The 44,250-nt window shown below is 64.5% G+C and carries 52 protein-coding genes and 1 pseudogene (1 of these 53 cut by a window edge); 41 read left to right on the top strand and 12 right to left on the bottom strand.

Annotated features, from left to right (window positions below):
• The 31 genes and pseudogenes from tuf to VFG49_RS13555 form a co-directional block, all read left to right on the top strand.
• Window positions 1–140, top strand: a pseudogene (gene tuf, locus VFG49_RS13705) (elongation factor Tu); the annotation flags it as partial.
• 467 nt (window positions 141–607) lie between these two features.
• Entirely contained in the window at window positions 608–919 is a 312-nt protein-coding gene (rpsJ, locus tag VFG49_RS13700; protein WP_017461875.1) for a 30S ribosomal protein S10, read from the top strand.
• 20 nt (window positions 920–939) lie between these two features.
• On the top strand, window positions 940–1,581 hold the full coding sequence (gene rplC, locus VFG49_RS13695) for a 50S ribosomal protein L3 (RefSeq protein ID WP_109126895.1): 642 nt from the start codon (window positions 940–942) through the stop codon (window positions 1,579–1,581).
• 11 nt (window positions 1,582–1,592) lie between these two features.
• Window positions 1,593–2,195, top strand: a complete 603-nt coding sequence (rplD, locus tag VFG49_RS13690) for a 50S ribosomal protein L4 (protein ID WP_324861395.1) — start codon at window positions 1,593–1,595, stop codon at window positions 2,193–2,195.
• The gene (gene rplW, locus VFG49_RS13685; protein WP_019464896.1) at window positions 2,192–2,485 is read left to right on the top strand and encodes a 50S ribosomal protein L23; all 294 of its coding nucleotides are present in this window, start codon (window positions 2,192–2,194) and stop codon (window positions 2,483–2,485) included. The genes rplD and rplW overlap by 4 nt, the downstream gene beginning before the upstream one ends.
• Window positions 2,486–2,503: 18 nt before the next feature.
• Window positions 2,504–3,325 (top strand): 50S ribosomal protein L2, encoded by an 822-nt coding sequence (gene rplB / locus VFG49_RS13680; protein WP_324861393.1) that lies wholly within the window; start codon window positions 2,504–2,506, stop codon window positions 3,323–3,325.
• A 12-nt stretch (window positions 3,326–3,337) separates the two neighbouring features.
• Window positions 3,338–3,610, top strand: a complete 273-nt coding sequence (gene rpsS / locus VFG49_RS13675) for a 30S ribosomal protein S19 (RefSeq protein WP_017461870.1) — start codon at window positions 3,338–3,340, stop codon at window positions 3,608–3,610.
• On the top strand, window positions 3,610–3,945 hold the full coding sequence (gene rplV / locus VFG49_RS13670; RefSeq protein WP_019464894.1) for a 50S ribosomal protein L22: 336 nt from the start codon (window positions 3,610–3,612) through the stop codon (window positions 3,943–3,945). Before rpsS ends, rplV begins: the two co-directional genes overlap by 1 nt.
• 15 nt (window positions 3,946–3,960) lie before the next feature.
• Entirely contained in the window at window positions 3,961–4,710 is a 750-nt protein-coding gene (gene rpsC, locus VFG49_RS13665) for a 30S ribosomal protein S3 (RefSeq protein ID WP_324861389.1), read from the top strand.
• Between the two features lie 11 nt (window positions 4,711–4,721).
• Window positions 4,722–5,135 carry a 50S ribosomal protein L16 gene (rplP, locus tag VFG49_RS13660; RefSeq protein ID WP_114239850.1) on the top strand — a complete coding sequence of 138 codons (414 nt, stop codon included), beginning with the start codon at window positions 4,722–4,724 and terminating at the stop codon, window positions 5,133–5,135.
• Complete coding sequence (rpmC, locus tag VFG49_RS13655; protein ID WP_019464891.1) at window positions 5,135–5,320, top strand: 50S ribosomal protein L29; 186 nt, start codon at window positions 5,135–5,137, stop codon at window positions 5,318–5,320. The genes rplP and rpmC overlap by 1 nt, the downstream gene beginning before the upstream one ends.
• Window positions 5,321–5,332: 12 nt before the next feature.
• Window positions 5,333–5,593: a 30S ribosomal protein S17 gene (rpsQ, locus tag VFG49_RS13650; protein ID WP_324861385.1), complete on the top strand. Its 261-nt coding sequence runs from the start codon at window positions 5,333–5,335 to the stop codon at window positions 5,591–5,593.
• 14 nt (window positions 5,594–5,607) lie between these two features.
• Complete coding sequence (gene rplN, locus VFG49_RS13645) at window positions 5,608–5,976, top strand: 50S ribosomal protein L14 (protein ID WP_266183056.1); 369 nt, start codon at window positions 5,608–5,610, stop codon at window positions 5,974–5,976.
• 14 nt (window positions 5,977–5,990) lie between these two features.
• Window positions 5,991–6,305 (top strand): 50S ribosomal protein L24, encoded by a 315-nt coding sequence (rplX, locus tag VFG49_RS13640; protein ID WP_019464889.1) that lies wholly within the window; start codon window positions 5,991–5,993, stop codon window positions 6,303–6,305.
• A gap of 12 nt (window positions 6,306–6,317) precedes the next feature.
• Window positions 6,318–6,860, top strand: a complete 543-nt coding sequence (rplE, locus tag VFG49_RS13635) for a 50S ribosomal protein L5 (protein ID WP_324861381.1) — start codon at window positions 6,318–6,320, stop codon at window positions 6,858–6,860.
• Between the two features lie 18 nt (window positions 6,861–6,878).
• Window positions 6,879–7,184 carry a 30S ribosomal protein S14 gene (gene rpsN / locus VFG49_RS13630; RefSeq protein ID WP_038620418.1) on the top strand — a complete coding sequence of 102 codons (306 nt, stop codon included), beginning with the start codon at window positions 6,879–6,881 and terminating at the stop codon, window positions 7,182–7,184.
• Window positions 7,185–7,408: 224 nt separating this feature from the next.
• Window positions 7,409–7,804: a 30S ribosomal protein S8 gene (gene rpsH / locus VFG49_RS13625; RefSeq protein ID WP_324861378.1), complete on the top strand. Its 396-nt coding sequence runs from the start codon at window positions 7,409–7,411 to the stop codon at window positions 7,802–7,804.
• A 10-nt stretch (window positions 7,805–7,814) separates the two neighbouring features.
• Window positions 7,815–8,342 (top strand): 50S ribosomal protein L6, encoded by a 528-nt coding sequence (gene rplF / locus VFG49_RS13620; protein WP_324861376.1) that lies wholly within the window; start codon window positions 7,815–7,817, stop codon window positions 8,340–8,342.
• 29 nt (window positions 8,343–8,371) lie between these two features.
• Window positions 8,372–8,725 carry a 50S ribosomal protein L18 gene (gene rplR, locus VFG49_RS13615; protein ID WP_324861374.1) on the top strand — a complete coding sequence of 118 codons (354 nt, stop codon included), beginning with the start codon at window positions 8,372–8,374 and terminating at the stop codon, window positions 8,723–8,725.
• A 118-nt stretch (window positions 8,726–8,843) separates the two neighbouring features.
• Window positions 8,844–9,353, top strand: a complete 510-nt coding sequence (rpsE, locus tag VFG49_RS13610) for a 30S ribosomal protein S5 (protein WP_324861372.1) — start codon at window positions 8,844–8,846, stop codon at window positions 9,351–9,353.
• Window positions 9,346–9,543 (top strand): 50S ribosomal protein L30, encoded by a 198-nt coding sequence (rpmD, locus tag VFG49_RS13605; RefSeq protein WP_046972898.1) that lies wholly within the window; start codon window positions 9,346–9,348, stop codon window positions 9,541–9,543. Before rpsE ends, rpmD begins: the two co-directional genes overlap by 8 nt.
• Complete coding sequence (gene rplO / locus VFG49_RS13600) at window positions 9,543–9,980, top strand: 50S ribosomal protein L15 (RefSeq protein WP_199045596.1); 438 nt, start codon at window positions 9,543–9,545, stop codon at window positions 9,978–9,980. Before rpmD ends, rplO begins: the two co-directional genes overlap by 1 nt.
• A 5-nt stretch (window positions 9,981–9,985) precedes the next feature.
• Window positions 9,986–11,311 (top strand): preprotein translocase subunit SecY, encoded by a 1,326-nt coding sequence (gene secY, locus VFG49_RS13595; RefSeq protein ID WP_324861368.1) that lies wholly within the window; start codon window positions 9,986–9,988, stop codon window positions 11,309–11,311.
• A gap of 137 nt (window positions 11,312–11,448) precedes the next feature.
• Window positions 11,449–11,805, top strand: a complete 357-nt coding sequence (gene rpsM, locus VFG49_RS13590; RefSeq protein WP_019464879.1) for a 30S ribosomal protein S13 — start codon at window positions 11,449–11,451, stop codon at window positions 11,803–11,805.
• A gap of 12 nt (window positions 11,806–11,817) precedes the next feature.
• Window positions 11,818–12,204, top strand: a complete 387-nt coding sequence (gene rpsK / locus VFG49_RS13585) for a 30S ribosomal protein S11 (RefSeq protein WP_007513384.1) — start codon at window positions 11,818–11,820, stop codon at window positions 12,202–12,204.
• A gap of 11 nt (window positions 12,205–12,215) precedes the next feature.
• Complete coding sequence (rpsD, locus tag VFG49_RS13580) at window positions 12,216–12,842, top strand: 30S ribosomal protein S4 (RefSeq protein WP_324861358.1); 627 nt, start codon at window positions 12,216–12,218, stop codon at window positions 12,840–12,842.
• 16 nt (window positions 12,843–12,858) lie between these two features.
• Complete coding sequence (locus tag VFG49_RS13575) at window positions 12,859–13,857, top strand: DNA-directed RNA polymerase subunit alpha (protein WP_114825381.1); 999 nt, start codon at window positions 12,859–12,861, stop codon at window positions 13,855–13,857.
• 304 nt (window positions 13,858–14,161) lie between these two features.
• Entirely contained in the window at window positions 14,162–14,545 is a 384-nt protein-coding gene (rplQ, locus tag VFG49_RS13570; RefSeq protein WP_324861354.1) for a 50S ribosomal protein L17, read from the top strand.
• Between the two features lie 424 nt (window positions 14,546–14,969).
• Window positions 14,970–15,467, top strand: coding sequence for a disulfide bond formation protein B (locus VFG49_RS13565; protein ID WP_324861352.1), 498 nt, complete (start codon window positions 14,970–14,972; stop codon window positions 15,465–15,467).
• An 11-nt stretch (window positions 15,468–15,478) separates the two neighbouring features.
• On the top strand, window positions 15,479–16,855 hold the full coding sequence (locus VFG49_RS13560; protein WP_324861350.1) for a class II 3-deoxy-7-phosphoheptulonate synthase: 1,377 nt from the start codon (window positions 15,479–15,481) through the stop codon (window positions 16,853–16,855).
• Between the two features lie 218 nt (window positions 16,856–17,073).
• Complete coding sequence (locus tag VFG49_RS13555) at window positions 17,074–18,732, top strand: MASE1 domain-containing protein (RefSeq protein WP_324861346.1); 1,659 nt, start codon at window positions 17,074–17,076, stop codon at window positions 18,730–18,732.
• Here VFG49_RS13555 and VFG49_RS13550 read toward each other — a convergent pair.
• Window positions 18,729–20,336: an amidase gene (locus VFG49_RS13550; RefSeq protein ID WP_324861344.1), complete on the bottom strand. Its 1,608-nt coding sequence runs from the start codon at window positions 20,334–20,336 to the stop codon at window positions 18,729–18,731. The two genes, VFG49_RS13555 and VFG49_RS13550, sit on opposite strands and share 4 nt — an antisense overlap.
• Before the next feature lie 208 nt (window positions 20,337–20,544).
• Between VFG49_RS13550 and VFG49_RS13545 the strand changes: the two genes are divergently transcribed.
• Entirely contained in the window at window positions 20,545–21,249 is a 705-nt protein-coding gene (locus VFG49_RS13545) for a c-type cytochrome (RefSeq protein ID WP_324861406.1), read from the top strand.
• Complete coding sequence (locus VFG49_RS13540) at window positions 21,246–22,529, top strand: cytochrome c (RefSeq protein ID WP_324861342.1); 1,284 nt, start codon at window positions 21,246–21,248, stop codon at window positions 22,527–22,529. Before VFG49_RS13545 ends, VFG49_RS13540 begins: the two co-directional genes overlap by 4 nt.
• 10 nt (window positions 22,530–22,539) lie before the next feature.
• On the opposite strand, the gene VFG49_RS13535 is transcribed toward VFG49_RS13540, so the two are convergent.
• On the bottom strand, window positions 22,540–23,526 hold the full coding sequence (locus tag VFG49_RS13535; RefSeq protein WP_324861340.1) for an NAD-dependent epimerase/dehydratase family protein: 987 nt from the start codon (window positions 23,524–23,526) through the stop codon (window positions 22,540–22,542).
• Window positions 23,527–23,617: 91 nt separating this feature from the next.
• Between VFG49_RS13535 and VFG49_RS13530 the strand changes: the two genes are divergently transcribed.
• Entirely contained in the window at window positions 23,618–24,526 is a 909-nt protein-coding gene (locus VFG49_RS13530) for a LysR family transcriptional regulator (protein ID WP_324861338.1), read from the top strand.
• 9 nt (window positions 24,527–24,535) lie between these two features.
• Here VFG49_RS13530 and VFG49_RS13525 read toward each other — a convergent pair whose 3' ends face one another.
• Window positions 24,536–25,057 carry a mismatch-specific DNA-glycosylase gene (locus VFG49_RS13525; RefSeq protein WP_324861335.1) on the bottom strand — a complete coding sequence of 174 codons (522 nt, stop codon included), beginning with the start codon at window positions 25,055–25,057 and terminating at the stop codon, window positions 24,536–24,538.
• Window positions 25,058–25,222: 165 nt separating this feature from the next.
• Between VFG49_RS13525 and rng the strand changes: the two genes are divergently transcribed.
• The 5 genes from rng to VFG49_RS13500 all read left to right on the top strand — a co-directional run bounded on the left by rng (window position 25,223) and on the right by VFG49_RS13500 (window position 34,176).
• A complete protein-coding gene (gene rng / locus VFG49_RS13520; protein WP_324861333.1) occupies window positions 25,223–26,710 on the top strand; it encodes a ribonuclease G in 1,488 nt (495 codons plus the stop codon).
• Between the two features lie 48 nt (window positions 26,711–26,758).
• Entirely contained in the window at window positions 26,759–30,652 is a 3,894-nt protein-coding gene (locus tag VFG49_RS13515; protein ID WP_324861331.1) for a YhdP family protein, read from the top strand.
• 116 nt (window positions 30,653–30,768) lie between these two features.
• A complete protein-coding gene (gene tldD, locus VFG49_RS13510; RefSeq protein WP_324861329.1) occupies window positions 30,769–32,208 on the top strand; it encodes a metalloprotease TldD in 1,440 nt (479 codons plus the stop codon).
• Window positions 32,209–32,548: 340 nt separating this feature from the next.
• The gene (locus VFG49_RS13505; protein ID WP_324861327.1) at window positions 32,549–33,967 is read left to right on the top strand and encodes a YeiH family protein; all 1,419 of its coding nucleotides are present in this window, start codon (window positions 32,549–32,551) and stop codon (window positions 33,965–33,967) included.
• The gene (locus tag VFG49_RS13500; protein ID WP_324861325.1) at window positions 33,964–34,176 is read left to right on the top strand and encodes a hypothetical protein; all 213 of its coding nucleotides are present in this window, start codon (window positions 33,964–33,966) and stop codon (window positions 34,174–34,176) included. The genes VFG49_RS13505 and VFG49_RS13500 overlap by 4 nt, the downstream gene beginning before the upstream one ends.
• An 83-nt stretch (window positions 34,177–34,259) precedes the next feature.
• On the opposite strand, the gene yjgA is transcribed toward VFG49_RS13500, so the two are convergent.
• Both yjgA and VFG49_RS13490 read right to left on the bottom strand, forming a co-directional pair.
• A complete protein-coding gene (gene yjgA, locus VFG49_RS13495) occupies window positions 34,260–34,841 on the bottom strand; it encodes a ribosome biogenesis factor YjgA (RefSeq protein ID WP_324861323.1) in 582 nt (193 codons plus the stop codon).
• 27 nt (window positions 34,842–34,868) lie between these two features.
• Window positions 34,869–35,117: a DUF1653 domain-containing protein gene (locus VFG49_RS13490; protein ID WP_324861321.1), complete on the bottom strand. Its 249-nt coding sequence runs from the start codon at window positions 35,115–35,117 to the stop codon at window positions 34,869–34,871.
• A 378-nt stretch (window positions 35,118–35,495) separates the two neighbouring features.
• Here VFG49_RS13490 and pmbA point away from each other — a divergent pair, with 378 nt between their 5' ends.
• A complete protein-coding gene (pmbA, locus tag VFG49_RS13485; protein WP_324861318.1) occupies window positions 35,496–36,848 on the top strand; it encodes a metalloprotease PmbA in 1,353 nt (450 codons plus the stop codon).
• A 101-nt stretch (window positions 36,849–36,949) separates the two neighbouring features.
• Entirely contained in the window at window positions 36,950–37,387 is a 438-nt protein-coding gene (locus VFG49_RS13480) for a DUF4870 domain-containing protein (RefSeq protein WP_324861316.1), read from the top strand.
• Window positions 37,388–37,478: 91 nt separating this feature from the next.
• Here the strand turns inward: VFG49_RS13480 and VFG49_RS13475 are convergent, their stop codons facing one another.
• From VFG49_RS13475 to dnaE, 7 genes are all read right to left on the bottom strand, one after another.
• Window positions 37,479–38,243: a hypothetical protein gene (locus VFG49_RS13475; protein ID WP_324861314.1), complete on the bottom strand. Its 765-nt coding sequence runs from the start codon at window positions 38,241–38,243 to the stop codon at window positions 37,479–37,481.
• A gap of 296 nt (window positions 38,244–38,539) precedes the next feature.
• Window positions 38,540–39,439, bottom strand: coding sequence for a farnesyl diphosphate synthase (locus VFG49_RS13470; protein ID WP_324861312.1), 900 nt, complete (start codon window positions 39,437–39,439; stop codon window positions 38,540–38,542).
• Window positions 39,423–39,680 carry an exodeoxyribonuclease VII small subunit gene (locus VFG49_RS13465; protein ID WP_324861310.1) on the bottom strand — a complete coding sequence of 86 codons (258 nt, stop codon included), beginning with the start codon at window positions 39,678–39,680 and terminating at the stop codon, window positions 39,423–39,425. The genes VFG49_RS13470 and VFG49_RS13465 overlap by 17 nt, the downstream gene beginning before the upstream one ends.
• Window positions 39,681–40,036: 356 nt before the next feature.
• The gene (tilS, locus tag VFG49_RS13460; protein WP_324861309.1) at window positions 40,037–41,326 is read right to left on the bottom strand and encodes a tRNA lysidine(34) synthetase TilS; all 1,290 of its coding nucleotides are present in this window, start codon (window positions 41,324–41,326) and stop codon (window positions 40,037–40,039) included.
• Entirely contained in the window at window positions 41,319–42,071 is a 753-nt protein-coding gene (locus VFG49_RS13455; protein ID WP_324861307.1) for an NYN domain-containing protein, read from the bottom strand. The genes tilS and VFG49_RS13455 overlap by 8 nt, the downstream gene beginning before the upstream one ends.
• A gap of 196 nt (window positions 42,072–42,267) precedes the next feature.
• Window positions 42,268–43,224 (bottom strand): acetyl-CoA carboxylase carboxyltransferase subunit alpha, encoded by a 957-nt coding sequence (locus VFG49_RS13450; protein ID WP_324861304.1) that lies wholly within the window; start codon window positions 43,222–43,224, stop codon window positions 42,268–42,270.
• A gap of 155 nt (window positions 43,225–43,379) precedes the next feature.
• A protein-coding gene (gene dnaE / locus VFG49_RS13445) for a DNA polymerase III subunit alpha (RefSeq protein ID WP_324861302.1) crosses the window boundary here: on the bottom strand, window positions 43,380–44,250 show its end. 2,687 nt of this gene lie beyond the right edge of the window; the window shows 871 of its 3,558 coding nt (coding positions 2,688–3,558); its start codon lies off the right edge, out of view; it ends in the stop codon at window positions 43,380–43,382.

Genomic DNA, 44,250 nt, shown 5'->3' with positions numbered 1-44,250 from the left:
AGATGGTGATGCCGGGCGACAACGTGAAGATGGTGGTCAGCCTGATCCACCCGATCGCCATGGACGAAGGCCTGCGCTTCGCGATCCGCGAAGGCGGCCGCACCGTCGGCGCCGGCGTGGTGGCCAAGGTCATCAAGTAAGTGGCAAAGTCGCCGCCTTCGGGCGGCGACTGTCTTGGATGGAGCGGCCGTAACGGCTCTCCTCCAGGCATGTTCAGTTGGAGGACGGCTTTTGCACTTCCCTCTGACGGAACTTTAGGTTATAGTGTTGAACTTGCCTGTCGCCGCGCCTATGGCTCGGACGACCTTACAGCGAAATGAGGCGCAGGAAGTGCTTCGAGTTCGCTGGCCGGGATGGCCAATACGCAAGAGAGGGCTTGGGCAACGAAGCGTGACGCTTTGTTGACCGGGCCATTTCGCGCGTTTTATGCTTTTCCGTCTTGGCGGGCCCATTTAGGGTCTGCCTAGTCTTTTAGGGTCAATCAAGCGGCATCTAGTCGCTCGCCGAGATTGACTTGCGGTACCAAGCGACAAATAGGGTTGTGCGGGTAGGCGAGAAGCCTGCTCGGTTCACAGTTTTTGTTCTTTCGATAAACAGGACACGGTTTATGGCGAACCAAAAGATTCGCATTCGGCTCAAAGCGTACGATCATCGTCTGATCGACCGTTCGGCCAGCGAAATCGTCGAGACGGCCAAGCGCACTGGCGCTACGGTTCTCGGCCCGATTCCGCTCCCGACGAAGATCGAGCGTTACACCATTCTGGTGTCGCCGCACGTCGACAAAGATGCCCGCGACCAGTACGAGACCCGTACGCACAAGCGCGTGCTCGACATCGTCGACCCCAACGACAAGACCGTGGACGCGCTCATGAAGCTTGATCTCGCCGCTGGCGTTGACGTTCAGATCAAGCTCGGTTGAGCGATAAACAGGATACGAAGATGAGTATCGGACTGGTTGGCCGCAAGTGCGGCATGAGCCGACTCTTCACTGAAGATGGACGCTCGATTCCGGTGACGCTGATTGAAGCCACCCCGAATCGCGTCACCCAGCTGAAGACGGAAGATAACGATGGTTACAGCGCTGTGCAGGTCGCAGCCGGCGTCAAGCGCGCCAGCCTGCTGACGCAGCCGCTGAAGGGTCACTACGCCAAGGCGAAGGTTGAGCCGGGTCGTGGTCTGTGGGAGTTCCGCGTGTCTGCCGATGACCTCGGCAAGTACAGCGTGGGCGCCGAGATCAAGGCCGACGACGTGTTCCAGGTGGGTCAGATCGTTGACGTCGCCGGCGTGTCGAAGGGCAAGGGCTTCCAGGGCACCATCAAGCGTCACAACTTCACCATGGGCGACGCGACCCACGGTAACTCGCTGTCGCATCGCGCACCGGGTTCTATCGGTCAGCGCCAGACCCCGGGTCGTGTGTTCCCGGGCAAGAAGATGTCGGGCCACATGGGTGCGGTGAACCGCACGCAGCAGGGCCTGGAAGTGGTCAAGGTCGACGCCGAGCGTCATCTGATCGCGGTGAAGGGCGCGGTGCCGGGTGCTACCGGCGGCGACGTCGTCATCCGTCCGACGACCAAGGGCTGAGGAGAGACGCCATGGAACTCAATGTTATTGGCGCCAAGCCGCTCAACGTGTCGGACGAAGTGTTCGGCGGTGAGCTCAAGCAGGCCCTGATCCACCAGGTCGTCGTTGCCTATCAGGCCGGCGGTCGTGCAGGTACCCAGTCGCAGCTGTCGCGCGGCGAGATGTCCGGTACCACCAAGAAGTTTAAGAAGCAGAAGGGCGGCGGCGCCCGTCACGGTGACTACCGTGCCCCGATCTTTGTCGGTGGTGGCCGCACGTTTGCTGCCAAGCCGCGTAGCTACGAGCAGAAGGTCAACCGCAAGTCGTATCGCGTTGCCATCCGCTCCATCCTGTCGGAGCTGATCCGCCAGGACCGCCTGAAGGTGGTCGAGAGCTTCGGCATCGACACCCCGAAGACCAAGGCGATGGTTGCCAAGCTGGCCGAGCTGCAGGTTTCCGGCCGCGTGCTGCTGGTGTCGGAAGATGCCAACGAGGCGACCTTCCTGGCTGCGCGCAACATCCCGTACATCCACGTGGTGGACGTGCTGGCGCTGAACCCGGTCAGCCTGGTCGGTTCGGACCACATCGTCATGACCGTCGATGCGGTGAAGAAGATCGAGGAGTGGCTGGCATGAGCAACGAACGCATTCTGAATACGCTGCGTGCGCCGCACATCTCGGAAAAGGCCGCGCGCCTGGCCGAGAAGAACCAGTACGTATTCGTGGTTGCCCCCGAGGCAACCAAGGCCGATGTCCGCGCTGCGGTGGAACAGATGTTCGACGTCAAGGTCGAGCAGGTGAACCTCGTCAACGCCAAGGGCAAGGTCAAGTCCTTCCGTTTCCGCGCTGGCAGCCGCCAGGGCAAGCGCAAGGCCTACGTTCGCCTCGCCGATGGTCAGACCATCGACGTGTCGTCCAAGGCCTGAGCCAGGAGTTGAATTGAGATGGCACTGATCACTCATAAGCCGACCTCCCCCGGCCGTCGCGACGCAGTCAGCGTCCGCACCGAGGGCCTTCACAAGGGCGCGCCGTACGCGGCGTTGACCGAAGCGAAGACCAAGAATGGCGGTCGCAATAACTACGGTCGTATCACTGTTCGCCACCAGGGTGGTGGTCACAAGCAGCGTTACCGCATCATCGACTTCAAGCGCGACAAGGAAGGCATCGTCGCCCAGGTCGAGCGCATTGAATACGATCCGAACCGCACCGCGCATATCGCACTGCTGTGCTATGCCGACGGCGAGCGTCGTTACATCATCGCGCCGAAGGGTGTGCAGGCCGGCGATCGTCTGGTCTCGGGCAGCGACGCGCCGATCAAGGCTGGCAACAGCCTGCCGCTGCGCAGCATCCCGGTGGGTAGCACCATCCACTGCATCGAGATGCGTCCGGGCAAGGGTGCGCAGATCGCGCGTTCCGCCGGTGCTTCGGTTCAGCTGGTGGCTCGCGAATCGGGCTACGCCACGCTGCGTCTTCGCTCCGGCGAAATGCGCCGCGTGCCGGTCGATTGCCGCGCCACCATCGGTGAAGTCGGCAACGGCGAGCACAGCCTGCGCAAGCTCGGCAAGGCCGGCGCGAAGCGCTGGTTGGGTATTCGTCCCACCGTTCGCGGTGTGGTGATGAACCCGGTCGACCATCCGCACGGCGGTGGTGAGGGCAAGACCTCTGGCGGTCGTCACCCGGTTTCTCCGTGGGGTACGCCGGCCAAGGGCTACAAGACGCGCTCCAACAAGCGCACCCAGCAGTTCATCGTGCGTCGTCGCAAGTAATAGGAAACGATCATGCCGCGCTCTCTAAAGAAAGGTCCGTTTGTCGACCTGCACCTCGTAAAGAAGGTGGAAGCCGCCGTTTCCGCCAACAACAAGCGTCCGATCAAGACCTGGTCGCGTCGCTCGATGATCCTGCCGGAAATGGTCGGCCTGACCATCGCCATCCACAACGGCCGTCAGCATGTCCCCGTGCTGGTCAACGAGAACATGGTCGGGCATAAGCTCGGCGAGTTCGCGGTGACCCGCACCTTCAAGGGCCATGGCGGCGACAAGAAGGGCAAGTGATGAGCACTGAAGCCAAAGCGATCCTGCGCAGCGCCCGCATTTCGGCGCAGAAGGCACGCCTGGTGGCTGACCTGGTCCGCGGCATGCCCGTGGGCCGAGCCAGCGACGTGCTCCAGTTCACCAACAAGAAGGCCGCAGCCATTGTTCGCAAGGTGCTGCTGTCGGCCGTCGCCAACGCCGAGAACAATCTCGGTGCTGACGTCGACGAGCTGAAGGTCTCGCGCATCTTCGTGGACGAAGGTCCGGCGATGAAGCGCATGTACGCCCGCGCCAAAGGCCGCGGTTCCCGCATCCTGAAGCGCACGAGCCACATCACTGTGGTCGTTGGCAACTGACTGAGGACGTAGACGATGGGTCATAAAGTTCATCCCACCGGTATCCGCCTCGGCATCGCCAAGGACTGGAACTCGAAGTGGTACGCCAACAAGGGCGAATACGCCCAGTACCTTGCGGCCGACCTGAAGGTCCGCGAGATGCTGCGCAAGAAGCTGGCCCAGGCCGGCATCTCCAAGATCCTCATCGAGCGCCCGGCCAAGACCGCGCGCGTGACGATCCACACCGCCCGTCCGGGCGTGGTGATCGGCAAGAAGGGCGAGGACATCGAGAAGCTGCGCAAGGAAGTCAGCGACATGATGGGCGTTCCGGCGCACATCAACGTCAGCGAAGTGCGCAAGCCCGAGCTGGACGCGCAGCTGGTTGCCGAGTCGATCGCACAGCAGCTGGAGCGTCGCATCATGTTCCGCCGCGCCATGAAGCGCTCGGTTGGCAATGCGATGCGCCTGGGCGCCCTGGGTATCAAGATCAATGTCTCTGGCCGTCTGAACGGCGCCGAGATTGCCCGTTCCGAATGGGCCCGTGAAGGTCGCGTGCCGCTGCATACGCTGCGTGCCGACATCGACTACGGCACCGCCGAGGCGAAGACCACCTACGGCATCATCGGCATCAAGGTGTGGATCTACAAGGGCGAGATCTTCGATCTCTCCCAGATCAACCAGGAGCCGAAGGAAGAGCAGTCCCAGCCGCGCCGTGAGGGTGGTGAGGGTCGTCGTGAATCGCGTCGCGAGGGCGGTGAAGGCCGTCGCGAGCGGACGGCGAAGTAAGGAGAGTTGCCATGCTGCAACCCAAGCGAACCAAATTCCGTAAGCAGTTCAAGGGCCGTAACGACGGTCTGGCCTTCTGCTCCAACCTCGTCAGCTTCGGCGAGTTTGGCCTGAAGGCAACCACGCACGGCGCGCTCACCGCACGTCAGATCGAAGCCGGTCGTCGTTGCATCACCCGCTTCGTGAAGCGCGGTGGCAAGCTGTGGATCCGCGTGTACCCGGACAAGCCCATCACCAAGAAGCCCATCGAAGTTCGAATGGGTGCCGGTAAGGGTGGCGTCGAATACTGGGTCGCTCCGATCCAGCCGGGCCGCATGCTTTATGAAATCGAGGGTATCGACGAAGCCACCGCACGCGAGGCGTTCCGCCTGGCCGCGGCCAAGCTCTCGGTCCAGACCCAATTCGTGACCCGGGCGGTGATGTGATGGCCATCAAAGATCTGACCAACAAGACGGCCGAAGAGCTGAACAAGCATTTGCTGGACCTGCGCAAGGAGCAGTTCAACCTGCGCATGCAGAAAGGCACCGGCCAGCTCAACCAGCCGCACCAGCTGCGCCGAGTTCGGCGCGACATCGCCCGCACGAAGTTCGTGCTCGGCGGCAAGAAGTAAGGGACGGCCGATATGAGCGACAACAAAAAGCAGACGCGCACCCTCGAGGGCCGCGTCATCAGCAACAAGATGGACAAGACCGTGACGGTCCTGATCGAGCGCCAGGAGCAGCATCCGCTGATCGGCAAGATCATCCGCCGTTCGACCAAGCTGCACGCGCAGAACGACCTGGGTGCCAACGAAGGCGACCTGGTCCGCATCGCGGAATGCCGTCCTCTGTCCAAGACCAAGCATCACCGCGTGGTCGAAATCATCACGCGCGCTAACGTCTAAGGGAGGGTGCAGACATGATTCAGATGCAAAGCACGCTTTCCGCGGCCGACAACAGCGGTGCCCGTGAACTGATGTGCATCAAGGTGCTCGGCGGCTCCAAGCGCCGTTACGCCGGTATCGGTGACGTAATCAAGGTCACCGTGAAGGATGCCATTCCCCGCGGCAAGGTAAAGAAGGGTGAGGTGTACAACGCCGTGGTGGTTCGTACCGCCAAGGGTGTGCGCCGTCCCGATGGCTCGCTGATCCGTTTCGACGGCAATGCAGCGGTGCTCCTCAACAACAAGCTCGAGCCGATCGGCACCCGTATTTTCGGGCCGGTCACCCGCGAGCTGCGCAGCGAGAAGTTCATGAAGATCGTCTCGCTCGCGCCCGAAGTGCTCTGAGCGGAGACCAGACCATGAACCGTATCCGCAAGGGTGATCAGGTCCTCGTGATCACCGGCAAAAACAAGGGTCAGCGCGGCGACGTGCTGCGCGTTGATGGCGACCGCGTGTTCGTCTCCAACGTGAACCTGGTCAAGCGTCACACCAAGCCGAACCCCCAGGCCAACCAGGCTGGTGGCATCGTCGAGCGTGAGGCTTCGATCCACATCTCCAACGTCCAGCTGTTCAACTCCGCCACGGGCAAGGGTGAACGCGTTGGCGCCAAGACGCTCTCCGATGGGCGTAAGGTGCGCGTGTTCAAGTCCAACGGCGAAGTTGTGGACGCGTAAGGAATCAATGTTATGACGACGCGTCTCGAAACGTTTTACAAAGACCAGGTAATGAAGAAGCTCACCGAGCGCTTCGGTTACCAGAACGTGATGCAGGTTCCCCGCATCACCAAGATCACGCTGAACATGGGCGTGGGCGAAGCGGCGGGCAACAAGAAAGTGCTCGAAAACGCCGTGGCCGACATGGCCAAGATCTCCGGCCAGAAGCCGATCCAGACCAAGGCCCGCGTGTCGGTGGCCTCGTTCAAGATCCGCGACGGCTGGCCGATCGGCTGCAAGGTCACTCTGCGCCGCGCGCAGATGTGGGAATTCCTGGATCGCCTGATCAACATCTCGCTGCCGCGTACGCGCGACTTCCGTGGTGTGTCGGGTCGCGCCTTTGACGGCCGTGGTAACTACAACTTCGGCATCAAGGAACAGATCATCTTCCCGGAAATCGACTTCGACGCCGTCGACGCGATGCGTGGCATGGATATCTCCATCACCACCACCGCCAAGAGTGACGAAGAAGCCAAGGCGCTGCTGGAAGCTTTCAGCTTCCCGTTCCGTAACTAAGAGAGTCGCGAGAGACACATGGCCAAGACCTCGATGGTTAACCGCGACCTCAAGCGGACCAAGCTCGTCAAGAAGTACGCCGCCAAGCGCGCCGAACTGAAGGCGATTGTGCTGAGCCCCACCGCCTCCTACGAGGAGAAGATGGACGCTCAGGCCAAGCTGCAGAAGCAGCCGCGTGATGCCAGCCCGGCTCGCCAGCGTACTCGCTGCGCCCTGACTGGTCGTCCGCGTGCCGTTTACCAGAAGTTCGGCCTCGGCCGTAACAAGCTGCGCGAAGCCACCATGCGTGGCGACGTTCCTGGCCTGCGCAAGGCCAGCTGGTAAGACCCCAAACAGGACGGGGCAGGGCGTAAGGTCCAGCTTCGTTCCGATGCGGCGGCAGGCTCATACCTGCTGCCGTTGGCGCGACTACGCGCCGTTATTCGCAAAGTCGGAAAAATGCTGCTATAGTCGACGGTCTGCGTTCCCGCAGGTCGACGCTTGTCGGCATACAACTCAAAACAGATTTCCGGTTTTTCGGATATCGGTGCACTCTGAAGGATGTTTTCATGAGCATGACTGATCCCATCGCCGATCTGTTTACGCGCATCCGCAATGCCCAGCTCACGGGCAAGCAGGCCGTAAACATGCCGTCGTCGAAGCTGAAGGTGGCCATCGCCAACCTTCTCAAGAATGAGGGCTACATCCTCGACGCCAAGGCCTCCACTGCGGAAGGCAAGCCGGTGCTCGAGATCAAGCTCAAGTATTTCGAAGGCCGTCCGGCCATTGAAACCATTACCCGTGTCAGCCGCTCCGGCCTCCGCGTCTACCGCGGCAAGGACGAGCTGCCGAAGGTCCTCGGTGGCCTGGGTATCTCGATCATCTCGACTTCCGCCGGTTTGCTGACCGACGCGCAGGCCCGTGCCAAGGGTCTGGGCGGCGAAGTCATCGGCCAGGTCGCATAAGGAGTCGACGATGTCCCGCGTTGCCAAAAAGCCGATTACCCTGCCGAAGGGCGTTGAGATGACCTCGAACGCCAATGGCATCACCGTCAAGGGCCCCAAGGGCACCCTGGCGACCCACGTCCTCCCGGGCGCTTCCGTTTCCGTCGACAACGGCGTGGCGAACATCGCCGTGGCCGAAGGTGCCGATGCCAAGTTTGGTGGCACGCTGCGTGCGCTGCTGGCCAACATGGTCAAGGGCGTCTCCGACGGCTACGAGCGCAAGCTTGAGCTGGTTGGCGTGGGCTACCGCGCATCGATGGGCGGCAAGTCGCTGAACATCGCTCTGGGCTTCTCGCATCCGGTCGTGTTCGACGCGCCGGAAGGCATCACCATCGAAACCCCGTCGCAGACCGAAATCCTGATCAAGGGTACGGACAAGCAGCGCGTGGGCGAAGTGGCCGCCAAGATCCGTGCGATCCGTCCGCCGGAGCCGTACAAGGGCAAGGGCGTCCGCTACTCGGGCGAGAAGATCACCCTGAAGGAAGCCAAGAAGGCCTAAAGGCCTATCCGCTTCCTGGAGAGAACACGATGAACAAGAACGAATCCCGCCTGCGTCGCGCCAAGTCCACCCGCTCGCACATCCGCAAGCTCGCCGTGGCTCGCCTGTCGGTGCATCGCACCGGGCAGCACCTGTACGCTCAGGTGTTTGCCGCCGATGGCCAGAACGTGGTGGCCGCCGCGTCGACCGTGCAGAAGTCGGTTGCCGAGGGCCTGAAGGGCACCAAGAACCTCACTGCGGCTGCCGCTGTCGGTAAGGCTGTGGCTGAGCGTGCGCTTGCCGCAGGCATCGAGTCTGTGGCGTTCGATCGCTCGGGCTTCCGGTACCACGGTCGCATCAAGGCGCTGGCCGATGCGGCCCGCGAAGCCGGTCTGAAGTTCTAAGCCGGTCGGTTTCAGGTGCCGGAGGAATCCGGCACTTGAAGCCAGCAAGTAGTACCTACAACTCCAAGCGGCTCAGCCGCAAGCAAAGTCCCGGTTCGCCGGGCATACGGAAAAGAACATGTCTTCTAACGATCGCGAAAATTCAGACGGCCTGCTCGAAAAGCTGATTGCCGTCAACCGCGTGGCCAAGACCGTCAAGGGTGGCCGCCAGATGAGTTTCACCGCGCTGACCGTGGTCGGCGACGGCGAAGGCCGCGTGGGTTTTGGTTATGGCAAGGCGCGTGAAGTGCCGGTCGCCATCTCCAAGGCCATGGAGCGCGCCCGTCGTCAAATGGTGACCATCGATCTGAACAACGGCACTCTGTGGTACGCCATCAAGGCCAACCACGGCGCGGCTCGTGTGTTCATGCAGCCTGCTTCCGAAGGTACCGGCGTGATCGCCGGCGGCGCCATGCGCGCTGTGCTCGAAGTGGTTGGCGTGAAGAACGTGCTGGCCAAGGCCGTCGGTTCGCGCAACCCGATCAACTTGGTGCGTGCAACCATCAAGGGCCTGCAGGCCGTTGCCTCGCCGAAGCAGATCGCTGCCAAGCGTGGCAAGACGCTGGAAGAGGTGCTGGGCAATGGCTAAGAACAACGAAACCGCCGCCACCGTGCGCGTGCGCCTGGTCAAGGGCCTGCGCGGTGTGCAGAGCCGCCATCGCCTGAGCGTGAAGGCGCTCGGCCTGAGCAAGCTCAATGACGTCCGTGAATTGAAGGACAGCCCGCAGGTTCGCGGCCTGATCAACACGGTCTATTACCTCGTGCGGGTTGAGGAGTAATCACCATGCGTCTTAACGACATCAAGCCGGCCGCCGGTTCCCGCAAGACCCGCCTTCGCGTGGGTCGCGGTATCGGTTCGGGCCTGGGCAAGACCGCCGGTCGCGGTCACAAGGGTCAGCACGCTCGCGCGGGCGGCACCCACAAGTACGGTTTCGAAGGCGGTCAGATGCCGCTGCAGCGTCGCCTGCCGAAGGTTGGCTTCCGTTCGCTGAAGAAGAAAGAAAGCCAGGAAGTGTTCCTGTATCAGCTGGCCACGCTCAAGGCTGACGTGATCGACACGATCGCGCTGCACCAGGCCGGTCTGATCGACAGCCACGCCAAGAAGGTCAAGGTTGTCCTCAAGGGCGAGATCGGCCGCGCCGTGAAGCTCTCGGGCGTGCTGGCTACGGCCGGCGCCAAGGCAGCGATCGAAGCTGCCGGCGGCAGCGTGGAGTAATCGAAGTGGCGTCAGCCCAGGGCACATCGCTCGGATCGCTCGGCAAGCTGACGGAACTGCGTCAGCGCATCTTCTTCGTGATTGGTGCGCTGATCGTCTTCCGTCTTGGTTCCTTCATCCCGGTTCCGGGCGTCAACCCGGAAGCCATGACGAACCTGATCGAGCAGGGCGGCGGCCTGATGAACATGTTCAACATGTTCTCGGGTGGCTCGCTGGCACGTTTCTCGGTGTTCGCGCTCGGCGTGGTGCCGTACATCTCTGCATCGATCGTGGTGCAGATGATGGGTTCGGTGATCCCGAGCCTGCAGGCGCTGCGCAAGGAAGGTGAGTCTGGTCGTCGCAAGATGACCACTTACACGCGCTTCGGCACGGTGGGTCTGGCTGCCTTCCAGGCGTTCGGTATCGCGGTGGCCTTGCAGAAGCAGGTCGCCTTGGGCGGAGCACCGGTGGTGTACACCCCGGGCGCCGGTTTCATCATGGCGTCGATCGTCGGCCTCACGGCTGGCACGATGTTCCTGATGTGGCTGGGCGAGCAGATCACCGAGCGCGGCATCGGCAACGGTATTTCGCTGCTGATCTTCGCGGGTATCGTCGCCGGTCTGCCGGGCGCCGTCGCGCATACGCTGACCATGGCCAGCAATGGCGAGCTTTCCGTGATCAAGATGATCATGGTGGTAGGCCTGATCCTCGCGGTAACGGCGTTCGTAGTGTTCATGGAGCGCGCCCAGCGGCGCATCACCGTGAATTACGCGCGGCGTTCCGGCGGGCAGCGGGCCTACATGAACCAGACGTCGCACTTGCCGCTGAAGATCAACATGTCGGGCGTGATCCCGCCGATCTTCGCGTCGAGCCTGCTGATGTTCCCGGCCACCGCAGCAACGTGGTTCGGCCAGGGTCATCAGTCGCGCTGGCTGACCGAGCTGACCCAGGCACTGACCCCGGGTGAGCCCTTGTATGACATCGTCTTCGCGGTGCTGGTGATCACGTTCGCCTTCTTCTATACGGCGATCGTGTTCAACTCCCAGGAGACGGCGGACAACCTCAAGCGCTCCGGCGCCTTGATTCCGGGTATCCGCCCTGGCCGTTCGACGGCTGATTACATCGATAACGTGATGACCCGTCTGACCGGTGTCGGCGCCCTCTACCTGGTGCTGGTCTGTCTGGTTCCCTCGTTTATGCAAAAGGCGTGGCACGTCCCGTTCTACTTCGGCGGCACCTCTCTGCTGATCGTGGTGGTTGTGGTGATGGATTTCACTGCCCAGGTGCAGGCGCACTTGGTCAGTCACCAGTACGAAAGTCTGCTCAAGAAGGCCAACCTCCGCCGCAACTGATGGCTGCTGGGGTGGTAGGAAGTTGGTCCGGATCGGAGGGCAGCGGCACCCCTGGTGCCGCAGGGCTTTCCTGTTGGGTTATTTACAGTTAGAATTGCGCGTTTACCGCGCACGAAACGCATCGGAGAAAGTACATCATGGCGCGCATCGCGGGTGTCAATTTGCCGGTCCAGAAGCATGTCTGGGTTGGCCTGCAGAGCATTTACGGGATCGGCCGCAGCCGGGCCAAGAAGGTCTGCGCGGACGCAGGCGTGGTTCCCACCACGCAGATCAAGTCCCTGAGTGAAGGTGAAGTTGAAAAGCTTCGCCACGAAATCGGTAAGTACGTCGTCGAAGGTGATCTGCGCCGTGAGGTGGGTATCGCCATCAAGCGTCTGATGGATCTGGGTTGCTACCGCGGCCTGCGTCATCGCCGTGGCCTGCCGGTGCGCGGCCAGCGCACGCGTACCAACGCACGCACCCGCAAGGGTCCGCGTCGCGCCATCAAGAAGTAACGGATTCCGAACATGGCTAAGCCTGTCAAGACCAAGAAGAAGATCAAGCGCGTTGTCACGGATGCCGTGGCTCACGTGCAAGCCTCCTTCAACAACACCATCGTCACCATCACCGATCGCCAGGGCAATGCCCTGTCGTGGGCGACTGCCGGCGGCGCGGGTTTCCGCGGTTCGCGCAAGTCGACCCCGTTCGCTGCCCAGGTGGCCGCCGAAAAGGCCGGCCGCGCTGCTGGCGACTACGGCGTGAAGACCGTGGAAGTCCGCATCAAGGGCCCGGGCCCGGGCCGCGAGTCGGCCGTGCGTTCGCTGAACGCACTCGGCTACAAGGTCCTCAACATCATCGACGTCACGCCGATTCCGCACAACGGCTGCCGTCCCCCCAAGAAGCGTCGAGTCTAAGGAGCATACCCATGGCCCGTTATCGTGGAGCTACCTGCAAACTCGCCCGTCGTGAGGGTGCAGATCTCAGCCTGAAGAGCCCGGCGCGTGCGCTTGACTCGAAGTGCAAGCTGGAAAACAAGCCCGGCCAGCATGGCGCCAACAAGCGCATGCGCATGTCCGACTACGCCAACCAGCTGCGCGAAAAGCAGAAGGTCAAGCGTATCTACGGCGTGCTCGAGCGTCAGTTCAGCAACTACTACACCAAGGCGTCGACCCTCAAGGGCAACACCGGTGAGAACCTGCTGCGCCTGCTCGAAAGCCGTCTGGACAACGTCGTCTACCGCATGGGTTTTGCGGTCACCCGCGCCCAGGCCCGTCAGCTGGTCAGCCACAAGGCTGTGCTGGTCAACGGCAAGAAGGTGAACATTCCGTCGTACCAGGTCCGTTCGGGCGACGTGGTTGCCCTTACGGAGCGCGCTCGCGCTCAGCTGCGCGTGCAGGAAGCGGCGACCGTGTTCGACACCATGGACCTGCGTCCGCAGTGGGTCGAAGTCGACAGCAAGAAGTTCGAAGGTACGTTCAAGGCGATGCCGGACCGCGGCGACCTGCCGACCGACATCAACGAGAGCCTGATCGTCGAGCTCTACTCGAAGTAATCAACCGGAGCCCTGCATGGCAGTTTCGTCAACTAGCGTGCTGCGGCCTCGCGGCCTCAGCGTCGAGCAGCTCGGTGCCAACCGTGCCAAGGTGGTGGTGGAGCCGCTCGAGCGTGGCTTCGGCCACACTCTGGGCAACGCGCTGCGTCGCGTGCTGCTCTCCTCGATCCCTGGCTCAGCCATCGTCGAGGTGGAAATTGATGGCGTGCTGCACGAGTACACCACCCTTGAGGGTCTGCAGGAGGACGTGATCGAAGTCCTGCTGAACCTCAAGGACGTGGCGATTCGCCAGCACACGGGTGATGAAGTCACCCTGACCTTGTCCAAGAAGGGCAAGGGCGTGGTCACGGCCGGCGACATCGTTGTCGACCACTCGGTGGAAATCATCAACCCCGAGCACGTGATCTGCCACCTGACCAAGGACATCGCCCTCAACATGCGCCTGAAGGTGCGTCGTGGCGTCGGCTACCAGCCGGCCAGCGCGCGCCAGCATCCGGATGATGAAGCGCGTCCGATCGGTCGCCTGCAGCTCGACGCGTCGTTCGCGCCGGTGCTTCGCGTGGCCTACGAAGTTGACGCGGCTCGTGTCGAGCAGCGCACCAACCTCGACAAGCTCGTGCTGGACATCGAGACCAACGGTACCATCGGAGCGGAAGACGCGGTTCGCAAGGCCGCCGAAATCCTCAACGATCAGCTGTCGGTGTTTGGCGATTTCTCGCGTCGCGAGAGCGCCACGGACAAGGCAGAGAAGGGCGGTTTCGATCCGCTGCTGCTGCGTCCGATCGACGATCTGGAGCTCACCGTGCGTTCGGCCAACTGCCTGAAGGCCGAGAGCATCTACTACATCGGTGATCTGGTTCAGAAGACCGAAGTGGAGCTGCTCAAGACGCCAAACCTGGGCAAGAAGTCGCTGACCGAAATCAAGGACGTCCTTGGTGGTCGTGGCCTCGCCCTGGGCATGAAGCTCGAAAACTGGCCGCCGCCGGGCTTGTCGCACGGCATGCAGCTGGGATGATGTTTCAAGGCGACCGTTCGCGGTCGCCTGTTGTATCGGTAGTTGGCGGCATGCCTCGGTAGAGTCGCCAACTTCCAAAACGGCCCTTCGGGGCCGCAGGTTTTTCGGGCGATCGTCTTGGTCGCTTGGTATTGGCCGTCTGACGAGTGTGTTTCGCCTCGGATTTTGCAGACGCCTGAAACGGCCGCTCTGGCCGTCTTGCTCAACAAGAGCCCGTTTCACGAAGGGCTTCATCAGCGGGTAACCGCGGGAAGTCGGACCTAACCGCCGGCTTTTCATAACAACAGACATAGAGAGTATTGCCATGCGCCACCAGAAATCCGGTCGCAAGCTCAACCGCACGAGCAGCCACCGCGAAGCCATGTTCAAGAACATGGCGTCGTCGCTGTTCAAGCACGAGCTGATCCGCACCACCCTTCCCAAGGCGAAGGAACTCCGTCGCGTTGCCGAGCCGCTCATCACGCTCGCCAAGGCCGATGGCGTCGCCAATCGTCGTCTCGCTTTCGCACGTCTGCGCGACAAGGAAGCGGTGGGCAAGCTGTTCATCGAGCTGGGCCCCCGTTACCGCGAGCGTCCCGGCGGTTACCTGCGTATCCTCAAGGCCGGCTTCCGCCCGGGCGACAACGCGCCGATGGCGTACGTCGAGCTGGTTGATCGCCCGCAGAAGGCCGAGGCCGCTGCCGAGTAATCGGTACCAGGCAAGCGTTTCGTGAAACCCCGGCAGGGTGACCTGCCGGGGTTTTTTGCGTTTCGGAGGGAGTGGGTTTGTGGCGTGTCGGCCTTCGTGTGGTGGGCTCGCGTGCAGGCCGGGCAGCGCCAGCGGAGTGGGGGCTCGGCTGTCCTGGAGCGACACTGGCGCCTACAGGCGGGGCCGTTTGTGTTGAGGCCTCATGTGGGGCGATTTGATTGCCCGAAACATCATCGCGATGTTTGGCGTGGCGGTCGCGCACTGGGTACGCTCCTGCAACAGGTCATGGCGAAGTTTGGAGCGCGCAGGCGAACGACGTGGAGCGCCAGGCGTGTCGATGGGGCAAGGCGGATAGTTCGGCAGGGCTGACAGAGTGGGGGCGAGCGGGTAATGTCCCGCTTTCGCAACGCAGCAAAGTCGAATCATGAATCCATTTCGCTGGTCGTACCGCACCACCTATCTCGTCGGCTTCTTCCTTTGTGCGGCCTTGCTGGGTTATGCGCTTTATGCGGAGCACGTGCTGGGCATGGTGCCGTGCCCTCTGTGCATCTTCCAGCGCATTGCCTTCATGGTGATGGGTGTGTTCTTCCTGCTCGGTGGCCTGCACGCCCCGCGCAGCGGCGCGCGTTGGGTGTATACCTCTGGCGTATTGCTCGGTGCGGCGGGTGGTATCGCCACGGCAGCGCGGCATCTGTGGTTGCAGACCTTGCCGGCGGATCAGGTCCCTGCCTGCGGGCCGAATCTCGGCTACATGATGGATACGTTCCCCTTCGCAAAGGTGCTAAAGATGGTATTCACGGGCTCGGGTGAGTGCGCCAAGATCGAGCCGGTATTTGGGCTTCCCATGCCCGCCTGGACGCTGCTGTGGTTTGTTCTTCTGGCGGTGTTCGCGCTCTGCGCCGCCTTGCGCAAGCGCGCTTGAGTCTGGTTCCCATGTCACACGCGATACCCGTCAACCCCGAAAGCGATGCCGCCTGGGCACCTGGCAGCTGGCAGCGACGCCAGGCGCTGCAGCAGCCTACCTATGAAGATGCCGCCGAGCTGGCGCGCGCTACCGGGCAGCTGGCTGCGTTGCCACCCCTGGTCACATCCTGGGAAGTGCTGGCGCTCAAGCACGCGTTGGCCGAGGCGCAGGAAGGAAAGCGGTTCCTGCTTCAGGGCGGCGATTGCGCGGAGAGCTTTGCCGACTGCACCAGTCCCATCATCTCCAATCGCCTCAAGGTGCTGCTGCAGATGAGCCTGGTGCTGGTGCACGGGCTGAAGAAGCCGGTGCTTCGCGTCGGCCGCTTTGCCGGGCAATACGCCAAGCCGCGCTCTGCCGACACCGAGACGCGTGATGGCGTGACCCTGCCCAGTTTCCGCGGCGACCTAGTCAACAGCCCGGAGTTCACGCCTGAAGCGCGTCGTGCGGATCCGCAGCGACTGATTGCCGCGCATTCGCACTCCGCGTTGACCATGAATTTCGTGCGCGCGCTGATCGATGGCGGCTTCGCCGATCTTCACCACCCGGAGTACTGGGATCTGGCCTGGGTGGAGCACTCGCCGCTGGCCGCCGAGTACCGGCGCATGGTGAAGGCCATTGGCGACTCATTGCGGTTTATGGAAACGCTCGCCGGTCCGATCGCGGGCTTCTCGCGGGTGGACTTCTTCACCTCCCACGAGGCGTTGCTGCTGCAGTACGAGGAAGCGTTGACCCGCCAGGTGCCGCGTCACCAGGGTTGGTTCAATCTTTCCACGCATTTCCCGTGGATCGGCATGCGCACGGCGGCGCTGGACGGGGCACACGTGGAGTATTTCCGCGGCATCCGCAACCCGATCGCCGTAAAGGTAGGGCCGTCGGTGACGCCGGATCAGCTGTTACCGCTGGTCGACGCATTGAATCCCGAAGACGAGCCGGGCCGGCTTACGCTGATCCATCGGATGGGGAGCACGCAGATCGGACAGGCGTTGCCGCGCCTGCTGGACGCGGTGAAGCGAGAGGGGCGCCGCGTGCTGTGGGTCGCCGATCCGATGCACGGCAACACCGAGGCTACCTCCAACGGCTACAAGACCCGCCGTTTCGACAATATCCGAGGCGAGTTGGACCAGGCCTTCGACATCCATGCGGCCGCGGGTACGCGCCTGGGTGGCGTGCACCTGGAGCTGACCGGCGAGGACGTCACCGAATGCATGGGCGGCGCCCGGGACCTCAGTGAGGCCGATCTCGATCGCGCCTACAAGTCGATGGTCGATCCCCGGCTCAACTACGAGCAGTCGCTGGAGCTGGCCATGCTGATCGTGCGGAAATCCACCGGGTCACTGGGCATTTGAGATATCCCGTACCTCGCCTCGTCCTAAGCCCGGCCCTCAGCCGGGCTTTTTCTTGCCCGGTCTGTGGGGGAGTTTCGAAAGAAGATGAGCCTGTGATGAATATGTGATGAAATGTCCCCACAAAATAGCGATGGCGTGAGTCGTTCCGGAGATGAGTCCGGAGACGCTCACCTTCCTACAGGGGTGTAGTTCCGGTCGTGATCAGGTCAAGCAGATGGATGGGCGTCGCCGGCAGGCAGGCGCAAATCCCATTGTTACTTCGCCAGCTTGCTGTCGCTGTCGCTTATGCGACGTGCTACTTGCTGCTGCGAAGTATTTCCGTGTCCCACTGGAATCTCTCGTCCGGCTTGCGGGTACTGTGCCTATTACTGGTTCCCTATCGCTACTTGCCGGCCATGGTGGTTGGCGAAATGGTTCCATTGGCCTTTTCCGGCTGGGAATATCACGGCGATTTCGGTTGGCCTTGGGCGGTCCTGCTGACCTTTCCGCCGCCGCTTCTGCTGACCGCCCCCCTATTTGCCTTTGCGCGACGTCGTTTGCCCTGGCTGCGCGACGGCAAGCCGGATATCACCTCGATCCTGATCTATGTGCTCATTGCCGCCACGGTGAGCGCGCTGGCCAGCCTTGCCGTGCTTGCGGTGATGCGAATGCCACCTGCCCCGGTAATTACTTGGCAAATCGCGTGGAATTACTTCCTGGGAGGCTACCTGGGAGCGTTGACGCTGGCCCCTGCGTTCCTCGCTCTGATTACCGCCGCGGGAAACCGGAACTGGGCCGAGAGCTGGCGCGCCGCCATACGCGATGGATTTGTCCGCAATCTCTTTGCTGGCGTCGTGCCGCCGTTGCTGTTGCTGGCATGGCTGAGTTTGCACAGCCAAGATCCCGAATTGACGGAAGTCGCGCGAATGGCAGTATTCCTGCCCGTCGCATGGATGACCCTGAGGCATGGGTGGCGGGGTGCTGCAGTGGCAGGCACGCTGGCCAGCGTGTCAGTACAGCTGACCCTGACGGTGATCAGTGACCCGGCGTTGATGCAGGCCCAAGCCCTGGTCGCGTTCGCCCTGTCCACCTTGCTGATGCTCGGTGGCCGATTGCAGCTGGCGCCCAGGCGTGTCGACGTACGGACCCATGATGCGGACGAAATGCTGCAGGGATTCCGCCTCGCCCAGCAGGGTCTTTACCAGGAAGAACAGCGGTTGCGCCATGTCGCCGAATCGCTTGATCGGCTGGGGCACACGCTTCGCGAAGGCCAGGTAAACATGATCAACCGGCTTCGTCCCCTGATGCCGGCCAACATGGAGCAGGCCTACAACCGGCAGCTGGATCTCACGCAGCGCGAAGTGCAGCGGCTGGCCAATGCGCTGCATCCGCGCTCCTGGCGCGAGCGTGGCCTGACGGCGACCTTCGAGGATGGCCCGCTGGCGCAGGCGGCCGCACTGGTGGGTGCTGGCTACCGCTGCGAAATTTCCGGGTGTGGCCTCAATCTGCTGGCACCGGACGTCCACATGATGCTTTATCGCCAGGCCTGCGAGGTGTTGGTTTACCTGCTGGCGAAGGAGCCTGTGCGCCATATCCGCCTGCAGATTCGCGGCGGCATAACGGGCGGCCGGCGCTGGGTGGTGTTGCGTGTCACGGCGAGCCGTGCCGCACACGTGCAGCGTGGAAGGCCTGTGCCGGAATGGCGTCAGCTGATCTCCCTTTTGGGGACGGACGGCCAAGGCATGGCCACGGTGCGCGAACGCGCGCAGATCTACGGTGGCATGGTGCACGAGCGCGAGGATGATGGCCGGCTTGGCGTCACGCTGTTGCTGCATGACGCCCTGCGCATCGGCATGGCCGAATTGCCGATGTCCTACGCGCGCCCGGTGACGGCCTAGGGCGCTGGCGGTATCGCTTTTCCGCCCACCTTGTCGAGGAAGGCGGGAGCGCGCCAGGCCCTGGCGTGCTGTTCGAAGCCATAGGCGATCGAGATCAACGTCGGCTCGCTCCACCGAGACCCGAAGAACACGATGCCCACCGGCAGGTCGTGCGCGAAACCCGCCGGGACGGTAATGGACGGATAGCCCGCCATCGCCGCCGGCTGCGAGGGCCCGCCCACGGTGGGATCGCCGCTCACCACATGGTCGCCCAGCACGGGATCGGTCACGAAGGTCGGTCCCCATGAGGGCGCCAACAGAGCGTCCAGGTGATGCGCCTTCATGGCGGCGTCAATGCCATCCGGGCCCGACAGCTGCTTCGCCTTGGCCAACGCGGTGGTGTAAGCCTCATCGCTCAATGCGCCCTTGGCTTGTGCCTGCTCGAACAGCTCTTGCCCGAACCAGGGCATTTCCCTGGCGGACTCACGCTGGTTGAATGCGATGAGGTCGGCAAGTGTCTTCACCTTGAGCTCCGGGCGCGTTGCCAGGTAGGTGTTGATGTCGTGCTTGAACTCGTACATCAGCACGGTCATTTCGACGTCGCCAAGTTCCTTCAGGTGCGGCAGTTCCACCGGGTCCACGATGATCGCGCCGTGTGCCTTCATCAGTGCGATGGACTCATCGAGGATGCGGTCGGCATTCGGCTCCGCGCCGCCGAGCTGGCGCACGACGCCGATGCGCTTGCCGTGCAGGCCGTTCGCATTGAGGAATCGCGTGTAGTCGGTGGCGTGGCGGTCTGCATCCACCGTGGCCGCGTCGCGCGGATCGCTGCCGGCGATGACCGTGAGCACCGCGGCGGCATCCGCCACGCTGCGTGCCATGGGGCCGGCGGTGTCCTGGCTGTGGCTGATCGGCACGATGCCGCTGCGGCTCACCAGTCCCAGCGTTGGCTTGATACCCACGATGCCGTTGGCAGCGGCCGGGCAGATGATCGACCCGTCGGTTTCTGTGCCGATGGCCACCGTGACCAGGCCGGCCGCGACCGCCGCGCCGGAGCCGGCGCTCGATCCGCAGGGGTTGCGGTCGAGCGCGTAAGGATTGCGCGTCTGTCCGCCGCGCCCGCTCCAGCCACTGCTGGCGTGGCTGGAGCGGATGTTGGCCCATTCGCTGAGGTTGGTCTTGCCGAGGATCACCGCGCCACCCTTGCGCAGGCGTTCAACCAGGCTGGCATCGCGCGACGCCGGAGCGTCCATCATCGCAAGCGAACCGGCGGTGGTGAGCATGCGGTCGCCGGTATCGATGTTGTCCTTCACCAGCACGGGAATGCCGTACAGCGGGCTGCGCTTGCGCGTGTGCTTGCGCTGATCGTCCAGTTTGCCGGCGATCGACAGCGCATCGGGGTTGGTTTCCAGCACGGCGGCCAACGATGGGCCCGCCTGATCGATGTGCCGGATGCGTTCCAGGAATTCCTGCGCCAGCGCGCGGCTGCTCAGTGTTCCCTTGTCCATGCGCTGCTGCAGGGTGGCCACGGAGGCGTAGCTGTTGTCGGCAGCATCGGCTGCCCACAGCGATGGGCTGGCAAGCAGCAGGGCAAGCACGGCGTACGAAAGCGGACGACGCAACACGGCAGCTCCTTGGGACAAGTTTGTGCGACATGATGTCGCAAAACCGCAGCGTATCGGAGTTTGCCGTGGTCCGACGTGGGGTGCTGCCTATAATGGATGCACGCTGTTGCCGCACTGTCATGACGGCGGCGCACCAGGCTTACCGGGGAACAGGATGAAAGCGCTCTCAGCCAAGCTGCGGCCAGCCAGGGGGCGGGTCGGTGCCTTGATGGTGTGGGCCGTTGTCGCATCGTTGGGCGCCCACGCGCAGGAAGCGCCGCCGCATCCGCCCATTCCCGACACGCTGCAGCAGCGCATTGCCGCCTGCACCGCCTGCCATGGCGTGCACGGCGAAGGCACGCCCGAAAGCGGGTTCTTTCCGCGCCTCGCCGGCAAGCCGGTCGGCTATCTCGCGCGTCAGCTGAAAGATTTCCAGGACGGCCTGCGCAAGTACGGTCCCATGGAGTACACCGTTCGCCCGCTGACACCGGCATACATGCGCGAGATCGCCGAATACTTCTCTTCGCAGGACGTCCCGTATGCGCGTTCGCCGATGCCCAGGCTGCCCGCTTCGGCATTGAAGCGTGGTGAGGAACTGGCGACGCACGGCGATCCCTCCCGCCAGATTCCCCCTTGTGCCGCCTGCCACGGCAGCCAGCTCACCGGCGTGCAGCCGGATATTCCGGGGCTGGTGGGCTTGCCGTACGACTACATCAGTTCGCAGCTGGGCTCGTGGCGAACCAAGACGCGCGCCACGGTGGCGCCCGACTGCATGTCCGAGATTGCCAACCGGCTGAGCGAATCGGACATCAGCGCCGTCTCGGCGTGGCTTGCGGGGCGTGAGCTGCCGGCGGACATGCACGCGCAGCCGGCCGGTTCGGTCACGCCACCGTTGCATTGCGGCGTACTGGGCGACAAGGGAGACGGCGCATGAAACGGGTGCTGTTGGTCGTTGTTGTCCTGCTGCTGGCGCTGGCCGGCTGGTGGCTGCTGCGCACCGAAATGCCTTCGCCGGTGTCGCCGTCGGCAAACCGCTTGGACGCGGCGGCGTTGAAAGACCCGTCGCTTGTCGCCAAGGGCGAGTACCTCACGCTGGCAGGCGATTGCGCGTCGTGCCACACCGCGCAGGGCGGCGCGCGCTTTGCCGGTGGACGCGTCTTGCCGACGCCATTCGGCAACATTCCGGCGCCCAACATCACGCCGGATCGTGAGACCGGTTTGGGCGAATGGCGCTTCGAGGATTTCTGGCAAGCACTGCACAGCGGGCGCGGGCGCCATGGGGAACTGCTTTACCCGGTGTTTTCCTACACATCGTTCACCAAGGTGACGCGCGACGACGCGCTGGCGATCTTTGCCTACCTGCAATCGCTGCCTGCCGTGCACCAACCGGCGAAGCCGATCGGCCTGGAGTTCCCCTACAGCGTGCGTAACAGCCTGAAGGCGTGGCGCGCGCTTTATTTCAAGGAAGGCGAGTACGTGCCGGATTCGTCGAAATCGGCGGCATGGAACCGCGGCGCCTACCTCGTGCAGGGCCTTGGCCATTGCAATGAATGCCACGCGCCACGCGATTCGCTCGGCGGTTCCAAAAGCAATCCATCGCTGTCGGGCGGCCAGATCCCGGCGCAGAACTGGTACGCGCCCGATCTCAGCACGCAGGCCAACGGTGGGCTGGCGGGCTGGAGCGAACAGGACATCGTGGATCTGCTGAAGACCGGACAGTCGACACGCGGTACCGCGTTTGGCCCGATGGCCGACGTGGTGTCGCAGAGCACGCAGCACATGCACGATGACGATCTGCGCGCCATCGCCACCTACCTGCAATCACTGCCGGCGCGGGCACCTGCGGTCGTGGAGACATCGCCGCTCGATACCAAGCCCGTGCTTGCCCAGGGCGCCAAGGTTTATGCGGAACGCTGCGCGGATTGCCACGGCAGGGACGGCAATGGCGTTCCTGGGGTGTATCCGCCGTTGAACGGCAACTCCTCGGTGAATGAACCGAGCGGAATCAACGCCATTCGCATCGTGCTGCTTGGCGGTTTTGCACCGGCAACGCAGGGCAACCCGCGGCCGTATTCGATGCCGCCGTTCGCACAGCAGCTCAGCGACAGCGATGTGGCGGCGGTCGTCACCTATATCCGTCAGTCGTGGTCCAACCATGCGTCGCTGGTGATGGCGCGCGACGTCATCGAGAACCGCCATACGCCGATCGACTGAATGGCATGCATCACGCGGCCGGCATGGCTCTGGCGGCCGGGGAGGGCAGGCAGCCGGCGCCTTCCAGGGCTACATGGATGGCGTCTTCCAGTGGCGTGTAGAGCGAATCGCCCAGGAAGGCGCGCAGCTTGCCGTCGTCCAGCCGTACGGGCGCTTGCCACAGGTAGCGCATGCGGCACAGTTCGCGCAGCGTTTCGTTGAAGGGTGAGGCGAGGCGCGCCAGCCACCAGGGGAAATGTCCTGCCGTGATGGTGGGGTCGTCGGCCGCCTGGCGAATGGCGGCGAGCATGGCATGGCCATCGATGCAGTAGCCGCCGAAGTGGAACGTGTCGAACGCCGCCAGTTCCGCCTCGCGCTCCAGCAGCCGCGCCATCGTTTCGGCCACGTCGGGCAGGTAAGCCCAGCTGTGCTCCACGGCGTACTGACCGGGATATTGCACGCGCCGCACGGGCTTCCCGGAAGACACCAGTCCCTGTCCGAACCAGTTGTTGCCACCGCGCGGCCCGAAGAAATCGCCGCAACGGAGCACCAGCGTGCGCACGCCTTCGGCGGCCGCGTCCTGCAGTCGCCGTTCCATCTCCGCGCGGATGTCGCCCTTGCGCGTGGCCGGATGTTGCGGCGATGCCTCGGTGAGCATGGGGAAGGCATCCGGTCCGTAGTTGTAGATCGTGCCCGGCAGCACGATGCGCGCGCCTTGCTCGCGGGCCGCGGCAAGGGTGTTGTCCAGCATCGGCAGCACGAGCCCACCCCAGTTCCGATAGCCGGGCGGGTTCACCGCATGGACGATCACCTGCACGCCAGCCGCAGCGCGGCGCACGTCGTCGACCCGCATGGCATCGCCTTGCAGCCATTCGATACCGTCCGCGCTGTTGACGGGCGGTTTGCGCACCAGGGCGCGTACGTGCCAGCCATGGCGTCGCAGGGCGATGCAGGTCTCATGGCCGATGCCACCGTTGGCGCCGATCACCAGGGCTATCCGCTGTGTCGTCGAGGTCATGGAGCTGTCTCCGTGGAAGTTGGCGACAGCGTGCCGTGGGGTCGGATAAAAGAAAATTGCTTAATGTCGAACGTCTGCTATACAAATATGCATGGCATTCGTGGATCCCGGCTGGGAGCTTTACCGATCCTTTCTCGCGGTCATGCGCGAAGGAAGCCTGTCGGCCGCCGCCCGGGCGCTGGGCATGACCCAACCTAGCCTCGGCCGTCACATGCGGGAACTGGAAACCGCCCTGGGCACGGCCTTGTTTGCCCGCTCGCCGCAGGGGCTGGTGCCGACGCCGCTGGCGCGAGAGCTCGTGCCACACGCCCAGGCCATGGCGTCCGCCTCCGCTGCATTGCAGCGCACCGCCTCGGCCGGCCGGGGCGAGGTGAGCGGCACGGTGCGCATCACGGCGAGTGAGGTGATCGGCGCGGAAGTGCTGCCGCCCATCCTCGCCGCGTTCCGCGAGCGACATCCGCGCATCGTGATCGAGCTGGTGCTGTCCAACGCATCCGCCGACCTGTTGAGGCGGGATGCCGACATCGCCGTGCGCATGGTCCAGCCCACGCAGGAGGCGCTGGTCGCCCGGCGCCTGGGTAGCGTGGCCTTGGGCCTGTTCGCTCATCGGCGCTATCTGGAGGCCCATGGACGCCCCTCGTTGCTGGCCGAGCTGGCCGACCACAGCCTGATCGGCTTCGATACCGAGATGCCCTATATCCGTCGCATGCGCGCCGATGGCCTGCCTTACGTGCGTGAGCGTTTCTCGTTGCGCACGGACAGCGACCTAGCCGCGCTGGCCGCCATACGTGCCGGTTACGGTCTCGGCATCATGCAGGTGAACCTGGCGCGCCGAGATCCCCAACTGGTGCACCTGCTTGCCGATGAACTGGCCATACCGCTGGAAACCTGGGTGGTCATGCACGAGGACCTGCGGCAGAGCCTGCGCGTGCGGCGGCTGTTCGAGCATGTGGCCGAAGGGCTGGTGAATTACCTGGGTGGCGGGCCGCCATCGACCTGATCGGCGAGCTCAGACGTCGCGCACGCAGGAAGCCAACGCGTGCCATGGTTCGAGATCCCAGTGCCCGCGCGCCTGGCCCGATGGCGACGGCAGCACAAACAGGCGCGTCTCGCCGATGCGTTCAGGCTGCAGGCCATAGGCCGCCGGTCGCCCCAGCGCTGCGCGCGCGGCCGCCTTGCTGGTGAAAGCCAGCATGCGGGGTGCGTGGCTCGCGATGCGCGCACGCAGCGCATCCACGTCGAAGGCATCGCGTGGCAACTCGTCGTCGTTACCCATGTGGTGCTTGGCAAGGTCGGTCAGTCCGATGCCCAGCGCCGGCAGCAGCGGAAACTCCAGCGGGGCGAACAGTCGGGGCGTCAGCGCCACCGCATGCAGCGCCCGCCAGAACAGGTTGCCCGGATGCGCGTAGTACGCACCCTCCTGCGCCGAACGCCGGCCGGCAGCGGTACCGCAGAACACCAGGCGCAGCCCGGGTTGCAACAGGTCGGGAAGAATCGGATCGGGCATCGGCGCAGCATACCCCGGGCCCATGCAACTCCCGGAATGAAAGACTGTCCGGTACATCAAATGTCGTGTTTCCCTGCGATTGTGCGCGCCAGTTGGCGGCCTCGCCGAAATCGATGTCCGTGTGTACAGACACGCATCGACAGGTTGCGCGTACTGCCGCTATAAAGATTGCCATCGAAGGGAGTACCCGTGAGCGAAGAGATCCTGATCAACGTGACCCCGCGCGAGACTCGCGTCGGTGTGGTGGAAAACGGCATGTTGCAGGAGGTGCACGTGGAGCGGGCGTCCCGGCGCGGCTACGTGGGCAATGTGTACAAGGGCCGCGTGCAGCGCGTGATGCCCGGCATGCAGGCCGTGTTCGTGGACATCGGGCTGGAGCGTGCGGCGTTCCTGCACGCCTCGGACATCCTGCGCCCATCCTTGCCGCCGTCGGCCGAAGGCACCGAGCTGCCTGCCACGGGCAATGGCCACGTGCCGTCGATCAGCGAACTGGTACATGAAGGCCAGGAGATCGTGGTGCAGGTGGTGAAGGACCCGATCGGCACCAAGGGCGCGCGTCTGTCCACGCACCTGTCGATTCCCTCGCGCTACCTGGTGCTGTTGCCGCACGCCCGCACACTGGGCATTTCCGCGCGCATCGAGGAGGAGGAAGAGCGCCAGCGACTGAAGGAAGTGCTGGGCGCGCTCATCGGCGAGAACCCGCTGGGCTACATCGTGCGCACCAATGCCGAAGGCCAGACCGCCGAGTCGCTGGCTTTTGATGTCACCTACCTGGGCAAGGTATGGCGCGTGGTGCAGGAGAACATCGCCAAGTCCAAGGTGGGCGAGCGCGTGTACGAAGAACTCTCGCTGCCCCTGCGCAGTCTGCGCGACATGCTCAACGACGACATCGAGAAGGTGCGCGTGGATTCGCGCGAAACCTTCGACAAGGTCGTGAAGTTCGTGCACAAGTTCATGCCGCAGCTGGACGACCGCGTGGAGCACTACAGCGGCGAACGCCCCATCTTCGATCTCTACGGTGTGGAAGACGAGATCCAGCGCGCATTGAAGAAGGAAGTGCCGCTGAAATCCGGCGGCTACCTCATCGTCGACCAGACCGAGGCGATGACCACCATCGACGTGAACACCGGCGGCTACGTCGGTTCGCGCAACCTGGAGGAAACTGTCTACCGCACCAACCTGGAGGCGGCGCAGGCGGCGGCGCGGCAGCTGCGGCTGCGCAACCTGGGCGGCATCATCATCATCGACTTCATCGACATGACCGATGAGGAACATCGCCGTCAGGTGCTGCGCATGCTGGAAAAAGGCTTGGCGCGCGATCACGCCAAGACCACGGTGTACCCGATGTCGGCGCTGGGGCTGGTGGAAATGACCCGCAAGCGCACCACCGAGAGCCTGGAGCGCCAGTTGTGCGAGCCGTGCCCGTCCTGCGGCGGGCGCGGCACGGTGAAGACGGCCGAAACGGTGACCTACGAGATCTTCCGGGAGATCACCCGGGCCGTCCGGCAGTTCAACACCGAGAAGCTGCTGGTGATGGCCAGCCCGAAGGTGGTCGGCCGCATCCTGGAGGAAGAGTCCGCCGCGGTGGCCGAATTGGAAGAGTTCATCTCCAAAAGCATACGCTTTCAGGCCGAAGAGCATTATTCGCAGGAACAGTTCGATGTGGTGTTGCTATAAGCGCCTGGGCCTGACGGCCGCCGGGCGAGCCGCAGCGTGAGCGGGGCCGTGAACGCCGTCTGGCGCAAACATACGCATCGTGGCGCCCGGGTACTGGCCTGGGTGTCAGGCATTGCCGTGATTTCACTGGCGGTGCTCATGGCCGTGACACAACTGCTGCTGCCTTCGCTGGCGCATCACCCCGAATGGGTGGCTGCGCAGCTCAGCGCGCGGCTGCAGCGTCCGGTGCAGTTCGAGGCGCTGGAAGGCCATTGGCAACCGGCGGGCCCGCTGTTCGTCATGCACGGCATGACCATCGGCGCGGACGACGGCCAGCCGCCGCTGCGCATTCCCGAGGCTGAGCTCAAGCTCGATTTCGGCGGCTGGCTGCTGCCGGCGCGCCATGTGGTGAACCTGCGCGTGAAGGGTCTGCAGCTGGACCTGAGCCGCGATAGCGATGGCACCTGGCACATCAACGGCATTGGCCTGGCGGGAGGCGAGGAGCGCCAGGCACCGGCGTTCGGCAAATTGTCGGTGGGCCTCTGGCTGCGCGATACGCGGCTGGAGATCACCGATCATCGGCTCGATCGCCATTACACGCTGCTCGCCGATCAGCTGCGCCTGAGCCGGCAAGGCAGCCGGATTCGCGTCGGCGCACTGTTGCGTCGCGAGGGCGCGCCGGGCGAGCTGCGCGGCGCCGGTAATTTCAGCGACGACGGCGCCGATGGCAAGCTGTGGCTGGGCGGCACCGGCATGGACCTGCACGCCATGTCGGCGGGTGTCGATCTGGACGGCTATACGGCCGAAAGTGGCGGCGGCTCGTTCGATACCTGGCTGGATTGGCGCGATGCCAAGGTCGTCCGCAGCCTCACGCATTTCCATCTCACGCAGCTTGCCGTCGCCAATCCTGACGGGATCAAGGCCAGTGTTCCCGCGCTGGACGGTCTGGCCGAGCTGGCGATCGGCAAGGATAGTTATCGACTGCGCTGGCTGGGCGATGACGGCAGCCGGCTCGACGCCACCGTGCAGGGCATCAACACCGACCAGGCCCAGGTCCAGGCGACGGCCGAGCACCTCCAGTTGGAACCGCTGGTGCCCTGGCTGGCACTCAAACCGCAGCTATCGCCGGCGCTGGCGCAATGGGTCGGTGGTGGCAAGCCACGCGGCCAGGTAACGCGTGCGCAGCTGCAGTGGACGCGCAGCGGCGGGTTGCAGCAACTCGATGCCGCGTTCAGCGGCGTGGCGATCGATCCGGTCGGCAAGCTGCCGGGCCTGGATGGCCTCAAGGGCGAATTCCGCGGCGATGCGCAGGCAATGGCGCTCTCGCTGCCCAATCAGGTCACCACGCTGCGTTTTCCCCACACGTTCCGGCAACCGTTCGTGATGTCGCGGCTGGGTGGCGACGTTTCGTTCTGGCACGACGAGGACGCCTGGCACATCGGCACCGACCAGCTGGTTTTCGAGGGAGCGGGCTTTGGTGGCAAGGCGCGCGGCGAAGTGGCGCTGCCCGATGCCGGTGGTCGTCCCTTCATGGACCTCTATGCCACCGTGACGCACGCCGAGGTGGTCGCCGCCAAGCTGTTCTGGCCGATCGACTCCATGTCGCCCGTCGCCGTGCAATGGCTGGACCAGGCGCTGATCAGTGGCAAGGTCGACCACGGCGATGTCGTGGTGCGCGGCGATCTCAATGATTGGCCGTTTCATCACAATGAAGGTCGCTTCGAGGCGCGCGCGGAAATCAGCGAACTGGTGATGGACTACAGCAAGGACTGGCCGCGCGCCGAGGGCGTGAGCGCGATTGCCAACTTCGTCAACAACGGCATGCTTGTCGAAGCAACCACGGGACAGTCGCTGGGCAACAAAGTCGAGCACGCGGTTGCGCTCATCCCGGAGTTCGGCAATGCCGTGCTCGATCTCAATGCCAGTGGCAGCGGCACGGGCGCGAGCATGCTGGAGTTCGTGCGGCGCAGTCCCATCGGCGTGCACCAGGCCGATACGCTGTCCAAGATCCGGCTCGGGGGCACCGGTGCATTCGGCTTCCATCTGTCGCTGCCCTTGGCTGACGCCAGCAACCTGGTACTCGACGGCCATGCCGACATGAAGGGCGTGGATTTCGACGCGCCCGAGTGGAACCTCAAGCTGGACAAGCTCACCGGTCCGGCGACGTTCGACAAGACAGGTTTCCACGCAGGGCCGCTGGATACGAGTTTTCGCGGACAGCCGTCCAGACTCGATCTCGCCATTGCCGGTGCCACGGGCAAACCGGACACCCTGTTGTCTGCACGCCTGAGCGGTCGCTACAGCATGAGCGAGCTGACCACGGGTTACAAACAGCTGGACTGGTTGAATCAGGTGGCTGATGGTCGAAGTGACTTCAACATCGGTTTCGATATCGCGCACACCAGCGGCACGGCGGCGACCACGCAGCAGTTGAGCGTGGATTCCACGTTGAGCGGTATGACGCTGGATTTCCCGGTGCCACTGAAGAAGCCTGCAGACGCAACGCTGCCATTGCATGTGGACATGAATCTGCCGATGACCGGCAGCGAAGTGCAGCTCAGCGTGGGCCAGGTCGTGCGTGCGCGCCTGCGCCTGCCGCAGAATGACAGCCAGTCGCTGGCGGCCACGTTTGCATTTGGTACCAAGGCGCCCGACACCGTTCCCGACAAGGGCATCCGGATCCGCGGCCGTCCCGCGAAGCTCGACGTGACGGGATGGACCCAGTACGCCTCCTCCGGCAGCAGCAATGGCGGTCCGGGGCTCGAGAGCATCGACGTCAACGCCGACCAGGCACTGGTGTTTGGCCATCCATTTGCCGACATGCATCTGCTCGCCACGTCGGGTACGGATGGACTCACCGTCGACGTGGACAGCGCGGGCCTGGCGGGTCGCTTTGGCATTCCGCTGGCCGATCTCAATCGCCGTGGCGTCACTGCGCGCCTGCAACGCCTGTATTGGCCCAAGGATGCTCCGGCGCCGGCGAAGAAGGGCGCGGTGCCGACTGCAGTCGCGAGCACGCCGGCGGCGACGGCATCGACTGGCGGGTCCGAAAATCCGAACACGCCACCATCCAATCCGGCTGTCACCGGCATCACGCCATCGGCGCTGCCACCGTTTCACCTGTGGGTGAGCGATCTGCGTTTCGGCGACTCCAAACTCGGCGAGGCGCGGCTGGAAACGTGGCCCACCGACCATGGCATGCACGTCGACCAGCTGCGCACGCTCTCGCGCAGCGTGCAGATCAATGGCACCGGCGACTGGGACGGCACGCCGAGCGACAGCCATTCCCACATGCGCATCGATTTCGTCGCGCAGAACATGGGCGACATGCTCGGCGCCTTCGGCTACGACGGTTTGCTCGCGGGCGGCAAGGTGCGCGCGCAGCTCGATGCCACGTGGCCGGGCGCACCGTCGGCGATGGAGCTGGGCAACATGGATGGCAAGCTCAGCATCAACATCACCGATGGCCGCATGCCCGAGGTGACACCGGGCGTGGCGCGCCTATTCGGCCTCATATCCGTGCTGGAGCTGCCGCGTCGCCTGTCGTTCGATTTCGGCGACGTGTTCGGCAAAGGCCTGGCGTTCGACGCCATCGTGGGCGATTTCAAGCTTGGCGACGGCAACGCCAACACCGACAACCTGCAAATCCGCAGTCCTGCCGCCGAGATTTCCATCCAGGGCCGCACGGGCGTGCGCGCGAAGGATTACGACTTGCAGGTGGTTGCGGTGCCGCACGCGGGCAACAGCCTTCCCATCGTGGGTGCCGTCGTCGGCGGCCCCATCGGCGTGGCCGCCGGTTTCGTGGCGCAGGGGCTGCTGGGCAAGGGCATCAACCACGCCGCCAGCGCCCGCTACAGGATCACGGGCCCGTGGGACAAACCCGTGATCGAGAAAAAGGACGTGCCCGTTGCTCCCGCCACGCCGCCGCTCACCGGCGAGGCACCACCGGCCCGGGATCCCTAGATCGTCCGAGTGGGGCGTGCGCGACACGGGTTCCCCGGCCTGCCATCAGGCTTTAAACCCCTCCGGCTGGCCCCACCTTGTTAAAGTCCCCTCTCTTTACCGATGGCCAAGACTTCATGGATTCACTGATCGCGCAGGCCGAACGCCGCCTGCTGGCGCCGGGCGGCCTGGCCGCCACCGACCTCGACCGCGTGTTCAACCAGTTGATGGGCCCGTCCATCGACGCCGCCGACCTGTATTTCCAGCATTCGCGCAGCGAGTCGTGGTTGCTGGAGGAAGGCATCGTCAAGGACGGCAGCCACTCTATCGAGCAGGGCGTGGGCGTGCGCGCCATCAGTGGCGAGAAGACCGGCTTTGCCTATTCCGACGAGATCGTGCTGCCGCAGCTGCTGGAAGCCTCCAAGGCCGCGCGCGCCATCGCGCAGGGCGGCAACGGCGCAGGCAAGCCGCTTGCGCTGAACGGTGCGCGGCAGTTGTATCCGGCCATCGACCCGGTGGAAAGCCTGCCCAATCCCGACAAGATCGCCCTGCTGCGCGAAGTGGACGCCTATGCGCGCTCGCGCGATCCGCGCGTGAAGCAGGTGATCGTGAGCCTGGCCGCCACCATGGATACCGTGCTGGTCGCGGGTTCCGACGGCACCCTCGCGGCGGACGTGCGCCCGCTGGTGCGACTGAACGTGCAGGTCATCGTCGAGCAGAACGGCCGTCGCGAGCAGGGCAGTGCGGGCGGCGGTGGCCGCTATGGCTATCGCGAGCTGATGGAGAACGGTCGCGCCATGGCGTTTGCCGATGAAGCGGTTCGCGGTGCACTGGTGAACCTGGAGGCGGTGGATGCACCGGCCGGCAGCATGGCGGTGGTGCTCGGTCCCGGTTGGCCGGGCGTACTGCTGCACGAGGCAATTGGCCACGGCCTGGAAGGCGACTTCAACCGCAAGGGCAGCTCCGCCTTTGCCGGCCGCATCGGCCAGCGCGTGGCGGCGCCCGGCGTCACCGTGGTGGACGACGGCACCCTGCAGGGTCGCCGCGGGTCGCTCAGCGTGGACGACGAAGGCACGCCCACCGAATGCACCACGCTTATCGAGGACGGCATCCTCAAGGGCTACATGCAGGACAAGCTCAATGCCCGCCTGATGGGCGTGGCGCCCACCGGCAACGGCCGCCGCGAATCGTTCGCGCAGCTGCCGATGCCGCGCATGACCAACACCTACATGCTCGCCGGCCAGCACGATCCGCAGGAGATCATCCGCTCGGTGAAGAAGGGCCTGTACGCGGTGAACTTCGGCGGCGGCCAGGTGGACATCACCAACGGCAAGTTCGTGTTCTCCGCCAGCGAGGCCTACCTGATCGAAGACGGCAAGATCACTCGTCCGGTGAAGGGCGCCACCCTGATCGGCGCCGGCCCGGAAGTACTCAATCGCGTCTCCATGATCGGCAACGATCTGGCGCTGGACGAGGGCGTGGGCGTGTGCGGCAAGGACGGCCAGAGCGTTCCCGTAGGCGTGGGCCAGCCGACGCTCAAGGTGGATGCGATGACAGTGGGTGGGACGGCGTCGTGAGGCGGCTGAAGCGCTGCTTGTAACGTAGCGGCCCTTCTCCGACGGGCCGGCAGGCGGATGAGGGTGCGTGCGGAGCGTGGCCATTCACGCCCAGGCAAGCTCCGCACCTTTACCACCTTCAGGTGGCTCGCCCCAACCCCTCACTCCACAGGGACTACCTTCGGGTCGCCAGCGGGAGAGGGGCTTTCGCGAGCCGCCAGGTTGTGGCTGTCATCCAGTGATCAAAACCTGCATATCGATAGAACAAAAGCTCATTTCGCTTATGCCATTCAGGCAGGGAAAGTGTGATTTCCGGACGTATAGACGTCCATAACCTCATGCTTACCAAGAGGGCGACGCGATGAGCGAGGTGACGCGCATTCTGCCGGCATCGGCCAGGCCATCCGAGAATGCCGCTGTGCGCCAGGAGCGCAGGGGTGCCTTCTCCAACGAAGACTGGTGGTCAGTGTGGATCGGCTTGGCTGTCATCGTGGTGGCCTGGGCGTTGTTCGCCAACGGCAGCAGCCTCAAGTGGCTGGCGGTGGCGCCGGCGAAATGGAAGACGCTGGCGGACGCGTGGCAGGGCATCGCAACCCATGCGCCGAACTACCTGGCGCTGTTCGCGACGTTTGCCTTGCTGTTCGGCACCGCGTTGGCCTTGCTTGGGCAGTCGTTGTCGCGCTTCCTGCCCAGCTTCCTGATCCTGTTCGTCGCTTCGCTGCTGATCTTCACGGCATCGGCCTGGACCGAGGCGGCGCGCTACAACCTTGAGGCGCCGCTGATCGCGCTGGTGCCGGGGCTGCTGGTCTCCAATACGGTGGCGTTGCCCGAATGGTTCCAGTCCGGCCTGCGGGTGGAGTTCTACATCAAGGTCGGCATCGTGCTGCTAGGCGCCACGCTGCCGTTGACCCTGCTGGTGTGGGCCGGTCCGGTGGCCGTGGGGCAGGCCACCATTGTTTCGCTCGCCACGTTTTTCGTGATCTTCCTGACGGGCAAGGCGCTGGGTTTGGACAAGCGTTTCGCGGCGGTACTGGGCGTGGGCGGCGCGGTATGCGGAGTGTCTGCCTCCATCGCCGCCGGTGGCGCGGTGCGGGCGAAACGCGAGCAGACGTCGGTCGCCATTGCGCTGGTCGTGGTGTGGGCCATCGTGATGATTTTCGTGCTGCCGTTCGCGTCGCGTGCGCTGGGGCTGTCCACGGCGGTGGCCGGCGCGTGGATCGGCACGTCCGAGTTCGCTGACGCCGCAGGCATCGCAGCAGCACAGGCTTATGGGGATGTCGCGCGCAACGCGGGTGGCGCCATCGCTGGTGCGCCGGATGCTGCCGTGCAGGCGTTCACCCTGATGAAGGTGGTGGGGCGCGATATCTGGATCGGCATCTGGGCCTTCGTGCTGGCGTGGGTGGCCACGACGCGTTGGAACAGCGACGACGGCGTGCAGGCGAAGGCCGATGCGCGCGAGATCTGGGCGCGCTTTCCCAAGTTCGTGATTGGCTTCGTGCTGGCCTCCGCGCTGGTCACCTGGATCGCGAGTCACTACTCGCTGGCGGACTATCGGAAGGTCGTCACGCCGGATCTGGTTGCGCCGATCAGCGCATTGCGCACCTGGGCCTTCACGTTCTGCTTCCTCAGCATTGGTCTCACCACGCGCCTGCGTTCACTTGCTGCCATCGGCTGGAAACCCTTCGTGGCTTTCACCGCCGGCGTGGCCGTCAACATCGTGATCGGCTACGTGCTGTCGGTGCACGTCTTCGCCGACTACTGGAACGGCCTGGGCGGATGAGCGCGGTGGCCGACCAGCGCGAGGCCTGCTGCGCGCATTGCCGTTTCCGTCGCGAAGATCGGAGCGAGATCGAACGGCGCGTGCCGGGCATGGTGTCGTTCGGTTCGGCGTATGGCGCGAGCATCGCAGCGAGCGCGCTGTGCGAGGTGCACGATGCGTGGGTGTCGCCGGGGGATGGGTGTTCGCGGTTTCGCGCGGTGGATGCGTGAAGTAGCCCGGATCGCGCACCAGGTGCGCTCCCACAGAAGCCTGCTCCGTTGCAGGAGCGCACCCGGTGCGCGATCGGTTCGCCTCAGTCTTCCGCTTCGTCCGGCAGATCGTCGCCAGCTTCATCCGCAACTTCATCGCTGTCGCCACCCGAGGCCAGCTGCTTCAGCAACTGATAAATCTCGCGATACGCGCGCGGCGGCTTGTTGCCATCCTTCTCCACCTTGGCCTGGCGCACCAGCGAACGCAGGTGCTGGCGATCCACGCCGGGATACTCGGCGATGAGCGCGCCCATCGCTTCGTCGGTGTTCTCCAGCAGCCGCTCACGCACAGTTTCCATGCGGTGCATGGCAGCCGTTTCCTGACGCTGCTTTTCGCGGTTTTCACCCAGCGCTGCGCGCACGCCGTCGAACACGGCGGTGTCGTGCCGACGCATGACCTTGGCCAGGAACGCGAGCTGGCGCTTGCGTGCGATATGCGCGGTGATGCGGCGGGTGGTGGCGATCTCGCGCTGCACGTCTTCGGGCAGTTCGAGTTTGGCCAGCTTCGATGCGGGCAGTTCGATCAATTGGTTGGCCAGCGCCAGCACGGCCAGCGCATCGCGGCGCTGCTGGGTGCGGGTGGGGCCGTAGTCATGATCGGGATCGTGGGTGTAGGTACGCTTCACGGGAGTTTCCAGCGGGCCGGCGACGCGTCAGTGCGCGGCGCCGGCGTGTTCGAACGGATTGGGCTCGGCCTGTTCCAGCGCAAAGCGGGGGATCGGCTCGCCGTCCAGTTCCACGGTTTCACAGAACATGACGGCAGGGCGCACCCACAGCCCGAAATCGCCGTAGAGCGCCTGGTAGACCACTAGTTCCTCCATCGTCTCGCTATGCCGGGCGGTGCCCAGGACGCGATAGCGCTGGCCTTTGTAGTGGCGGTAGATGCCGGCTGCCGGTGACATGGGCTGATCTCCGCAAACGCTCTTTGCAATCGGCCACGCCACCCCCATTTCGGGAGCGGCGCGGGTAGGACCGCGTATTCTACCCGTTACCGGAGTCTGGTTCGTGCCTTCTTGTGGCCCGCGTTCGCCGCCCAAAGCGCCCATGCGAGTGTTCCGGGGCGCAGCGCCTGACTGGCTGTCAGCTCAAGCCTCGTGCGCTTGCATGGGCGCTTTGGGCGGCCAACCCTGCGGGCCGGGTCTGTTTGCCCGCCAGCCGGCGTCATCCCTTAGTCGTGTATTGACATACACTCCCTCGCTCTTCCTTGGCAGGCAAGCAAACAGCTCCCGGCGCGGGCTACAGGAAGGCACGAACCAGACTCTGTTGCAGGAATTTCACGCGTGACCGAACTCAGCATCACCCAGGACCGCAGCCTTGAGGAACTCGATCGACTAGCCCAACTGGCGGAGGACGTGATCCGCCGCGCCCGCGCCGCCGGCGCCAGCCAGGCCGAAGTGGCCGCCAGCATCGATACCGGGCTGAACGTGAACGTGCGCCTGGGCGAGGTGGAGACGGTCGAGCACACACGCGACCGCGGTTTCGGCCTCACTGTGTATTTCGGCAAGCGCAAGGGGTCGGCCAGCACGGCCGACCTCAACCCCGATTCCATCCAGGCCACCCTGGACCAGGCCTGCGCCATCGCGCGCTTCACCGAGGAAGATGACGCCTCCGGGCTGGCCGACGCCTCGCGCATGGCCACGCAGTTCCCCGACCTGGACCTGTGGCATCCCTGGCGCATCGACACCGACGGCGCCATTGCGTTGGGCAAGCAGGTGGAAGACGCGGGCCGTGCGCACGCCGGCATCACCAATTCGGATGGAGCCAGCGTACAGATGGGTGAAAGCCTCGCCGTCTACGCCAACTCGCACGGCTTCATGGGGCGCGAGCGCGGCACGCGCCATTCGCTGTCGCTGTCCCTGATTGCCGGCGACGACGAGGGCATGCAGCGCGATTACTGGTATGACAGCGTGCGCTCGGCGGACGACTTCATGAGCGCCCGCGAGCTGGGCGACAAGGCAGCACAGCGCACGCTGGCACGCATGGGCGCGCGGCGGCTGTTCACGCGCCAGTGCCCGGTGATGTTCGCGCCGGAGGTGGCGCGTGGGCTTATCGGACACCTCGTAGGTGCCGTCAGCGGCGGCGCGTTGTATCGCCGCGCCAGCTTCCTGCTCGATCATGCCGGCAAGCAGATCATGCCGTCCTGGTTCAACGTCATCGAGCGCCCGTTGCTGATGCGCGGTCAGGGTTCGGGGGTGTTCGATGCCGAGGGCGTGGCTACCCGTGACAGTGCACTGATCAAGGACGGCGTGCTGGCGCGCTACGTGCTCGGCAGCTATTCGGCACGCAAGCTGGGGCTGGAGTCGACCGGCAACGCGGGCGGCATCCACAACCTGGTCGTGGAACCGGGCCAGGACGACTTCGAGGGCATGCTCCGCCGCATGGGTACCGGGCTGCTGGTGACCGAGGTGATGGGGCAGGGCGTGTCCACCATCACGGGCGACTACTCGCGCGGCGCGGCCGGGTTCTGGGTGGAAAACGGGCAGATCGCCTACCCGGTGGAAGAGATCACCATCGCGGCGAACCTGCGCGACATGTATGCCAACATCGTGGCCGTGGGCGCGGACGTGGATCCCCGCTCGCACGTACTCACCGGCTCGATCCTGCTGGAACAGATGACCATCGCCGGCGAGTAGGTCTTCCGGTAGCGGCAAAAGCGGCGTTCGCTTGCTAGGATGATCGCGACTGGCCTACAACCAGTCGCGAAGTCAGGCTTCTACGACCAGGAGAAGTTCGCATGAGCGTTCCCCCCGAATCCGTCGTACCGCCGCCGTCAGCTGGCCCCGCAGGCCCTACCGACATGCCTGCCGCCGATGAGCGTCAATGGGCACTCTTCGCCCATCTTTCCTCGTTGCTCGGATGCATCATCACCGGCGCCTGGTTTGGCTGGGGCTGCTTCCTCGGGCCGCTGATCATCTGGCTGGTCAAGAAGGACACCATGCCCTTCGTCAACGATCAGGCCAAGGAAGCGCTGAACTTCAACATCACCGTGGCCATCATCGGTTTCGCGCTGATGCTGTTGACGCTGATCACTTTCGGGCTGGGCGTGTTCATCGCCATTCCCGTGGGCATCGTGGTCGGCGTGGGCTGGCTGGTGTTCACCATCATCGCGGGCATTCGCGCCAACGAAGGCGTGCGCTACCGCTATCCGTTCACGCTGCGGCTGATCAAGTAGGGTCGAGCGGGAAATGAGGAGTGAGAAGTGAGAGAAGGCGGTCAGTTCGGCTCTCTTGCTTCTCGCTTCGCTTAACTGCTTTTCCCGCTCTTCAATGCAGCCCGATGTAGGTGCGTTTGAAGGTGACGGCCTGCTGCAGCGCGGGGACCTTCCAGGCGCCGGTGACGATCATCTGCTGGCCGTCCGGCGACAGCGCCCAGGTCTGTTCCAGCTCCATGCCGTCGGCGTACTGCACCGATACGTGCAGCTGTCCGTTGTCGATGTGCCCGCGCACCATGGCGTTGCCGCTGAGCGACTGGCGCGCCTGCCCGTCAAGCTTGCCCGTCATCTGGCTGCCGTCGTTGAGCCGCACCTGAAAGGCCTGATCGTCCTGTTGCACCAGCAGCACCGAGTCGAGCTTGAACATCGGCGGCATCGGGTAGGTGGCCGTGGCGATCGGGTCCTTGTCGGACACGGCGGCCTTGCCACCGGTGTTGTCGCCGTTGCCATGATGGCCGTGGCCGCCACCGCCCATGCCGCCGCCGTGCCCCATGCCACCACCACCCATGCCTCCGGCTCCGCCACCCATGGCGCCGCCCCCATGCCGTCCACCGCCATTGCCGTGGCCGCCCGGCGCAGCACCGGCGGAAGAGGAGGCCGGTGCCGGACCCTGCACCATCGCCGCCTGCTGTTCCTGCCGTGCCTCATTGCGCATGGCGGTCGTCAACGTATCGGTGGTGTCGCTGTTGCGATCGTCCAGGCGCCAGGCGCCGGTGAAGTCGGGTTTTTGCGGTGCGGCGTAGGCAGCGAGCGCGATTACCGAGCCGAGCACGGTGGCACTGGCGAGACGCACGGGGGAGAAAGGCGAGTTGTTCATGTGCGGGAGACGACGGCGTAGGTTTATCTTCAACGCCTGTCGGGGGCCCATGTTGACGCGAGCAGGCACGTCGTTGGAAAGACGATGCCCGCGCGCGGCATCGTGTGAGCGAGCCTTATGGGTGACACCGATCCCGCGAGTGGTCGGGCAGCGCTGCAGTCGCCCACAGGGTGGGCTCCCACGCAAGCCGAGGCAGCCGCCCGGCGTTCTCTGCAGGAGCGCACCCAGTGCGCGAAAAACCTATCCCCCAGGGGACGTCGCGGAGCGAAGACGCCGCAACCCAGGTCGGTCAGCAGTCAGTGCAACCGCGCCGCCGCGTACCCGGCCAGTTCTTCCAGCAGCACACCCCGTTCGCCCAACGGCGCAATCGCTTCCAGCGCATCGGCGGTCAACTGGGCAAGGCGTTCGCGCGACGCATCCATGCCGATGATCGAAGGGAACGTCGGCTTGTCCGCCGCCGCATCCTTGCCTGCAGTCTTGCCGATGATTTCCGACTCGCCTTCCACGTCGAGGATGTCATCGCGCACCTGGAACGCCAGGCCTACCGCATGCGCATAACGGTCGAGCGCGGCCAGCACGTCGTCCGGCGCGCCGGCGGCGAGTGCGCCCAGCTGTACGGAGGCGCGAATCAGTGCCCCTGTCTTGCAGGCGTGCATGTGTTCCAGTTCGGGCAGGGTCAGCCGGCGGCCGACCGCAGCGAGATCCAGCGCCTGGCCGCCAGCCATGCCTTCGGCACCACAGGCGCGTCCCAGCACGCGCAGCATCTCCACGCAGCGCGCGGGATCGACGCCCAGCGCCACGTCATGGGCAAGCAACTCGAAGGCCAGTGCCTGCAAGGCATCGCCGGCCAGGATTGCCATCGCCTCGCCGAACACGATGTGACAGGTGGGCCGGCCACGCCGCAAAGCGTCATCGTCCATCGCTGGGAGGTCGTCATGCACCAGCGAGTAGGCGTGGATCAGCTCGACGGCACAGGCAGGTGCATCCAGGCGGGAGCCGTTCTCGCCGAAAGCGTGCCCGGCGGCATACACCAGCAAGGGGCGCAGACGCTTGCCCCCGCCGAGCACTGCATAGCGCATGGCGCGGTGCAGTTCGAAGGGAGCGGTGTCTTCCGAAGGCAGCGAACGGGCCAGCGCCTCATCGGCGCGCACGATCAGCGACTTGAGGGCCGTACCAAGATCAGAGTTCGGGTTCAAACGGTTCGGCGCTTTCAGGAGCATCGGGATCGAGCAGCAGTCGTACGCGCAACTCGGCACTTTCCAGTGCCTGCTGGCAATGGCGATAGAGGCCGATGCCGCGCTCGAAGGAGGCGAGGGATTCGTCCAGGCTCAGGTCGCCACCTTCCATGCGCGCCACAAGCTGTTCGAGCTCGTCCAGCGAGTGCTCGAAATCGGCGGCGGGAGCCTTGTTGGCGGGGACGGGAGCGGACTTGGCCATGGCCCGCAAAGCTAACGCAGGGGGCGTGCGGAATCAATCTGCGAGCGGGGAAAGTCGCGCTTGGCGTGCGATATGCATCGTGTTTTCTTGTAAGGCAGGTCGGGGCGTCGTGACCGGGTGGCGGACAGTTTCACTATCGGGGCACGCCGTTTTCGGTTGTACGGAAGCGTGTTGTGCATGGCGAGCTGGTGCAGGGAAGCTGATGCGCTGCCGCCCCCCACAGGGGGAATAAACGGGAGCTCACCGCACCCGCCTTTTCTTTTTTTGTGGGAGCGCACCCTGTGCGCGACAGCCTGCGGAGCGAAGAAACCGCGACCCCAGTGGCCTTCCACCTGCCACCAGTTCAAGTGCGCTACTTACCAGGCCGGGCTCCAGCGTGGCCTGGCTTCGCCCAGCAATGCCTCGCCACGGGCGGTCAGCCAGCGATCGCCCACGCCGATCAACTCGTCACCGGCGTACAGCAACGGGCACGCCAGGCGGCGCCAGGGAGGCATACCGCTCTGCTGCAAGAGATCACGCAGTTCGCGCGTGTGAGGATTGCGTGCGGGGCGCAGGTGTTCGCCACCGCGGCGCAGGCGGATTTCCAGCGGTTGGGCCAGCACGGCGGCCGGTTCCATGCTCAGGCTGCCGCCATCGGGCAGGGCGATGGGTTCGCCATGCCACGCCGCCTGCCATTGCGGGTCGATGGATGGTTGGGGCGGTAGCGCCCACAGCCGTCCCTTCCACACGTGGAGTTCGGCACCAGGCCAACGAATGCGTGGCAGCTGGCCGTCACGGGCGACGCACTGGCGTTCGATCTGTGCGCGCTGTGCGGCGGTCGGAGCCGGCAGGCCTCGTGCATGCAGCCATTCGTCCAGCAACGGGTGGCGCAGGGCGGGCGCGAGGGCCAGCCAGCCATGGGCATCGAGACTGCCGGTCGTCGGGTCTTGCAAGGCAGTCAGGGCGGCGCGCCACTGCTGCGCGAGAGCCAGTGTTGCCTCGCGGCTGTGGCGAGCGCTGTGCACGATGGAGTCCACCGCCTGCGGCCAATGCTGGCTCAGGCGAGGAAGGATCTCGTGGCGGAGGAAGTTGCGCGACAGCCGGTGATCGCCGTTCGATGGATCTTCGATGCACGGCAGGCCGTGGTCCAGCACATACTGGCGCATCCCATCGCGTGGCATGTCCAGCAACGGACGCCAAAGCGTGCCTTGTCCCAACGGACGCATGGCTCGCATGCCGCCGAGACCTTCCGGGCCGGCACCGCGCAGCAGTTTCAGCAGCACGGTTTCCGCCTGGTCATCGCGATGATGCCCCAGCAGCAGGCGTTCGCCATCGCGCAACGACAAGGCGAAGGCGCGATAACGCGCGTCGCGTGCCGCCGCTTCGAGCCCGTATCCGCGCGCGTGATCGATTTCGACGCGCAACACCATGCACGGGATGCGCCACTCCTGCGCGAGTTCACGGCAATGCGTCGCCCATGCATGGCTCTGTGCGTGCAGCCCATGGTCGACATGCAAAGCGCGCAGTCCGCGTGCGTGGGCTTCGGGCAGCTGGGCAAGCGCGTGCAGGAGTGCGGTGGAGTCGGGCCCGCCGCTGTAGGCCACGCACAGCGAACCTTGTGGGTGTTCCCGCAGGGACCGTTGCAGGGTGTCGACGAGCCTATTCACGAGGTGGCGATTTCTTCGTCTTGTTGCGCACATAGATCACCTTGGGCCGGCCCTCGCCAGGGCTGCGGCGATCTATCTCGAACAGCGTGGTGGCGGTGATCAGTTCGCTGAGCTTGTGATATCCGTAGCTGCGCGCGTCGAAGTTGGGGCGCTGCTTGGTGATGATGGAGCCCACGCCACCGAGTGCTGCCCAGCCATCGTCGTCGGAGGCCGCTTCCACGGCATTGCGCAGCAGGTTCACCAGGCTGGAATCCTGCTTCAGCTGTGCCGCCGTGCGTGGCTTGAGCGGCTGCTCTTCATCGGGTTTGGCCACCAGGATGTCGGTGTAGATGAACTTGTCGCACGCGGCGACGAAAGGATCGGGTGTCTTGCGCTCGCCGAAGCCATACACGATGAGCCCCGACTCGCGGATGCGCGCGGCCAGCCGGGTGAAGTCGCTGTCGCTGGAGACGATGCAAAAACCGTCCAGACGTCCGGAATAGAGCAGGTCCATCGCATCGATGATCATCGCCGAGTCGGTGGCGTTCTTGCCGCTGGTGTAGCCGAACTGCTGCATCGGCTGGATCGACTGCGTGAGCAGTTGCTCCTTCCAGCTCTTCAAGTGGTTGGACGTCCAATCGCCGTACGCACGCTTCACGTGCGCCGTCCCGTACTTGGCCACTTCGGCGAGCAGTGCCTCGGCGATGGCTGGTTGGGCGTTGTCCGCATCGATGAGGACGGCGAGCTTGGTGCTGTCGGTGGCCATGTCGCGATTCCCTGGCGGCGATGCCGTGGATGGTAGCGCGGTGGCGTGACCGGACGGTGAGGCGGGTGGCGTTGCCTGGCGGTGGACGCCAGTGGACGAAAGGGATGCGGCCTTACTGCTTCGCGACGTCCCCTTGGCGGATAGGCTTATCGCGCACAGGGTGCGCTCCTACAGGCCAACGCCGCGTGGGACGGGGTTATTCGATGTACGCGCCGTAGCCGCGCAGGCGCTTGTAGCGTTGCTCCAGCAGGTCGGCCGTCGGCATCGCTTCCAGCTCGTCGAGCTGGTTCATCAGCACGGCTTTCAGGCGCACGGCCATCGAATGCGGGTTGCGATGGGCACCGCCCAACGGCTCGCGTACGACCTTGTCGACCAGGCCCAGCTCCAGCAGGCGGGGGGCGGTGAGGCCCAGCGCTTCGGCAGCGTCCTTGGCCTTCTCGGCGCTCTTCCACAGGATGGAGGCGCAGCCTTCGGGCGAAATCACCGAGTAGGTGGAGTACTGCAGCATCACCGTGCGGTCGCCAACGCCGATGGCGAGCGCGCCGCCGGAGCCGCCTTCGCCGATCACCGTGCAGATGATGGGTGTCTTGAGGTCGGCCATTTCCAGCAGGTTGCGCGCGATGGCCTCGGACTGGCCGCGCTCCTCGGCGCCGACGCCGGGATAGGCACCCGGGGTGTCGATGAGCGTGAACAGCGGCAGGCCAAAGCGCTCGGCCATCTTCATCAGGCGCAGTGCCTTGCGATAGCCCTCGGGACGCGGCATGCCGAAATTGCGGCGCACCTTGCCCTTGGTGTCGCGTGCCTTCTGGTGGCCGATGATCATCACCGAACGACCGTTGATGCGGCCCAGGCCGCCCACGATGGCGGCGTCGTCCGCGTACGCGCGGTCGCCGGCCAGTTCGTGGAATTCGTCGCATATCACGCTGATGTAGTCGAGCGTGTATGGGCGGCCCGGATGACGCGACAACTGGGTCACCTGCCACGGCGTGAGGTTGCGGAAGATCTCGTTGGTCTTGAGCTTCAGCTTCTCGCGCAGGCGGCCGACTTCTTCGTCGATGTTGAACGCCTGCCCGTGGCTGGCATGGCGAAGCTCTTCAATCTTCGCGTCCAGTTCGGCGATCGGTTGTTCGAAATCGAGGAAGTTGGGATTCATTCGATGCAGTTTGAGACACGGAAGCGCGGCAGTATACCGGGCTGGGAAAAATCGCGGGAACGGGGGCGTATGGGAGAGCCAAGGACAACAGAGGGAAGCGTGAGAAGTGGGAGCCAGCCCGCTTTCTCTCACTCTCTTAACTCACTTCTAATAATTCAGTCGCCGCGCGGCCTGTCATCCGTCTTCACGATACGCAGCTTGGCCGCCTCCACCCCAGGCACCGCCCGGATGGCCCGCAGCAGCTCGGGAATGGCATCCACTCGCCAGTCCTCACCCAGTTCCAGGTCGGCCTGGGCGTTCTTATTGTGATAGCCGTAGAGAACCACGCTGGCACGTCCACCGCGATAGCCGGCGAGGACGCGGCGCAGGTCGTCGATGAAACCGGGGCCGACGCCATTCAGTTTCAAACGAAGCAAGCGGGCGTAGCGGCGGCAGGCATCGCCAAGGCTCAGCGCGCTGCGGGCACGCAGGGCGAAGCCGCCGCCGGAGAAATCGTCGATGCGCAGGCCACCTTCGACCACCAGCAACTCGTCGCGGACCAGCAGCGGAGCGACCTGTTGGTACAGCTCGCCGAAGAAGCTCACCTCGATGATGCCGGTGCCGTCTTCGAGTCGGACGAAGGCGTCGCTTTCGCCGCGCTTGCGCACAGCGGTGACCATGCCGGCCACCGTCCACGGCGTATCCGGGCCGCGGCGGAAGCGATTGTTGTCGCCGTCGTCGTTCTTGCGCGGCTTGGGCGGCTGATAGCGGTCGGCGATCTCGCCCAGCGGGCAGGTGGAGAGCTGGGCCAGTTCTTCCTTCCACGGATCGGTGGGATGGCCGGAAAGGTAATGGCCTAGCGTGTCGCGCTCGCCTTGCAGCAACTGCTCGAGCGGCCAGTCGGCCACGACCGGCAGGTCCACTTCCACTACCGGGGCCGTGCTTCCCATCATCGCGCCGAACATGTCGTTCTGGCCGCTCTGCGCGTTGCGCAGGTGCTGCTCGGCGGCCTTCATGGCGTTGGGCAACTGCGCCATGAGGCTGGCG

Origin of the sequence: Dyella sp., assembly GCF_035685885.1 — a bacterium.
Classification (GTDB): domain Bacteria; phylum Pseudomonadota; class Gammaproteobacteria; order Xanthomonadales; family Rhodanobacteraceae; genus Dyella.
This window is presented reverse-complemented; position numbering and strand designations above follow the sequence as displayed.

Excerpts from the sequence above, each read along its gene's own strand:
- VFG49_RS13560 (WP_324861350.1), top strand. The coding sequence starts at position 15,479 with ATGTCACACGCGATACCCGTCAACCCCGAAAGCGATGCCGCCTGGGCA.
- rplW (WP_019464896.1), top strand. The coding sequence starts at position 2,192 with ATGAGCAACGAACGCATTCTGAATACGCTGCGTGCGCCGCACATCTCG.
- VFG49_RS13490 (WP_324861321.1), bottom strand. The coding sequence starts at position 35,117 with ATGTCACCGGCAGCCGGCATCTACCGCCACTACAAAGGCCAGCGCTAT.
- rplF (WP_324861376.1), top strand. The coding sequence starts at position 7,815 with ATGTCCCGCGTTGCCAAAAAGCCGATTACCCTGCCGAAGGGCGTTGAG.
- rpsN (WP_038620418.1), top strand. The coding sequence starts at position 6,879 with ATGGCCAAGACCTCGATGGTTAACCGCGACCTCAAGCGGACCAAGCTC.
- rplX (WP_019464889.1), top strand. The coding sequence starts at position 5,991 with ATGAACCGTATCCGCAAGGGTGATCAGGTCCTCGTGATCACCGGCAAA.
- rplD (WP_324861395.1), top strand. The coding sequence starts at position 1,593 with ATGGAACTCAATGTTATTGGCGCCAAGCCGCTCAACGTGTCGGACGAA.
- VFG49_RS13525 (WP_324861335.1), bottom strand. The coding sequence starts at position 25,057 with ATGGGCCCGGGGTATGCTGCGCCGATGCCCGATCCGATTCTTCCCGAC.
- VFG49_RS13480 (WP_324861316.1), top strand. The coding sequence starts at position 36,950 with ATGAGCGTTCCCCCCGAATCCGTCGTACCGCCGCCGTCAGCTGGCCCC.
- rplV (WP_019464894.1), top strand. The coding sequence starts at position 3,610 with ATGAGCACTGAAGCCAAAGCGATCCTGCGCAGCGCCCGCATTTCGGCG.
- rpsC (WP_324861389.1), top strand. The coding sequence starts at position 3,961 with ATGGGTCATAAAGTTCATCCCACCGGTATCCGCCTCGGCATCGCCAAG.
- VFG49_RS13540 (WP_324861342.1), top strand. The coding sequence starts at position 21,246 with ATGAAACGGGTGCTGTTGGTCGTTGTTGTCCTGCTGCTGGCGCTGGCC.
- VFG49_RS13545 (WP_324861406.1), top strand. The coding sequence starts at position 20,545 with ATGGTGTGGGCCGTTGTCGCATCGTTGGGCGCCCACGCGCAGGAAGCG.
- VFG49_RS13475 (WP_324861314.1), bottom strand. The coding sequence starts at position 38,243 with ATGAACAACTCGCCTTTCTCCCCCGTGCGTCTCGCCAGTGCCACCGTG.
- rpsK (WP_007513384.1), top strand. The coding sequence starts at position 11,818 with ATGGCTAAGCCTGTCAAGACCAAGAAGAAGATCAAGCGCGTTGTCACG.
- VFG49_RS13450 (WP_324861304.1), bottom strand. The coding sequence starts at position 43,224 with ATGAATCCCAACTTCCTCGATTTCGAACAACCGATCGCCGAACTGGAC.
- VFG49_RS13575 (WP_114825381.1), top strand. The coding sequence starts at position 12,859 with ATGGCAGTTTCGTCAACTAGCGTGCTGCGGCCTCGCGGCCTCAGCGTC.
- VFG49_RS13530 (WP_324861338.1), top strand. The coding sequence starts at position 23,618 with ATGGCATTCGTGGATCCCGGCTGGGAGCTTTACCGATCCTTTCTCGCG.
- rpsH (WP_324861378.1), top strand. The coding sequence starts at position 7,409 with ATGAGCATGACTGATCCCATCGCCGATCTGTTTACGCGCATCCGCAAT.
- rplE (WP_324861381.1), top strand. The coding sequence starts at position 6,318 with ATGACGACGCGTCTCGAAACGTTTTACAAAGACCAGGTAATGAAGAAG.
- rpsJ (WP_017461875.1), top strand. The coding sequence starts at position 608 with ATGGCGAACCAAAAGATTCGCATTCGGCTCAAAGCGTACGATCATCGT.
- rpsD (WP_324861358.1), top strand. The coding sequence starts at position 12,216 with ATGGCCCGTTATCGTGGAGCTACCTGCAAACTCGCCCGTCGTGAGGGT.
- rplC (WP_109126895.1), top strand. The coding sequence starts at position 940 with ATGAGTATCGGACTGGTTGGCCGCAAGTGCGGCATGAGCCGACTCTTC.
- rpmC (WP_019464891.1), top strand. The coding sequence starts at position 5,135 with ATGGCCATCAAAGATCTGACCAACAAGACGGCCGAAGAGCTGAACAAG.
- VFG49_RS13555 (WP_324861346.1), top strand. The coding sequence starts at position 17,074 with ATGGGCGTCGCCGGCAGGCAGGCGCAAATCCCATTGTTACTTCGCCAG.
- rplN (WP_266183056.1), top strand. The coding sequence starts at position 5,608 with ATGATTCAGATGCAAAGCACGCTTTCCGCGGCCGACAACAGCGGTGCC.
- VFG49_RS13505 (WP_324861327.1), top strand. The coding sequence starts at position 32,549 with ATGAGCGAGGTGACGCGCATTCTGCCGGCATCGGCCAGGCCATCCGAG.
- rplQ (WP_324861354.1), top strand. The coding sequence starts at position 14,162 with ATGCGCCACCAGAAATCCGGTCGCAAGCTCAACCGCACGAGCAGCCAC.
- rpsS (WP_017461870.1), top strand. The coding sequence starts at position 3,338 with ATGCCGCGCTCTCTAAAGAAAGGTCCGTTTGTCGACCTGCACCTCGTA.
- rpsM (WP_019464879.1), top strand. The coding sequence starts at position 11,449 with ATGGCGCGCATCGCGGGTGTCAATTTGCCGGTCCAGAAGCATGTCTGG.
- VFG49_RS13565 (WP_324861352.1), top strand. The coding sequence starts at position 14,970 with ATGAATCCATTTCGCTGGTCGTACCGCACCACCTATCTCGTCGGCTTC.
- VFG49_RS13500 (WP_324861325.1), top strand. The coding sequence starts at position 33,964 with ATGAGCGCGGTGGCCGACCAGCGCGAGGCCTGCTGCGCGCATTGCCGT.
- VFG49_RS13535 (WP_324861340.1), bottom strand. The coding sequence starts at position 23,526 with ATGACCTCGACGACACAGCGGATAGCCCTGGTGATCGGCGCCAACGGT.
- rpmD (WP_046972898.1), top strand. The coding sequence starts at position 9,346 with ATGGCTAAGAACAACGAAACCGCCGCCACCGTGCGCGTGCGCCTGGTC.
- tldD (WP_324861329.1), top strand. The coding sequence starts at position 30,769 with ATGGATTCACTGATCGCGCAGGCCGAACGCCGCCTGCTGGCGCCGGGC.
- rpsQ (WP_324861385.1), top strand. The coding sequence starts at position 5,333 with ATGAGCGACAACAAAAAGCAGACGCGCACCCTCGAGGGCCGCGTCATC.
- rplB (WP_324861393.1), top strand. The coding sequence starts at position 2,504 with ATGGCACTGATCACTCATAAGCCGACCTCCCCCGGCCGTCGCGACGCA.
- rplR (WP_324861374.1), top strand. The coding sequence starts at position 8,372 with ATGAACAAGAACGAATCCCGCCTGCGTCGCGCCAAGTCCACCCGCTCG.
- rpsE (WP_324861372.1), top strand. The coding sequence starts at position 8,844 with ATGTCTTCTAACGATCGCGAAAATTCAGACGGCCTGCTCGAAAAGCTG.
- VFG49_RS13455 (WP_324861307.1), bottom strand. The coding sequence starts at position 42,071 with ATGGCCACCGACAGCACCAAGCTCGCCGTCCTCATCGATGCGGACAAC.
- rplP (WP_114239850.1), top strand. The coding sequence starts at position 4,722 with ATGCTGCAACCCAAGCGAACCAAATTCCGTAAGCAGTTCAAGGGCCGT.
- VFG49_RS13465 (WP_324861310.1), bottom strand. The coding sequence starts at position 39,680 with ATGGCCAAGTCCGCTCCCGTCCCCGCCAACAAGGCTCCCGCCGCCGAT.